The sequence below is a fragment of the Nonomuraea sp. NPDC023979 genome, assembly GCF_040639085.1.
Lineage (GTDB): Bacteria > Actinomycetota > Actinomycetes > Streptosporangiales > Streptosporangiaceae > Nonomuraea > Nonomuraea ceibae.
Genome location: NZ_JBEZZG010000043.1, coordinates 1 through 54,398, shown reverse-complemented (window position 1 = coordinate 54,398; position 54,398 = coordinate 1). Strand labels below are relative to the sequence as shown.

At 69.3% G+C, this 54,398-nt stretch carries 60 protein-coding genes; 38 read left to right on the top strand and 22 right to left on the bottom strand.

Features of this window, described 5'->3' with window-relative positions:
• Positions 1-232: 232 nt before the first annotated feature.
• The 3 genes from AB0G11_RS43500 to AB0G11_RS43490 form a co-directional block, all read right to left on the bottom strand.
• Positions 233-781: a hypothetical protein gene (locus tag AB0G11_RS43500; protein WP_357592738.1), complete on the bottom strand. Its 549-nt coding sequence runs from the start codon at positions 779-781 to the stop codon at positions 233-235.
• A gap of 236 nt (positions 782-1,017) precedes the next feature.
• Positions 1,018-3,516 carry a hypothetical protein gene (locus AB0G11_RS43495; RefSeq protein WP_357592736.1) on the bottom strand — a complete coding sequence of 833 codons (2,499 nt, stop codon included), beginning with the start codon at positions 3,514-3,516 and terminating at the stop codon, positions 1,018-1,020.
• A gap of 9 nt (positions 3,517-3,525) precedes the next feature.
• Positions 3,526-3,876 (bottom strand): hypothetical protein, encoded by a 351-nt coding sequence (locus tag AB0G11_RS43490; protein WP_357592734.1) that lies wholly within the window; start codon positions 3,874-3,876, stop codon positions 3,526-3,528.
• Positions 3,877-4,553: 677 nt separating this feature from the next.
• On the opposite strand from AB0G11_RS43490, the gene AB0G11_RS43485 reads away from it, so the two are divergent.
• Both AB0G11_RS43485 and AB0G11_RS43480 read left to right on the top strand, forming a co-directional pair.
• Complete coding sequence (locus AB0G11_RS43485; RefSeq protein WP_357592732.1) at positions 4,554-4,865, top strand: hypothetical protein; 312 nt, start codon at positions 4,554-4,556, stop codon at positions 4,863-4,865.
• A gap of 310 nt (positions 4,866-5,175) precedes the next feature.
• Complete coding sequence (locus tag AB0G11_RS43480) at positions 5,176-5,784, top strand: DUF6461 domain-containing protein (protein WP_357592730.1); 609 nt, start codon at positions 5,176-5,178, stop codon at positions 5,782-5,784.
• Between the two features lie 313 nt (positions 5,785-6,097).
• Here the strand turns inward: AB0G11_RS43480 and AB0G11_RS43475 are convergent, their stop codons facing one another.
• Positions 6,098-6,856, bottom strand: a complete 759-nt coding sequence (locus AB0G11_RS43475; protein ID WP_357592728.1) for a hypothetical protein — start codon at positions 6,854-6,856, stop codon at positions 6,098-6,100.
• A 919-nt stretch (positions 6,857-7,775) separates the two neighbouring features.
• On the opposite strand from AB0G11_RS43475, the gene AB0G11_RS43470 reads away from it, so the two are divergent.
• The 3 genes from AB0G11_RS43470 to AB0G11_RS43460 all read left to right on the top strand — a co-directional run bounded on the left by AB0G11_RS43470 (position 7,776) and on the right by AB0G11_RS43460 (position 10,708).
• A complete protein-coding gene (locus tag AB0G11_RS43470) occupies positions 7,776-9,440 on the top strand; it encodes a hypothetical protein (RefSeq protein ID WP_357592726.1) in 1,665 nt (554 codons plus the stop codon).
• Between the two features lie 274 nt (positions 9,441-9,714).
• Entirely contained in the window at positions 9,715-10,491 is a 777-nt protein-coding gene (locus AB0G11_RS43465; RefSeq protein ID WP_357592724.1) for a hypothetical protein, read from the top strand.
• 76 nt (positions 10,492-10,567) lie between these two features.
• A complete protein-coding gene (locus AB0G11_RS43460; protein WP_357592722.1) occupies positions 10,568-10,708 on the top strand; it encodes a hypothetical protein in 141 nt (46 codons plus the stop codon).
• A 49-nt stretch (positions 10,709-10,757) separates the two neighbouring features.
• Here AB0G11_RS43460 and AB0G11_RS43455 read toward each other — a convergent pair whose 3' ends face one another.
• Entirely contained in the window at positions 10,758-11,201 is a 444-nt protein-coding gene (locus AB0G11_RS43455) for a hypothetical protein (protein ID WP_357592720.1), read from the bottom strand.
• Positions 11,202-11,203: 2 nt separating this feature from the next.
• The gene (locus tag AB0G11_RS43450; RefSeq protein ID WP_357592718.1) at positions 11,204-11,902 is read right to left on the bottom strand and encodes a hypothetical protein; all 699 of its coding nucleotides are present in this window, start codon (positions 11,900-11,902) and stop codon (positions 11,204-11,206) included.
• 119 nt (positions 11,903-12,021) lie between these two features.
• Here AB0G11_RS43450 and AB0G11_RS43445 point away from each other — a divergent pair, with 119 nt between their 5' ends.
• Genes AB0G11_RS43445 through AB0G11_RS43435 form a run of 3 tightly spaced genes read left to right on the top strand, consistent with a single transcriptional unit; the run spans position 12,022 to position 14,825 of the window.
• The gene (locus AB0G11_RS43445) at positions 12,022-14,172 is read left to right on the top strand and encodes a P-loop NTPase fold protein (RefSeq protein WP_357592716.1); all 2,151 of its coding nucleotides are present in this window, start codon (positions 12,022-12,024) and stop codon (positions 14,170-14,172) included.
• 50 nt (positions 14,173-14,222) lie between these two features.
• Positions 14,223-14,492, top strand: a complete 270-nt coding sequence (locus tag AB0G11_RS43440; protein WP_357592714.1) for a hypothetical protein — start codon at positions 14,223-14,225, stop codon at positions 14,490-14,492.
• A gap of 21 nt (positions 14,493-14,513) precedes the next feature.
• Positions 14,514-14,825 (top strand): hypothetical protein, encoded by a 312-nt coding sequence (locus tag AB0G11_RS43435; RefSeq protein WP_357592712.1) that lies wholly within the window; start codon positions 14,514-14,516, stop codon positions 14,823-14,825.
• Here AB0G11_RS43435 and AB0G11_RS43430 read toward each other — a convergent pair.
• Entirely contained in the window at positions 14,822-15,283 is a 462-nt protein-coding gene (locus AB0G11_RS43430; protein WP_357592710.1) for an NAD(P)H-dependent oxidoreductase, read from the bottom strand. The genes AB0G11_RS43435 and AB0G11_RS43430 overlap by 4 nt on opposite strands.
• Positions 15,284-15,365: 82 nt before the next feature.
• On the opposite strand from AB0G11_RS43430, the gene AB0G11_RS43425 reads away from it, so the two are divergent.
• The 8 genes from AB0G11_RS43425 to AB0G11_RS43390 all read left to right on the top strand — a co-directional run bounded on the left by AB0G11_RS43425 (position 15,366) and on the right by AB0G11_RS43390 (position 21,005).
• Positions 15,366-16,043 (top strand): hypothetical protein, encoded by a 678-nt coding sequence (locus AB0G11_RS43425; protein WP_219508837.1) that lies wholly within the window; start codon positions 15,366-15,368, stop codon positions 16,041-16,043.
• Positions 16,044-16,139: 96 nt separating this feature from the next.
• A complete protein-coding gene (gene bla / locus AB0G11_RS43420) occupies positions 16,140-17,018 on the top strand; it encodes a class A beta-lactamase (RefSeq protein ID WP_357592708.1) in 879 nt (292 codons plus the stop codon).
• 47 nt (positions 17,019-17,065) lie between these two features.
• The gene (locus AB0G11_RS43415; protein WP_308125937.1) at positions 17,066-18,172 is read left to right on the top strand and encodes a sensor histidine kinase; all 1,107 of its coding nucleotides are present in this window, start codon (positions 17,066-17,068) and stop codon (positions 18,170-18,172) included.
• The gene (locus AB0G11_RS43410; protein ID WP_219508835.1) at positions 18,169-18,828 is read left to right on the top strand and encodes a response regulator transcription factor; all 660 of its coding nucleotides are present in this window, start codon (positions 18,169-18,171) and stop codon (positions 18,826-18,828) included. The genes AB0G11_RS43415 and AB0G11_RS43410 overlap by 4 nt, the downstream gene beginning before the upstream one ends.
• Before the next feature lie 60 nt (positions 18,829-18,888).
• Positions 18,889-19,881 carry an NAD(P)-dependent alcohol dehydrogenase gene (locus AB0G11_RS43405; protein ID WP_357592706.1) on the top strand — a complete coding sequence of 331 codons (993 nt, stop codon included), beginning with the start codon at positions 18,889-18,891 and terminating at the stop codon, positions 19,879-19,881.
• 21 nt (positions 19,882-19,902) lie between these two features.
• Positions 19,903-20,454 (top strand): dienelactone hydrolase family protein, encoded by a 552-nt coding sequence (locus AB0G11_RS43400; protein WP_357592704.1) that lies wholly within the window; start codon positions 19,903-19,905, stop codon positions 20,452-20,454.
• 90 nt (positions 20,455-20,544) lie between these two features.
• On the top strand, positions 20,545-20,730 hold the full coding sequence (locus AB0G11_RS43395) for a DUF5708 family protein (protein ID WP_219508832.1): 186 nt from the start codon (positions 20,545-20,547) through the stop codon (positions 20,728-20,730).
• A 104-nt stretch (positions 20,731-20,834) separates the two neighbouring features.
• Entirely contained in the window at positions 20,835-21,005 is a 171-nt protein-coding gene (locus AB0G11_RS43390; protein WP_357592702.1) for a hypothetical protein, read from the top strand.
• Here the strand turns inward: AB0G11_RS43390 and AB0G11_RS43385 are convergent.
• The 3 genes from AB0G11_RS43385 to AB0G11_RS43375 all read right to left on the bottom strand — a co-directional run bounded on the left by AB0G11_RS43385 (position 21,002) and on the right by AB0G11_RS43375 (position 23,145).
• On the bottom strand, positions 21,002-22,054 hold the full coding sequence (locus tag AB0G11_RS43385; protein WP_357592700.1) for a serine/threonine-protein kinase: 1,053 nt from the start codon (positions 22,052-22,054) through the stop codon (positions 21,002-21,004). The two genes, AB0G11_RS43390 and AB0G11_RS43385, sit on opposite strands and share 4 nt — an antisense overlap.
• Before the next feature lie 105 nt (positions 22,055-22,159).
• Positions 22,160-22,372 carry a PLDc N-terminal domain-containing protein gene (locus AB0G11_RS43380; protein WP_357592698.1) on the bottom strand — a complete coding sequence of 71 codons (213 nt, stop codon included), beginning with the start codon at positions 22,370-22,372 and terminating at the stop codon, positions 22,160-22,162.
• Between the two features lie 20 nt (positions 22,373-22,392).
• Positions 22,393-23,145 (bottom strand): class I SAM-dependent methyltransferase, encoded by a 753-nt coding sequence (locus AB0G11_RS43375; RefSeq protein WP_357592696.1) that lies wholly within the window; start codon positions 23,143-23,145, stop codon positions 22,393-22,395.
• 73 nt (positions 23,146-23,218) lie between these two features.
• Here AB0G11_RS43375 and AB0G11_RS43370 point away from each other — a divergent pair, with 73 nt between their 5' ends.
• Together AB0G11_RS43370 and AB0G11_RS43365 are read left to right on the top strand one after the other, a co-directional pair.
• Positions 23,219-23,788, top strand: coding sequence for a CGNR zinc finger domain-containing protein (locus AB0G11_RS43370; protein WP_219508824.1), 570 nt, complete (start codon positions 23,219-23,221; stop codon positions 23,786-23,788).
• A gap of 126 nt (positions 23,789-23,914) precedes the next feature.
• A complete protein-coding gene (locus AB0G11_RS43365) occupies positions 23,915-24,055 on the top strand; it encodes a hypothetical protein (protein ID WP_219508823.1) in 141 nt (46 codons plus the stop codon).
• Between the two features lie 125 nt (positions 24,056-24,180).
• Here the strand turns inward: AB0G11_RS43365 and AB0G11_RS43360 are convergent, their stop codons facing one another.
• Positions 24,181-24,561 carry a hypothetical protein gene (locus tag AB0G11_RS43360; RefSeq protein WP_219508822.1) on the bottom strand — a complete coding sequence of 127 codons (381 nt, stop codon included), beginning with the start codon at positions 24,559-24,561 and terminating at the stop codon, positions 24,181-24,183.
• Between the two features lie 313 nt (positions 24,562-24,874).
• Here AB0G11_RS43360 and AB0G11_RS43355 point away from each other — a divergent pair, with 313 nt between their 5' ends.
• The 4 genes from AB0G11_RS43355 (at position 24,875) to AB0G11_RS43340 (ending at position 29,310) form a co-directional block, all read left to right on the top strand.
• Positions 24,875-26,701: a glycosyltransferase family 2 protein gene (locus AB0G11_RS43355; RefSeq protein WP_219508821.1), complete on the top strand. Its 1,827-nt coding sequence runs from the start codon at positions 24,875-24,877 to the stop codon at positions 26,699-26,701.
• Positions 26,702-26,774: 73 nt separating this feature from the next.
• A complete protein-coding gene (locus tag AB0G11_RS43350; protein ID WP_219508820.1) occupies positions 26,775-27,791 on the top strand; it encodes an energy-coupling factor ABC transporter permease in 1,017 nt (338 codons plus the stop codon).
• A 20-nt stretch (positions 27,792-27,811) separates the two neighbouring features.
• The gene (cbiQ, locus tag AB0G11_RS43345) at positions 27,812-28,567 is read left to right on the top strand and encodes a cobalt ECF transporter T component CbiQ (RefSeq protein ID WP_219508819.1); all 756 of its coding nucleotides are present in this window, start codon (positions 27,812-27,814) and stop codon (positions 28,565-28,567) included.
• Positions 28,564-29,310: an ABC transporter ATP-binding protein gene (locus AB0G11_RS43340; RefSeq protein ID WP_219508818.1), complete on the top strand. Its 747-nt coding sequence runs from the start codon at positions 28,564-28,566 to the stop codon at positions 29,308-29,310. The genes cbiQ and AB0G11_RS43340 overlap by 4 nt, the downstream gene beginning before the upstream one ends.
• On the opposite strand, the gene AB0G11_RS43335 is transcribed toward AB0G11_RS43340, so the two are convergent.
• The gene (locus AB0G11_RS43335) at positions 29,286-30,320 is read right to left on the bottom strand and encodes a potassium channel family protein (RefSeq protein WP_219508816.1); all 1,035 of its coding nucleotides are present in this window, start codon (positions 30,318-30,320) and stop codon (positions 29,286-29,288) included. The genes AB0G11_RS43340 and AB0G11_RS43335 overlap by 25 nt on opposite strands.
• A 74-nt stretch (positions 30,321-30,394) precedes the next feature.
• On the opposite strand from AB0G11_RS43335, the gene AB0G11_RS43330 reads away from it, so the two are divergent.
• From AB0G11_RS43330 to AB0G11_RS43315, 4 genes are all read left to right on the top strand, one after another.
• A complete protein-coding gene (locus tag AB0G11_RS43330; protein WP_049563214.1) occupies positions 30,395-30,733 on the top strand; it encodes an STAS domain-containing protein in 339 nt (112 codons plus the stop codon).
• Positions 30,734-30,781: 48 nt separating this feature from the next.
• A complete protein-coding gene (locus AB0G11_RS43325; RefSeq protein WP_219508815.1) occupies positions 30,782-31,555 on the top strand; it encodes an SDR family NAD(P)-dependent oxidoreductase in 774 nt (257 codons plus the stop codon).
• Positions 31,556-31,563: 8 nt separating this feature from the next.
• On the top strand, positions 31,564-32,328 hold the full coding sequence (locus AB0G11_RS43320) for a crotonase/enoyl-CoA hydratase family protein (protein WP_219508813.1): 765 nt from the start codon (positions 31,564-31,566) through the stop codon (positions 32,326-32,328).
• A gap of 103 nt (positions 32,329-32,431) precedes the next feature.
• Positions 32,432-33,049, top strand: a complete 618-nt coding sequence (locus AB0G11_RS43315) for a rhomboid family intramembrane serine protease (protein ID WP_219508812.1) — start codon at positions 32,432-32,434, stop codon at positions 33,047-33,049.
• Positions 33,050-33,058: 9 nt separating this feature from the next.
• On the opposite strand, the gene serC is transcribed toward AB0G11_RS43315, so the two are convergent.
• On the bottom strand, positions 33,059-34,168 hold the full coding sequence (gene serC, locus AB0G11_RS43310) for a phosphoserine transaminase (protein ID WP_219508810.1): 1,110 nt from the start codon (positions 34,166-34,168) through the stop codon (positions 33,059-33,061).
• A gap of 189 nt (positions 34,169-34,357) precedes the next feature.
• Between serC and AB0G11_RS43305 the strand changes: the two genes are divergently transcribed.
• The gene (locus tag AB0G11_RS43305) at positions 34,358-37,006 is read left to right on the top strand and encodes an ABC transporter substrate-binding protein (RefSeq protein WP_219508808.1); all 2,649 of its coding nucleotides are present in this window, start codon (positions 34,358-34,360) and stop codon (positions 37,004-37,006) included.
• On the opposite strand, the gene AB0G11_RS43300 is transcribed toward AB0G11_RS43305, so the two are convergent.
• Positions 36,937-38,043, bottom strand: a complete 1,107-nt coding sequence (locus tag AB0G11_RS43300; protein ID WP_219508806.1) for a citrate synthase 2 — start codon at positions 38,041-38,043, stop codon at positions 36,937-36,939. The two genes, AB0G11_RS43305 and AB0G11_RS43300, sit on opposite strands and share 70 nt — an antisense overlap.
• A 176-nt stretch (positions 38,044-38,219) precedes the next feature.
• Here AB0G11_RS43300 and pdxH point away from each other — a divergent pair, with 176 nt between their 5' ends.
• A complete protein-coding gene (gene pdxH, locus AB0G11_RS43295; protein ID WP_219508804.1) occupies positions 38,220-38,873 on the top strand; it encodes a pyridoxamine 5'-phosphate oxidase in 654 nt (217 codons plus the stop codon).
• A gap of 10 nt (positions 38,874-38,883) precedes the next feature.
• Complete coding sequence (locus AB0G11_RS43290; RefSeq protein ID WP_219508802.1) at positions 38,884-40,119, top strand: MFS transporter; 1,236 nt, start codon at positions 38,884-38,886, stop codon at positions 40,117-40,119.
• Positions 40,120-40,140: 21 nt separating this feature from the next.
• On the opposite strand, the gene AB0G11_RS43285 is transcribed toward AB0G11_RS43290, so the two are convergent.
• Entirely contained in the window at positions 40,141-40,764 is a 624-nt protein-coding gene (locus tag AB0G11_RS43285) for a UdgX family uracil-DNA binding protein (RefSeq protein WP_357592694.1), read from the bottom strand.
• A gap of 104 nt (positions 40,765-40,868) precedes the next feature.
• Here AB0G11_RS43285 and AB0G11_RS43280 point away from each other — a divergent pair, with 104 nt between their 5' ends.
• From AB0G11_RS43280 to AB0G11_RS43270, 3 genes are all read left to right on the top strand, one after another.
• Complete coding sequence (locus AB0G11_RS43280) at positions 40,869-41,573, top strand: metal-dependent transcriptional regulator (RefSeq protein ID WP_281427172.1); 705 nt, start codon at positions 40,869-40,871, stop codon at positions 41,571-41,573.
• Positions 41,574-41,696: 123 nt separating this feature from the next.
• Positions 41,697-43,913, top strand: coding sequence for a SpoIIE family protein phosphatase (locus AB0G11_RS43275; protein WP_219508800.1), 2,217 nt, complete (start codon positions 41,697-41,699; stop codon positions 43,911-43,913).
• Positions 43,914-43,929: 16 nt separating this feature from the next.
• The gene (locus tag AB0G11_RS43270) at positions 43,930-44,727 is read left to right on the top strand and encodes an alpha/beta fold hydrolase (protein ID WP_357592692.1); all 798 of its coding nucleotides are present in this window, start codon (positions 43,930-43,932) and stop codon (positions 44,725-44,727) included.
• Here AB0G11_RS43270 and AB0G11_RS43265 read toward each other — a convergent pair.
• A complete protein-coding gene (locus tag AB0G11_RS43265) occupies positions 44,693-44,854 on the bottom strand; it encodes a hypothetical protein (protein WP_219508798.1) in 162 nt (53 codons plus the stop codon). The two genes, AB0G11_RS43270 and AB0G11_RS43265, sit on opposite strands and share 35 nt — an antisense overlap.
• A 26-nt stretch (positions 44,855-44,880) precedes the next feature.
• The gene (locus AB0G11_RS43260; RefSeq protein ID WP_357592690.1) at positions 44,881-46,026 is read right to left on the bottom strand and encodes an acyl-CoA dehydrogenase family protein; all 1,146 of its coding nucleotides are present in this window, start codon (positions 46,024-46,026) and stop codon (positions 44,881-44,883) included.
• A gap of 148 nt (positions 46,027-46,174) precedes the next feature.
• Between AB0G11_RS43260 and AB0G11_RS43255 the strand changes: the two genes are divergently transcribed.
• From AB0G11_RS43255 to AB0G11_RS43230, 6 genes are all read left to right on the top strand, one after another.
• Positions 46,175-47,533, top strand: coding sequence for a hypothetical protein (locus AB0G11_RS43255; protein ID WP_357592688.1), 1,359 nt, complete (start codon positions 46,175-46,177; stop codon positions 47,531-47,533).
• A complete protein-coding gene (locus AB0G11_RS43250) occupies positions 47,533-48,312 on the top strand; it encodes a class F sortase (protein ID WP_357592686.1) in 780 nt (259 codons plus the stop codon). The genes AB0G11_RS43255 and AB0G11_RS43250 overlap by 1 nt, the downstream gene beginning before the upstream one ends.
• Positions 48,313-48,436: 124 nt before the next feature.
• On the top strand, positions 48,437-49,300 hold the full coding sequence (locus AB0G11_RS43245) for a hypothetical protein (RefSeq protein WP_357592684.1): 864 nt from the start codon (positions 48,437-48,439) through the stop codon (positions 49,298-49,300).
• Between the two features lie 7 nt (positions 49,301-49,307).
• Positions 49,308-50,069 (top strand): class F sortase, encoded by a 762-nt coding sequence (locus AB0G11_RS43240; RefSeq protein WP_219508792.1) that lies wholly within the window; start codon positions 49,308-49,310, stop codon positions 50,067-50,069.
• 24 nt (positions 50,070-50,093) lie between these two features.
• Positions 50,094-50,771 (top strand): hypothetical protein, encoded by a 678-nt coding sequence (locus AB0G11_RS43235; RefSeq protein ID WP_219508790.1) that lies wholly within the window; start codon positions 50,094-50,096, stop codon positions 50,769-50,771.
• A 57-nt stretch (positions 50,772-50,828) separates the two neighbouring features.
• A complete protein-coding gene (locus tag AB0G11_RS43230; protein WP_219508789.1) occupies positions 50,829-51,974 on the top strand; it encodes an acetyl-CoA C-acetyltransferase in 1,146 nt (381 codons plus the stop codon).
• Between the two features lie 25 nt (positions 51,975-51,999).
• On the opposite strand, the gene AB0G11_RS43225 is transcribed toward AB0G11_RS43230, so the two are convergent.
• The 5 genes from AB0G11_RS43225 to AB0G11_RS43205 all read right to left on the bottom strand — a co-directional run bounded on the left by AB0G11_RS43225 (position 52,000) and on the right by AB0G11_RS43205 (position 54,197).
• Positions 52,000-52,212 (bottom strand): hypothetical protein, encoded by a 213-nt coding sequence (locus AB0G11_RS43225; protein ID WP_219508787.1) that lies wholly within the window; start codon positions 52,210-52,212, stop codon positions 52,000-52,002.
• Positions 52,213-52,214: 2 nt separating this feature from the next.
• Entirely contained in the window at positions 52,215-53,060 is an 846-nt protein-coding gene (locus tag AB0G11_RS43220) for a hypothetical protein (protein ID WP_219508785.1), read from the bottom strand.
• On the bottom strand, positions 53,051-53,344 hold the full coding sequence (locus AB0G11_RS43215) for a hypothetical protein (RefSeq protein WP_357592682.1): 294 nt from the start codon (positions 53,342-53,344) through the stop codon (positions 53,051-53,053). The genes AB0G11_RS43220 and AB0G11_RS43215 overlap by 10 nt, the downstream gene beginning before the upstream one ends.
• 71 nt (positions 53,345-53,415) lie before the next feature.
• Positions 53,416-53,802, bottom strand: a complete 387-nt coding sequence (locus tag AB0G11_RS43210; protein ID WP_219508783.1) for a YbaB/EbfC family nucleoid-associated protein — start codon at positions 53,800-53,802, stop codon at positions 53,416-53,418.
• Positions 53,802-54,197 carry a YbaB/EbfC family nucleoid-associated protein gene (locus tag AB0G11_RS43205; protein WP_219508782.1) on the bottom strand — a complete coding sequence of 132 codons (396 nt, stop codon included), beginning with the start codon at positions 54,195-54,197 and terminating at the stop codon, positions 53,802-53,804. The genes AB0G11_RS43210 and AB0G11_RS43205 overlap by 1 nt, the downstream gene beginning before the upstream one ends.
• Positions 54,198-54,398 lie beyond the last annotated feature (201 nt).

Genomic DNA, 54,398 nt, shown 5'->3' with positions numbered 1-54,398 from the left:
GAACCCACCGACCGGGGTTGCCACGCCGCCGCACAGATACAGCCCTACGATCGCCACTGTATGGCTGGACGCCGTACGTGCTTGGGGGCGATCGATGATCCGTGCTTCGTTCCTCAGCACGGCTCACCGAAGAGCGTGGCTGAGCACAGCTGCCATACAGGTAGGTAGTGCAACGGCCACCAGTATCTACCGCGCTGGCGACAGTGCTTGCCCACGACAGCACAACAAAACGTCATTCATCTTGCCTCGGTATTGAGGCCTCGGGAAGCGGTGCCGCAATATCCGGCCTCCCAGAGAAGTTGGATAGGCGAGCGACTTGTTCCGGTGTACCGAGGAGAGATAGTGCATGTTGAACGATATTAAGGAGATCCTTCCGCCCGCCCTCGGAGAGATTGCTCAAGAAATCATGCAAGATTTGCGCAACAGCGATCCAGCGAGACTCTGGATGCCATTCATTCACTTGCTGTACTAGGCGATCAAGGTTGATGTTTGCCGAAGGCCCACCGATGCGCGGAGATAGTTCGAACATCGCATAAATCTGGGCCGATGCCGGATCTTTGAGTATCTCCTCGCGCAGAAAGTCGGCACGCCCTTTTGCTTGACGGCGCGCTAAGTCGTCCAGCTCATGCTCGCGAAGCAAGCGCTCTAGTTGCATAGCAGCATCAATAGTGTCTTGATCGACGCTTAGACTCACGTGAGCGCCAAAAACCTCAATACCATCAGCCACGATGGGAAGCTTGATCCGAAGAGCTGCTTCGATATCCTCCTCGGCGGCATGCACTCGTAATACCGAGGCTTGCCCACATGTATTCTCCATAAGCGCTCGTAGCGCGCGCGCCACTGTCCTAGGCGAAGATGTTTTGCTTCGGTTATCTATCGAACGTCGCCAGTCGGCTCGAATTGCTGCCGTGAATGCCAAGCCCTTATTTCGGCTGGGAAACCGATCAGAATAAGCGTATTGAAAAGTTGGTTCTACTGGCATGCGGGGCACGGAGCGCCGAAAGAAGCTGCGAGCCACTACGGCGCCTTGCCAAGGGTACTGTCTGTCATATTCATCTGCCGGGACATCTCGGTCCGTAGATCGTGATCGATAAGCTGGGATAGTCGAGAGTACAGAGCTTCGCGCACGTCACGCTGCTCGATGGCTCCTTCTTCGTACCACTTATAAACGTAAGTACGCAGAAGATCGCGTCGCCGCTGAGAGTCCTTCCCATCTACGGCTCTTCGCAGAGCATCTATTACGATGTCACGTATAGCCTCTCCGTCCAGGGCGGCGTTCATCCATAGAGCGACAGCCTTTTCGGCTTCTCCGGACTCTTCTATCGTTGAGTCATGATCAAGAACGGCACTCCAACCGTAAGAAAGCATCTCTCCCGTAGGGGCGAAATCGCCTTCGTCGCTTCTCTCGAGCAGGATTGGCAAAGCCGAAATTTGACTCGTAGCACCTGCGAGGACTCCGAATGCACGTCGGCCGGCAAGTGCGTTGCTGTCCTGACTTTTGCACCATGCGATTATGTAGCCAAAAAGCGTTTGTCGAACTGAAGGGTCTGCCCACAGATTGCGTACCGCCGTGCGGAGCGCAGCGACCACATCCGGATCTTCGGACTCTCCAGCGTACTTCAAACGCCGTAGAGCTTTTCCTGTGTGCACTCGGCCGAACTCACCGGAGCAGACAGCGACCACTGCTTTTTGCAGCGCGGGCTTCTTGGTCTTGGACCAGTCGAGGAGCATTTTGTGTATATATGGGGCGCTAGCGTCTCGTATTGCTGCCGAGGCAAGAATTGCAATGAGGACGCCCCACAAGCGTTTCATCTTGGTATCAGTAGAACTGACTTCGTACCACGCTTCCGCGAGCATTCGCAGAGGATCCGGTCTGCGATGCCTTACAGCCCAACGTAGCGCGAAAGCACCAATCCGTTCAGCCAACGCTTCTCGTTCTGCTGGGGTGATTGTCTCCATAACTCCTTGAGGGTCTTTACGCGGAGCCTCGGCTAGCCATTGAAGGAATTGGAGACGTGCAAGCGGACGATCGATCCAGAAGTACTCGAGAACTGCATCGTCCCAGCCGGGACGACCGAACGTGATAACCGCATTACCTGTCAACTCGGCATCAACGGCATCCACCAACTCGACTACGCCTGGTGCCATTTGTCCTGCGATCTTTATTTCTCCCTCACCGAGGGTCTCGCAGAGAACGGCTACCTTGGCGTAGACGTGTGCTACCGGGGCGCCACGGAGAACAGATGCCGCCAGGAGAAAGTTTCGTTCGAAGCTCGTTCGCCCACGCTGTTTGTGCCAGTCCAACAGCTGCTCGCGCCAATTTCGTCGAGCTGCGACTACTGAGAGGACCTGCCGTCGATAAGCCTGACCATCTTCGCTGTCATCATCCTGTTTACGCGTGAGTGCCTGCAGCGACGGCAGCGTATTCACATCGGCACGAGATGCTTTCAGTATCAAATCGACGATCTGTAGGGCGTCTAGTGGCTTGGCGCCCTCGAAAAGTTCCGCTATGTCGGGGTCAGCCATCCATCGCGCCACAGGGAATGAAGGCTCTTCAGCGGTCAGCCAGTTAGATGCAATATCTTTTGCTCGTGCGGGCTTAAATTTCGGCGCAATGCCATCAGGTGAACTGATGCATATGCGGCGCCACTGCTCGGGCTCAGTTAGAACTATTAGTCGGTTATCACGTTTGCTCAGTTCGCGAGACAGAGCGGAAATCCGGCTACCGAATCGATCGGATACCTGAAAATTGCTCTCCTCTTCGTCGGCTGGAAGCTCTAGGAGAAAGCCTTGCCTACTCTCGTGAGGCAATCGTTTCACGGGAAACTCTTTTGATCCGCCAAAGGAAATCTCGCGGACCCCGTTGATGTCTCCGTTGAAGTACAACCGTGCCAGTAGAGCATGAGCTGTAATGGTGCGACCACTGCTCGGGGAACAATTGAGTACGAGTACTGACCCGGGGTCGCGGAGGCAGTCATAAAGCATCTCGAATTCATCTGGGGGTGCAAAAACAAGTCGCACCGCATCAAGATATTCTGCTTCGATTTCTGAATGATCAACGGTATGCTCAAAGACCTGTTTGAGTGCATTCATCTCACCGAAGTTAAGTAGCGCCTCCTGGCGAATATCGGTGAGGCGGGCGCGTAGCAACTTCCTGAGTGATTCCTCTTCCTCTGGACTTCGGTACCCTAGGCGAGGGTATATATGACGCTCAGTGGAACTACCCTGATCTGGCCCCTCTTCGTTCAAGGTCGCGCTTTCATGTTCTGGCTCATCTGCATCGCGAGAGGCGATACCAGGATCAGAAATAGATGATGACTCAGATTCGTTTTGAAATTGCCATCCGTCATGGGCCGGCTGCCCAGAAAGGCTGGACGCTGACGTGGCCGTAATCGGTCTATCTTCCTGCGGCTCCGACTCGCCGTGAGTGTCATAAGTGGCGTCGCGTGAATTAAGTCTGAGGCGTGTTAGCCAATTATTGGAAGGCTTTTCCTCGCCCTCGCTGTCGTGATTCACTCGTCACCTCTAGCCGATGGGTCCGTCGATCTCAATGCCCGTCATTTCTCCGCCCTTGGCTATCCGCTTTCCGGTCTGTTCGACATTGATATGGGTAGCGCCGGAGACGCTTCTTGCCTTGATTCCACGCTGTATGCCGCTAACCTCGTCGGACTTCATGGTGACCTGCAGGCTCGGCCCTGCGGGCTGCTCGTCAGCGAAGATCAACTCTCGGTCGTAGGCAAGTTCGAGGATGGTTCTGAGGTTGCCCAGAGTTTCACGTAGCTTCTCGTCGTCCCCGCGTAGCAGCTCCGGATGGTCGAGATAGACGCTTAGCGTTCCGGCCGAACGCTCCAGAAACTGTACTTGCTCTTCAGTCAAAGACTCGCTGTGAACTGTAAGAGTCTCAGAAGAGCCCTCGATAGTGTCCGGAAGGTCAGGCGCTATGCGACCAGCCCGGCGATCCAACACAGCTCCGATGCGGTTGTAGATGAATGTGATGGTGGCGGTTAGGGCTGCGCCTGCAAGAACGGGGAATGATAGTGGGTCGACCATTGAAAGCCTCTGCAGTCGAAGGTGTTGGACCGTTCTATGTTTGCTATGGGTCGATGCTCGTGATGCCTAGGGAGCGGGGGATGGGGGACACGATACTTCGCTCGTCTGCGTTCAGGAAGACTAGCTGTAGAGAATCAGACGGCTGCGCGATTAGGTCCGGCTGATTCCCGGTGGGATGTTGGTCCGGAAATAGGCACGATGGGATACGGTTCGGGGGCGGTGTCCGGCCTGCCTCTCGCCCAGCTTGGGAACCGTCACCGTGCCGCTATGGAGGGTCGTGCGCGCTTCCTCGAAGGGCGGTGGTCGCAGCGGGTGTAGGCCCCTTGGCCTACGCGCCCCTGCGGGCGTGCCCGTTGCGTGCCCGTTCAGACAGCGATCAGTGGGGAGTCACGGGGACTCGGCGGCACTCAACTCACGTACGCCCAGGCCGGTGTTTCCCCAGGTCAGAACTCATGATCTTGAAAGGCTTCCCAAGCTGACAGTCCCCTCCTACTCTCGTCCTCATGACATCACCGCGTGAGCTACCTGCCGACGTCGCCCACGTGCAGGACATGCGAGACTTCGCCGCCTACCTGGAAATCATGGCGGACGACGTCGACGCCGATCGTGCCGACTGGGAGCGGCAGCGCCGCGAGGGCAAGCAGTTCGTCGATGGGCGTTGGAGCAGTATGTACGTCGGCGATTTTCTCAGAACGTGGGCGGCCTGGCTTGCGGACGGCTGTCTTCGCGAAGGGGCTCCGTTCAAGGACGACGTCGACCCGCTGACATGGCAGTCGCTTGCCCTTCAGATCCACGTCGCCCACCTGTACGAGTAGGTCTCCGTGGGAGCCACCTTGGGAGCCACTCAAACGGACGATCATGAACTGAGGTGAACAGGGCTGAACAGCCGGAGGGTGGGTGACCAGCGTGGCGAACGTGTCCGAACGCCCATGAAGATCGTTTGGGGACCTTGTAAACAGAAGGTCGGGGGTTCGATTCCCCTCGTCGGCTCGCAGCTCAAAGGCCCTTCAGGATGATCCTGGAAGGCCCTTGATCTTTGTGCAGCAGCTTCGTACAGCAACCTCCCCGACTTCTGTCGGTCCTTCCTGCCACGATCTTCCCTTGCCGTAGTCGATGGAGGTCCGTGTGGTTGAGGATGAGGTTGCGCACGAGGCATACCTGCACTACAGGCGGTTGCTCGATGGCAGCTGGATGGGAGAAGCCATCTGCTGGACGGTGTTCGTGCCCCACAACGGATCTGCGCTGGGTCTTGCGGAGATCGGTGAACGGGTGAGCGGGACGGGGCAGTTCGAGATCCACGAGACGGACACCTTCGAGCATGAGGAGGTGTTCCTCAACCTGTCGGATGACGCGCCCTGGGGGATGCTCGTCGATCGCTCGGATCGGCACGTCGCGCTCTTCGAGTACAACGGATTTCAGGGCGTCTATCCACCGGTTCTTCCCCGGCTGAGCGCGGGTGGGCGAGCCTACAGCGCATGCTGGAACGTCAATGCCACCAATTCGATCGGCTTTGCCGTTGACGGTGAGATGGTGTTCTCCTTCAACGGCATGTACGCCGAGGAAGCAACGGAGCTGCACGGTTGGCCGCAGGTGCAGGCCGTCCTTCCCTACTTCGATTGGCAGAAGGGGGAAAGCTGGCGGGCGGCCGCTCTAACCGCCATCGAACTCGCCACAGGAGTGAGGCTGAGTGAGGAGTGGGTTGGCGAGGCGCCGTTCTTCCTGATGGGCCGATAGAACCAGCTGGGCTGGCCGCTATCGAGGCTGGCGTTCAGCCGGTCAAGAGCCTTTCGGGTGGGGGACCTAGGATCTGGGTGTACACGTTCATGGTCCCGCTGATCTGAGATTGCAGGGCTCCCCCCAGCGCTGGACGCTCCACGGCGGCGGCAAACAGCAGGCCGGCTCGTCTCGCTACAGGCAGATGGGCAACGCCGCCCCGTCCCGGTGGTTCCTTGGGTGCGCGGCGACTCGTCGCGATCGAGGTGGCCGGGGCAGCCGGATGCTAGGAGCTCCCGTGTTTCTTCAGCCGCCCGCGCACCGCTCTTACCTGTTAGCTGGTGAAACGTCCCTCGCGCGTGTACTTGCATGCCCCGCTGAGACAGTTAGGGCTGGACCCCCAGCCGTCGTCATAGGTGACCTTGCGGTGGAGCTTGACCTTGCCCTTGACCTCTTCCCGCTGGAGCCCAGGGCCGACCTTCTCATCCGTCTGCTTCCACCAACTGGTGCCGTTCCAGTAGTACAGCCGGTGCCGGGCCCACAGGTAACTCGGTGAGCCCGCCGGCAGGCAGTTGAAGATGAAGCTCTCCGCGCGACGTTCCTTGAAGCCGCCGAAGTCGAAAGTGGTGTACGACTTGGGAGCCAGGCCGGCCTTGGCGTTGTCGTGCCAGAGATGCCAGCCCCAGTGTTCGGCGGTGCACGAGGCGGAGAGCACGGCGCTGGCCGGAGCGACCAGGCCGCCTACGGTGACAGGCTCGCTGGTGATCCGCCGCAACTGCAGTTCGGCGGGGAGGTCGGCGCCGTGATCATCGACGAGGCGCTGGGGCACTGGTACATCGGGCGGGGTGATCTCCAGGTAGGTCTGCAGGTAACTGTTGCTCCGCTCCCAGGCGATGAGCGGCGCACCGCCGATGATCCCGAGCTGGGACATCCCCACTTCGTTGGAGGGTTGGCTGTCGGAGAAGCTCACGGTGAGACCGGTCGTGTATTCGAGGTGCGCCAGAGGGATCTCCCTGTCGCTCTCCTCGGGTTCGGCCGCAGCTGGGGAGGATGCGAGCATCATCGTGGCGGCGATGGCTGCGAATAACTTCATGTCACTCCTTGTGATTGAAGTTGCGTGAGCAGAACGCTAGAAGCGACTTTTGTCCGTGACCATGTAAAAGTCCGCATAGGCGGCTAGTCAGAGGGCGCACTTGGCCGTTGACGACTTCAGTGGTCTTTGAACATGGGCTCAGCGCATGTGGGCCTGCGGCTGTACGGCCTCCCGGGGGCCGCTGCTTCGATATCGCCTGTGACCGAGAAAAGAACCTCTGGTGGGGCAGCTTCGGCGGTTCGTGAAGCAGTCCTGCCCTAATCGGCGGACGGGTGAGGCGTATATCAGCCTCTACGCGGACGGCGAGGAAATCACGTACGTCAGCCGGCTGCGGCCTCTCGGGCGGCTGTCGGTTGAGCACCTGCGGTCCGGCTACGAAGGGCTGAAGCTGTGGTTCCGGGAGGATCGCAAAGGAGCCGGTCGTGCTGCAGACCAAGCCTGCGATCCGGCTGTGACCCCTCGCGGCGAGTGGTAGCCGGGAGCGCCGCTGGACGATCGTGCTGACCGTTTGACGGCGGGCAGGGGCGTGGTCACCTGTGCGAGCGTGCTGTGACGTACGCCATTGCAGTTGGATACAAGAGGATTTCAAGAATGCTCGTGTTGCATGAGCTTCATGAGAAAGTTCGTTGCTGTCGCACTGATGACTGTCACCACCGTCCTTACGATCGGAATGGCGAGCGCCCCCGCTCAGGCCATGCAGCATGACGGGTACTACCGCTGCTGGATCTCGGACCACGGCTGGATGTGGTGCCAGGACGCGTAGGGATGGCCCCTGTGTTCCTGCCCTGACCTTCACCGATGCCCGCCTTTGGAAAAGAGGCGGGCATTGTGCTTTTTGAATGGGTCGTCAATGGCGGGATATTCAGGCTGCAGGGTCGGGCTTTCGGGCCGATGAGGTGCACTACGATCATCGTTTATTATGCGCTTATACCGCTGGGCAGCTTCTGTCTCCCTGGTCATCACGCTCGGTGCGATCGTCGTCAGCTTGGTGGTCGGCACTGCGACGCCGGCCTGGCTGGTCACCATGTGGTCTCCGCCCAGTTCGAGCGTCGGGGCGTCTCCTCTGGTGCCGGTGCTCGGCGGGCTGCTGCTGGTCGGGCTGGTGAACGCGTGGTTGTTCTGGCAGGTTCTGCGGGGGCCTGGGCCGGCGGGTGCGCCGTTGGGGCGGGCGGGTGTGTGGCTGCGGACGCTGCTGTACGCCAATGTCGCTTGGCTGGTGATTCCCTCCTTTCTGCCTGACACGGTCGAGGTGATCATCGGGCTGGTGCTCTGGGTGCCGGCGCTCGTGCTGTTGGCGGTGGTGTTCGCCGGGCCGGGGCGGCTGTTTCGGCTGGCTCTGCTTGTGTTCGGGCTGGCGGAGTCGGTGTTGCCGCTGGTGGTCCGGCTGGCGGAAGATTCGGTCCTACGGCGGTTCGTGAGCCCGACCTACGGCGTGACTCTCTTGGTTGCGGGGGTGGCCGGGTTCGTCGTGATGGTGATGCTTCTGCTCGCTCAGAGGCGTGACGGGCGTTGGTCTCGGGCGACGCAGTACATCGGCTGGGGCACGTTCGGGAGTGCGTTCCTCGTCGAACTGGTGGATTCCCTTACGCGCGGGAGCACGATCGAGTCGATCGCCGAGGCCATGAATGTGCTTTACGTCGTCTGGCTGGCGCGTACCGCGCATGAATTGAACCGTGAGGTGGGGCGGGAGGCGCCTTTCCGGGTGCCGACGGGGGTCGGGGCTGCGGCCATGGTTCCCTTGCTGATGGTCGTCGGGTCCGAGACCGAGCCACGGCTCACCTATTCCTGGCAGAGCATCGACTTCACGGAGTGCTTGGCGCGGCCGGGGCCGCCGCGAGTTGCGGACCTCCCTGTTCATGAGCGTGAACGGGCTTACCTGTGCAACGTGAGAAAGCCTGATCGGGATGTCTCGGACCAGGAACTGCTCAGCAGGGGCCGAGGGGCGTGCATCAGGTTCGCGGCAGGGGAGCCGGTCAGGGCGCGGCCTGCGTTGCTCGCGCTGCTCTGTCCGGACGTCATCGGGCGGAAGCACCCAGAGTTGTTGCTGTCCACCGCTCAGATAAATCAGCAGGAGGCGGAGAAGGACAGGGCCGTACGCGACCAGTTGAAGCGCGAGGCGCGTAAAGAGGACGCCCTGTGCCGAGACCCTTGGCCCGCGCTGCGTACTCGATTCCAGGCGACCGCGTCCTACTACGACTGGGACGGCCAGCCCTACGGCATTTACGACGCGGAAGCGGACACCGGGAGCGACGCGGAGGTGATCTGGGACGCGGACCCGCCCGGCGCCCTGGAGGTCAGCGGGCAGCTGGCTCTGTTCTTCACGCCCAGCCAGGATTGGGCGGTCTGCGTCACGGCGAAGGCATTGCGTTCGGCCCCGCCGCCTCTTCGGCGCAAGGGCTGGAGCAAGGTGGTCGAGGCGGATATCGTCAGCGAATCGGGTCGCCTGGTGATGCAGAGGTTGTCGGCCAGCAACGTGCGATTTCCCAATCTTGCGCGTGATGGGGCCGGCCGCTATCGGTTGCGGTTGTATACGCGGCCGGGGGTGGATCTTATTCTTGTTTATCCGGTTAAGGGGGCGGGGTAGTGCGTGATGTCCTAAACCTGAGAAGCTGGCGCAACGCGCTGGCAGGTCATCGCGGGAGGCGGTGGGGCGCCCGTTCGCGTTGTCGGCTCTGCGGCAAGCCGCTGTGGCTGGGACTGCCCGTCTAATGGCTTTTGTTGCGATTTGCGGCTTTCGGCAATGCAAGGCCTGATGGATGAACTCAAGAATCGGTTTTGTATCGATCCAAAACTGCCCCCTGTATCGATCTTCTTGAGCGTCTAATGTGCGGGGTCTCTACTAGATGCGCAGGGGTGCCATGAGCGAGCAGGCAGTGCAGAGCATGGTCAACGGGCAGGTCGAGGGAGAGAAAGGGACAGTCAGCGCGCCCGGGAAGAAGGCCCCGAGTACGAGGACGCTCCCGAAATGGGAGACGGACGCCAGGGATCGCGTTCGATCGGCGATACGCCGCTACGCGAAGCCGCTCAACGACCTCGTGGCGCGTGACGCCAACGAAGGGGACACGCGGCTTCTCATCACTGACTTCCTCTGCGCGGGGCTCGGGTACGACAAATATGACGATCTCACCACGGAGTACCAGGTCAAGGGCGAGTTCGCTGACTACGGGATTCGTATCGACAAGCAGTTGGTCGCTTTCATCGAGGTGAAGCGATGCAGCCAGAAGCTCAACGTCAGGCATCTGCGGCAGGTACAGATGTACGCGGTCAACGAGGGCGTCGAGTGGATGATCCTGTCCAATGGGCAGGTGTGGCAGGCGTATCACATGACCGCCGGTCTTCCCGTGGTCATCGACTTGGCCCTTGAAGTGGACCTGCTGAGCGATGCGGGACTGGCTGCCAAGACGGACGCACTCTTCTACCTGACAAAGGAGGCGTTCAAGCGGCGCCTGATTGACGACCTGTGGAGGGCGCGTGCAGCCACGTCGCCGAAGTCCCTGGCGCAAGTGCTTCTGACAGACGTGGTGGCCGATGCCATACGGAAGGAGCTTCGGCGGCGGACGAATCACAATGCTGAGGTAGGGGAGATCCACCGGATCTTGCGAGACGAGGTCCTTCGGCCAGAGTCCTTGCTCTGATACTGAGCCACACGCTGCCCCCGGGCTGCGAGGGTGGGCCGTGACACCGGGTCCCTCCCTTCGATACCGTCGCTGGGTGGAAGACGATGACGCCTTCATCTCCTCGCCGATGGGCGACGGTGCCCTTGATCTCGCGGTGGGCGTCATAGCGGTGGTGCTGCTTCTTCTGCCTACCGCTATTTGGCTGACCGTCGTGTTGCTGCGCAGCCGTAAATAGCGCGTCCAGCTCCTCGATCTGGCTGTGCGCGGGCGCCCGCCGCACGGCGTCAGGTGTCATGGTGGGCGATGTGGCTGATCTGGAGGTCGGAGAAGATCAGGGTGAGGTCGTGCACGTTGGTCTCGATCCGTACCTCGTGGAAGTCGATGCCGACGGCTTCCGTCCAGTGTCGCGCGGCCGGTGAGTCGGTGATGAGGGTGGCGCCGGGATAGAGCATCTGCCAGTTCACGCCCCAGTAGTGTCCGTCGAGCTCGCCGGGCTCGTCCGTGGTGAGCCGGTCGTCGAGGGAGACCGCCCAGGTGTGGGGCGGCAGGGCGGTCACGCAGGTGGCCTGGACGCAGTGCCGGAACACGTAGCGCAGGTTGACGGTCTCGGCTCGGGGCGTCACCAGCGGCTGGATCACGAGCTGGTAGTCGCGGTTGTGGTGCATGAAGCCGTGGCGGAGCAGCGCGTGATCGAAGGTGTCGTCCAGGGCCTGTCTCAGCTCAGCCATGTTCACGGGTTCAGCGGCTTCGGCAGGTAGGGGGCGAAGTGGTCGGCCACCGTCCGGGCGGTGGTGGCGGCGTCGTGGGAGCCGTCGATTTCCAGTACGCGGATGCCCAGGTCGCGGGCGGTGCGTACGGCGTCCTCGGCGACGAGGCGGTCCCGGGCGAGGCGGTTGGCCTGGGCGCGGGCCGGGTCGGTGACGAGGCCCCCGAGTGAGGCGGCCCGGGGGAGTGTCCGGGCCTGGTGCCGGCGGAACTCGGGGGTGGGCACCATGACGATCATCCGGCGCGGTGAGTCGACGATGGGGGCGACGAGCTCGGGGCGCAGACCCCAGCCTTCGGCGATGATCGGGTGGCCGGAGACGAGGGCGCGCAGGTCGTCGAGGGCCCATGCGAAGCGGGTGGGGAAGCCGGCCAGGGTCTCGGCGGCCATCTCCTCGGGGGTGGGGTGGACCCACGTCCGGTCCGGGTCGGGGGCGCGGCCGGGGTCGGGGTCGCCGTGGGCGACTCGGCGGGCGATCCGGCGGTCGTTGTGGGCGCGCGCGTCGTGGTAGTCGTAGTGGTAGGCGGTGACGCCGTGGTGCTCGGCCAGGAGGCGGGCCACCGTCGATTTTCCGGCCCACTGGCCGCCGCCGATCCACAGGGCGCGGCGCAGGGTGCCGAAAGGGTCGAGGAGTTCGCCGGCCGCTGGAGTGTGGGGGGTGGTCATCTGCGTCTCCTCCTGGGTCCGTCCCTTGCGGAACGGGCGAACGGGTGTCTCGTACGCAACACCGTAGACATGCGGTCGTATCCCTTCCCCGGAGTCCGCGTTCTGGGACGATTCTGAGTGTGAGCGCACCTGGAGAGGCCGGGATGGAGCGGGCTGTCGTGCGCGTCGCCAACGGCCGGAGCAGGGGCGCGGGCGTGCTGGTCGCGCCCGACCTCGTGGTGACGTGCGCGCATCTGTTCGGGGGCTGGGACGAGGGGCCGCCGACGACGGTGGAGGTGGACTTCCCGTTCCTGGGGAGCGGGCCGGTGGGCGCGGAGGTCGTGTTCTGGTCGTCGTCCCAGGAGGGGGATCTCGCGGTCCTGCGGCTGGACGCGGCCGCCGCGGTGCCGGGGGCCAGGCCGGTGCCGCTCGCGTCCGGGGTGCTGCCGGACCAGCAGGTGGCGGTGTACGGGTTCCCCAGCGATCACGAGGCAGGCGTCTGGACGTTCGGGCAGGTCGTGGGGCCGCTGCCGAGCGGGTTCGTGCAGGTGCAGGCGTCCACCGGTTCGGGGTTCACGGCGGGATATTCCGGGGCGCCGGTCTGGAGCCACGAACGCCAGGCGGTGCTCGGCATCATGGTCGCGTCGGACGCCAAGCGCCAGATCGGCCTGATGCGCTCGGTCGACTCGCTCAGGAGCATGCTGCCGCCGGAACTCGATCTGCTCATCAGCGCCCAGGAAGCTCCACCGGCCGGCGACTCGCGAGGGGAGCCCGAGGACGAGGGCGTCCGGGGGCGGGAGCGTACGGAATGGGTGAACGACGCCCCGGCGGACCACGACCTGCTCAAGCGGGCCGCTCTGGCCGGGGTGCTCGCCCGGCAGTTACGCCAGGCCAGGACCGACACCCCGGGCTCGTCGTTCCTCGTGCACGTGGACGGGTCCTGGGGCACGGGCAAGAGCACGCTGCTCAAGCTGCTCGCCGCCGATCTGCGGAGCGACTCGCTCGTGGTGTTCTTCGACACCTGGCGGCACGTGCGCATCGAGCCGCCGTGGTGGGCGCTGCTGACCGCGATACGGAAGGCGGTCGTCGCCGCCCGGCCGCGCCGGAGGCGTCCGGCGTTCCTCGTACGGGAGCTGGTCGCGCGGGTGCGGCGCGACGGCGCCCCGCAGGTGGTGTCCGGCCTGCTGCTGGTCGGCGCGGCGCTGCTTCTCGTGTCGCTGTTCGGGTCGGGCGCCGTGGGCGGGATCGAGCCCACGCTCAAGACCGCCACCACGCTGCTGGGCACCCTGGGCGGGCTGTGGACGGCCGGAGTGCTGGTCAGCAGGTACGCGATGTGGGCGTCGGCGCGACGCGCCCGTTCCTTCGAGGAGTCGCACCACGATCCCATGAATGACGTCGCCGAGCACCTCGCCTGGCTGGTCCGGCACGCCGGGCGGCCGATCGTCGTCCTCATCGAGGACCTCGACCGGTGCAACGCGGACTACGTGGTCAACTTCCTCGACTCCGTGCAGACGCTGCTACGGGACGTGCCGGAACGCTGGAAGCACTCCAAGCACCACGCGCCCAGCTTCGTCGTCGCGATGGACGGCGCCTGGCTGCGCTGCGCCTACGAGAACGCGTACGAGACGTTCAAGCCCGCCGTGTCGGCGCCCGGGCGTCCGCTCGGCTATCTGTTCCTGGACAAGCTGTTCCAGCTCAGCGTCCCGATGCCGAGGCTGGGGGCGACCAGCCGCGACCAGTACTTCGGCCGGCTGCTCGGCACCGCCGCCCAGCCGTCGCCGCCCGGGGCCGAGCGGGTCAGGGCGGAGCTCGACCGGAGCGGCGACGAGACCCAGGTGCTGAAGGTGCTGGAGAAGGCCGACCCGGAGGTGCGGCAGGCGGTGGCGTCGCAGGCGGTCGAGCGCATCCTCGACGCCGACGTCCAGGATCTGTCGCATCATGCCCTGTCCAGGTTCGCCCGGTTGTTCCACAGCAATCCGAGGGCGATGAAGCGGTTCGTCAACACCTACACCGTGCTGCGGGCCGTACGCGTGCTGGAAGGCAGCGTGGTGCCGACGGACACCCTGGCCCTGTGGACCCTGCTCCGCATCCGCTGGCCGGAGCTGGCCGATCACCTCGAAGCGCAGCCCGACGACATCACGCGGCTCATGGACCGGTCGGGCGGCGACGACCTCCCGGAGGCGCTGCGGGAGCTGGCCGCCTCGGCCGACCTGCATGAGGTGCTGCACGCCGTGCCCGGGGCCGAGCTGACTCCCGAGCAGATCCGCGCATGTTCCGGAGCCGGTGACTGACCGCTGCGGGGCCGGGCGTTGTACGGTGCGGTGGAGGAGGGCGACGCTCCATGGCTGACGAGCAGATCACGACCATCGGCAGATGCCACATGTGCAAGCGCACCTTCGGCTACACGCCCGCGACCGTCATGACGGTCATGATGGACCCCGGCACCAACCTTCCGCTGGGCATGACGATCTCCGGCGCCCTGCGCGAGCCCTCGCCGGAGGCCGCGGCCCGGGCGGTGGCGCGCCACGTCTGCCCCGCCTGCGTCGACAAGGTCAAGCAGCTCAAGACCTTCATGGACGCCCAATCCACCCCACCGTGGGGCGACTCCTGACGGCAGACCCGAGGAGACGGCGTGGACGAGCTCGAACGACGGTTCCATCGGGCGATGGTGGGCATCTACGAGACCGCCAAGCGCGAGCTCGGCTACAACGCGACGCGCTTCCTGCAGATGCTCAGCGAGCGCGGCGGGGTCGAGACCGCGAGGCAGCTCTTGCGGGCCGACGCCCCGTCCGACGGTTTCACCACGCTCTGGACCCACGGAAGGCTCGATCTCACGGTCGAGGCCCACGTCCTGCAGGCGGGCTACGAGAGCCTGTTCTCCGACGAGGACCGGGAGCGGGCGAGTCGGCGGCTGGAGAGCTATGGGTGGCGGGTTGAGGGTTAGCTGATGGTGGCGGCGAGGGTGGCGCCCAGGGTCCAGCAGACTTCGAGGTCGGCCTTGGCCGGGGCGCCGACGACGGTGACCGGGTGATGGGCGCGTTCCCAGCCGAGCCCGGTGGCGATCGACTCCACCGCGCGGACCGCGCCCGCCGGGGCGTTGTTGCCGTGCACGTACAGGCCGTACGGCAGGCGGCGGGTCTCCTCCAGGCACGGGTAGTAGACGGTGTCGAAGAAGTGCTTGAGCGCTCCGCTCATGTAGCCGATGTTGACCGGGGTGCCGAGCAGGATCCCGTCGGCCTGGAGCACGTCGACGGCGGTGGCGTGCAGGGCGGCGCGGGTGACGACCTCGACGCCCTCGATCTCGTCGGTGGTGGCGCCGCGCCGCACGGCCTCGAAGAGCTCGTGCAGCGTGGGCGAGGCGGTGTGGTGGACGATCAGCAGCCGGCGGGCTTCTTGCGACACGCTGCCGATACTTTCACGCCGCGTGCCGTGGTCAGCGGGAGGCGGGGGGTTCCGGAGGGGAGTGCGGGGTAGCAGGGGGTGCATGGTGACATCGCTCGTGCGGTCAGGGTTCGGCGCCGCGGCGCGCCTGCGACGGGGACGTCCGCTGCATCCGGCCGGGCTCGTCCTCGACGCGCGGCTGCGCGTGCACGGGACGGGCCGGGTGTGGGGGGCGGAGTTCCTCGACCGGCGGATGGATCTGGAGGGGATCGCCCGGTTCTCCCGGTCCACGGGGGTGCCGCCGCCGCTGCCCGACATTCTGGGGATCGCGTTGCGCTGGGAGCAGTCCGATCTGCTGCTGGCCAGCACCGGTCACACCGTGCTCGGGCGGCGCCTGCTCAGGCCGGCCCGGGCGTGGGCGCCCGGCCTCTACAGCTCGCTGTTCTCGTACGAGGTGGGCGGGCGGCGGGTGCTGATCGGCGCGCTGCCGAGGGCGGGACGGCGGCTGCCGGCCAGGTTCGACGCGCTCGCCCGGGCGGTGGCGGACGGGCCGCTGCTGCTGGATCTGCTGGTCGCGGCCCCGGCGGGGCCGTGGGAGGTGTTCGGGCAGGTGGAGGTGGCCGGTCCAGCGCGGACCGACGCCGAGCGGCCGACCCGCTTCGATCCCGTACGCCGTCCCGTGCCGGGGATGCGGCAGGCCGGATGGCTGAGCGAGGTGCGGGAGGCGGCGTACTCCGGCGCGCAGCAGGTGGCCGACCAGTCGCACGAAGAACGCGTCTGACCTCGCGTCCCACCCCGCCTGGCCCCCGTGCAACCCGCGCCCGACCCCCGTTTGACCCGTCGTCCGGTTCCGCGCCGGGCGCGAGAGGATGAAGGCATGCGATATCTCCGGGCCGCGCTGGCGGTTCTTCTGGTCAGCGGCGGCGTCACGGGCACGGCGTCGGCGGACACCGGTCAGGTCGCGAAGGAGTTGCGCAAGCTGGAGGCGTCGTTCCAGGGCCGCATCGGCGCGTACGCGGTCGACACGGGCACCGGCAGGACCGTGGCGTACCGGGCGGACGAGCGGTTCGCGATGCTGTCGACGTTCAAGGCGCCGCTGTGCGCGGCCGTGCTGCAGAAGGCGCGCACCGGCCAGCCGGGGCTGATGGGCAAGGTCGTCAAGTGGACGGCCGCCGACATGACGCCGAACTCGCCGGTCACCGAGAAGCATCTCAAGCACGGCCTGACCGTCTCCCGGCTCTGCGCGGCGGCGGTGACGCGCAGCGACGGCACCGCCTCCAACCTGCTGCTCAGGCAGATCGGCGGCCCCGCCGGGCTGACCCGCTACTTCCGCACGCTGCGGGACCCGGTCTCGCGCATGGACCGCACGCACCCCGGGCTGAACGACTGGACGCCCAAGGAGAAGCGCGACACCACGACGCCCGCGGCGATGGCGCGAGACCTGCGCCTGCTCACGACGGGCAACGCGCTGCACGCCAAGGACCGCGAGCAGCTCGTCGCCTGGCTGCTGGCCAACAAGACCGGCGCCGAGCGCATCCGCGCCGGGCTGCCCCGGAGCTGGAAGGTCGGCGACAAGACCGGGACCAACTCCAGCGGGTTCGGCGGCGGCAACGACATCGCCGTCGTCTGGCCCGGCAAGGGGGCCGCGCCCATCATCATGGCGATCTACACGAACCGTACGCCGGGCCTGCCCACCGACAACCGGACCATCGCGAGGACGGCCACCGCGCTGGCCCGCGCCCTCGGCAAACTCTGACAAATCTCGAGGTGCCGGAAACCGGCTGCCGTCCGTACGATGGCGGGGTGCGTCGTTCCATGTGGGACGAGCCGCGTCCGGTCGACCCGCCCCGGCGGGTTTGGCGGGACTGGGTGCTCGTGGGGGTGCTCGCGCCGGTCGCGCTGCTCGAAGGCTTGCTGCGGCCGGACCTGCCGTGGCGGGCCGCGTCGATCGTCGTGGCCGTCGGGCTGGTGCCGACGCTGCTGTGGCGGCGGACCCGGCCGCTGCTGATGCTGGTGATCGCGTTCGGCGTCACCGGGCTGGCGCCGCTGGTGGCCGGCGGCGACACGTCCACGTACACGATGGCCTATCTGCTGCTCCTGCCCTACGCGCTGGTGCGGTGGGGGTCGGGGCGGGAAGCGGTCGCGGGGCTGGTCGTCATGCTGGCGTCGATCGGCTACTCGACGGTGCCGGCGCGGACCCCGCTCGCCGACGCGGTGGGGGCGTTCTCGCTGATGGTGGCGGTGGTGGCGCTCGGCGTGGCGTTCCGCTACCGGGCCGGGGCGCGGGCGCGCGAGCTCGACCGGGTGAAGCTGCTCGAACGTGAGCGGCTGGCCCGCGACCTGCACGACACCGTCGCCCACCACGTCTCCGCCATGGCGATCAGGGCGCAGGCGGGGCTGGCGACCGGCACGCCCGACGCGGCGGCCGAGTCGCTGCGCGTGATCGAGGCGGAGGCGTCGCGCACGCTCAAGGAGATGCGGGCGATGGTCCGCGTCCTGCGCCGGAACGAACCCGGCGAACCCCCGCCCACCGGGCATCTCGCGGACCTCGAACAGCTCGCCGAAGCCCGGGGCGGACCGCGCGTCGAGGTGGAGCTGGCAGGCGACCTCGACGGCCTGGAGCCGGCCACGACCGCCGCGATCTACCGCATCGCCCAGGAATCGGTCACCAACGCCAGGCGCCACGCCCGCGACGCCACCCGGATCGCGATCCGGGTCACCGCCGACGACACGTCGGTCCGGCTGCGGGTCAGCGACGACGGCGAGCCGGGGCCCGCCGCCACCCCCGGGTACGGGCTGCTCGGCATGGCCGAACGCGCCGAGCTGCTCGGCGGCAGCTTCGAGGCCGGGCCCGGCGACGGCGGCTGGACGGTGTCGGCGGTGCTGCCCCGGGCGGAGGCGGCCACGTGAGCATCCGCGTGCTGGTCGCCGACGACCAGGAGATCACCCGCACCGGGCTCCGGATGATCCTCGACGCCCAGCCCGGCATCGAGGTCGTCGGCGAGGCGGGCGACGGGCGGCGGGCCGTCGAGCTGGCGCGGCGGCTGCGGCCCGACGTGTGCCTGTTCGACATCCGGATGCCCTACCTGGACGGCATCCAGGCGACCCGCGCCCTCGCCGGGCCGGACGTCCCCGACCCGCTCGCCGTCGTCGTCATCACCACGTTCGACCTGGACGAGTACGTGCACGCCGCGCTGCGGGCCGGCGCGCGCGGCTTCCTGCTCAAGGACGCCGGGACCGAGCTGCTCACGCAGGCGGTCCGGGCCGCGGCGGGCGGCGACGCGCTCATCGCGCCGAGCGTCACCGTGCGGCTGCTGGCCGCCTTCGCCGGAGCCGCGCCGCCCGCGCCGCCCGTCGAGCCGCTGACCGACCGCGAGGAGCAGATCCTCGCCGCCGTGGCGCGCGGGCGCACCAACAGCGAGATCGCCGACGAGCTGCGCATCACGCTCAGCACGGTGAAGAGCCACGTCGCGAACCTGATGACCAAGCTCGGCGTCCGCAACCGCGTCGAGATCGCCATGTGGGCGTACGAGACGAACCGGGCGGGGAACCGGCCGATGGGCTGACGAGGCGCTGGTCCTTTCGGCCGTTACCCCCCTCAGGGTGCCCCGCCCACACTGTGGGACATGAAGGCATACGTCTTACGTTCGTACGGATCGCCCGACGTCCTGCAGCTCACCGAGCTGCCCACCCCGGTGCCGGGGCACGGAGAGGTGCTGGTCCGCGTGCGCGCCACGTCCGTCCAGCCCTACGACTGGCACCTCATGCGCGGGGAGCCGCGCGTGTCCCGGCTGATGCCCGGCCCGCTGGGGCTGCGCGGGCCGAAGATCGCCGTGCTCGGCGCCGACGTCGCCGGGCAGGTCGAGGCCATCGGCCCCGGCGTCACCGGCTTCCGGCCCGGCGACGACGTGTTCGCCATGCCCCAGCAGGGCGGCTTCGGCGAGTACGTGTGCGTACCGGAGAAGGATCTCGCGCCGATGCCCGCGGGGTTGTCGTACGAGGAGGCGGCGGCGCTGCCGCTGGCCGCCGGGACCGCGCTGCTCGCGGTGCGCGACGTGGGCCGGGTGCGGCCGGGGCAGCGGGTGCTGGTCAACGGCGCGTCGGGCGGCGTCGGCACGTTCGCGGTGCAGCTCGCCAAGGCGTACGGGGCGCACGTCACCGGCGTGTGCGGCGAGCGGAACCTGGACCTGGTCCGGTCGCTCGGCGCCGACGAGGTCCTCGACCGGGCCAAGCAGGACTTCACCGGCCACGAGGGACGCTACGACGTGCTGGTGGACAACGCGGGCGGCCGTACGGGCGCCGAGTGCCGCAGGGCGCTCACCCGCAAGGGCGTCCACGTGCTCGTCGGCGGGCCGGGCGGGCGGTGGCTGCAGCCGGCCGGGCGCATGTTCGCGCTCCTGGCGGTGGCGCCGTTCGTGTCGCAGCGGGTGGCGCTGGTGGACGTGGTGGGCTGCAAGGAGATGGGCGCGAACCTGCGGACGCTGGCCGCGCTCGTCGAGGGCGGCGAGGTCAGGGTGGTGATCGACCGGCGCTTCCGGTTCGAGGAGATCCCCGAGGCGGTCCGCTACCAGGAGCAGGGACGCGTCACGGGCAAGGTCGTCGTCAGCGGATTGTCGTAGCCGTAGGACATGCTGGGCCGCATGACTGACGTGCTGCTGTTCCACCACGCGCTCGGGCTGACCCCGGGGGTGCTGGCCTTCGCCGACGAGTTGCGCGGGGCCGGGCACACCGTGCACGTGCCCGACCTCTACGAGGGCCGCGTCTTCGACGACCTGGAGGCGGGGGCCTCGCACGCGCAGGAGATCGGCTTCGGCACGCTCGTCGAGCGCGGGCGGGCCGTCGCCGAAGGGCTGACCCCGGAGCTGGTCTACGCCGGGTTCTCGCTGGGCGTGGTCCCGGCGCAGACGCTGGCGCGCACCAGGGCCGGGGCGAAGGGGGCGCTGCTGCTGGAGGCGTGCCTGCCCGCCGACGACTGGCCCGCCGAGGTGCCGGTCCAGGTCCACGGGATGGACGCCGACCCGTTCTTCGCGGGCGAGGGCGACCTCGACGCCGCCAGGGCGCTCGGCGCGGAGCTGTTCCTCTATCCGGGCGGGCGTCACCTGTTCGCCGACAGCAGCCTGCCCTCCTACGACGCGGGCGCGGCCAAGCTGCTCACCGAGCGGGCGCTGGCGTTCCTGCATCGAAAGATGTAGGCCGATCTCGTCAGCGCGCAGGAAGCCCGCCCACCAGGGAGTCAATAGCGTAGGAGACCTCAGCAGGCATGATCGAAATGAGGCTCCGTCATGGCTCCCGGCCGCAAGAACCTGTTCACCGGCCTCGCCGTCTTCGTCGGCGGGCTGCTGCTGTGGCAGTTCGGGCTCGATGTCGAGATCGTGGTGTTCAACCCGTCGAAGATCGGCGTGGTGATGATGGTGATCGGCGCGCTGGAGGCGCTGTGGGGCCTCTACCGGATGCGCGCCGAGTCCTGAGCCGCCGGTCCTGCACCGCCGTGGTCAGGGCGAAGCCGACCAGCCCGTTGACGTAGGCGACCAGGCCCAGCGCGATCCCCCTGATCTCCAGCACGTCCCACCGGGTGACGACCAGCGCCACCAGGCCGAGGCCCAGCAGGGGTTGCAGCGGCAGCACCGCCACCGCCGTCAGGAGCCGGTTGCGGGCCAGGAAGTCACGCCCGCGCGCGAGGACGATCCAGGCCAAGACGGCGCACACGGCCAGGATCAGGACGAGCGTCGTCACCTCCATCTAGCCGCGCCTCCTCAGGAAGAGGACCGTCGCCACCCCGCCGGCGATCCAGACGAACATGATCGGCCAGAACGGCACCCCGCTCGCCACCCACGGGAACGGCGCCGGCGAGAAGCCGCCCCCGGGATCGGGCTCGTGGCCGTAGTCGGCGGCGAGTGCCACCACGAGCGTGACGACGACGGCGGCCATCTGCATGACGAACGCCCACGTCACCGGACGGCCGGCGCGGCGGGCGGGCGCGGCCTCCTCGTCCTGGCCCAGGATGCGGCGCAGCAGCTCGCCGGCCGTCGGGCGGTCGGCCGGCGACTTGGCCAGGCAGTCGGCCAGCACGTCCCGTACATCCTGCGGGACCCCGGTGAGGTCGGGCGGCTGGGTCAGGATGCGGTTGAACACCGCCGGGATGCTGTCCTGACCGAACGCCGGCCGGCCCGTCGCCGCGAACACCATCGACACGGCCCAGGAGAACACGTCCGACTCCGGCCCCACCGGCTCGCCGCCGAGCTGCTCGGGCGACATGTACGGCGGGGTGCCGACGACGGAGCTGGTCTGGGTCGCCGTCGCCTCCAGCACGCGGGCGATGCCGAAGTCGACCACCCGGGGCCCGTCGGGGCCGAGCAGCACGTTGCCCGGCTTGAAGTCGCGGTGCACGATCCCGGCCTGGTGGATGGCCTGCAGCGCGGCGGCGGTGGCGAGCATGAGACGGCGCAGCCCGCCTGCGTCGCGGGGGCCGTCGCGGCTGATGAGCTGCTGAAGCGACTCGCCGGGGATGTACTCGCTGACGATGTAGGGCCGGTCGCCGTCGACATCGGCTTCGAGCACCCGTGCCGTGCCGAACGAGCCGACGCTGCGGGCGGCGTCGAGCTCGCGGACGAACTGGCGGCGGTGCTCGGCGACGAGCCGGGCGTGCAGCACCTTGATCGCCACCGGCCGGCCTGACGGGTCGCGGCCGAGGTAGACGGCGCCCTGGCCGCCCTCGCCGAGCAGGGTCTCCACCCGGTAGGCGCCGACGCGCGCCGGGTCGGACTGGCTCAGGGGCCGGGGGGCGGAGACCATCCAGCTCTTATATCAAGATCCCCCCGGCGTGGGCAGGGCAATCGGCGAAGGGAGGCACCGGCAGGGCAATCGGAGAAGGGATACCCGCGGTGCGGCGGGCGGTGGTCAGCGCTTGCGGCCGAAGGCGAAGTAGGCGAGCGGGCCGGCGAAGTTGACGAAGACCGCCGCGCGCCAGGCCCGCTTGGAGCCCTTGATCTCGGCGGCGGGCCGGCGCTGGAGGTCGATCAGCGCCGCGCCCAGGAGGGCGAGCTGCGCGCCCGTGAGCGCGCCGATCGCCGTCCGCTGCCCTTTGCTCAGCTCACGCCACTGTTTCGCCATGAACGTGATGATAAATCACGCTATCGGATGGCGCAGAGCAGGCGGTTGTTGCCGCGCTGCCACAGCGTGCCGGTCTCGCTGAAGCCGGCCTCGCGCAGCGCCGTGACGTGGTGGGAGAGCAGGTTGGACTCCGAGCCGCGGTGGTCGGCGCCGGCGGTGGTCCGCTCGGCGTTGAGCGCGCTGAGGTCGGGGTCGGCGGCGACCGCGTCCCACCAGGCGCGCCAGTCCTCGGGGTGGTCGCCGGCGAAGACGCGCTCGGTCTGGGTGTCGTGGATGGCGCGTTCGAGGCGGGCCAGGCCGGGGGTGACGTCGTCGGAGTCGAGGTGGTCGCCGTTGAGCAGAAGACCGCCGGGCCGCAGCACGCTCGCGAGCTCGCCGTACATCGCGCGCAGGTCGGGCGGGGAGATCCAGTGCAGGGCGGTGGTGCTCACGGCGGCGTCGGCGGGGCGGTCGAGGCCGAGCGTGGCGGTCCAGCCGGGGGTGCGCAGGTCGGCGGCCACGAACGTCAGGTGCGGGTAGGCGGCGCGGCCGAGTCCGAGCAGCAGCGGGTCGGCGTCCACGGCGATCACCCGGGCCTTGGGCAGCCGCTCGACGAGCCGGGCGGACAGCGAGCCGGGGCCGCAGCCGAGGTCGATCACCAGGGGGTCGGGCCGGTCGAGCGCCTCCACGGCGTCGATCAGGGCGGTGAAGCGCTCCTCGCGGTCGGGCAGGTAGCCCGCCTGCTGGCGGTCCCAGCGCGCGAGCCAGGCGAGTGCGGCATCGTGGGTGAGCACAGTAGGTCTCCTTGTGACTGTCGTTTAAGCTTTCAGCAGTCACAGACTAGAGCGCAAAGGTGTAACTGGTCAATTGAACTTCAACAGTCACACGGACGGAGTGGTCCGGGTCGCCGTCGGGCTGGTCAACAGCCTGACCCCGGGCGAGCGGCGTGGCCGGCCCGCGCCGCCGCCCGCCGACACCGCCGCGGCGGCCACCGAGGGGCTGCGCGTCGGCTATCCGAGCCACCGCCCGGCGACCGAGGCCGAGGCGGCCGAGCTGGTCGCCGTCGCGCTGCGGCTGCGGGAGGTCTTCGAGGCCGTGGCGGCGGACGACGTGGACACGGCGGCGCTGCGGGTCAACGCGCTGCTGGAGGAGTCGCGGGCCAGGCCGATGCTGCAGCGGCACGACGGCGAGCCGTGGCACCTGCACTTCCACGGCACCGGCGGCACGATGGCGGGCGACTGGGCGGCGAGCTGCGCCACCGGGCTGGCGCTGGTGCTGGGGAGCGAGTTTCACGACCGGCTCGGGGTGTGCACCGCGCCGCACTGCGATCGGGTCTACGTGGACGTCTCGCGTAACGGAACGCGCCGGTTCTGTTCAACTCCTTGCCAGAACCGGGTCAAGACCGCGGCATTCAGAGCGCGCAGCAAGACTGTCTAGCCCGACACATCCGGAAATATCATCCCGGCCTGGAGTGCCAGCCAGGAAAGAGGACGCGAATAAGGCTCGTGCGCCCTTCTGACGTGCCAGAATGGCGCCACTGTGACCCCCTCCCCACCATTCCCCGTGAACCTGGTCGGCATGTCGAACGGCGACGTGCTGATGCTGCCTGCCGTGTGGCCGGTGCGCCTCACTCCCGAGCAGCGGCGCCAGCTCGTGGAGCGGCTGCTCGACGCCGAGACCGAAGAGCTGGGTGTCGATCCGTGACGGATCCCCCTGCTCCAGCTCCCCGGGGGCGGCCCGGGGAGCTGGAGCCCGCTTTGTGATGTATTGACGTCCCCCACGTCACAAAGGTTCACACAAGTCTATAAATGGCCATCTCCGCTGAGAAATCAGGCGGCACCCGACAAGTCCGCATGCTTGTCGCGTTCTATCTGGGCCTGGAGGATCTCCTGCCGCTCGTCGCTGATCCTGCGCGTCAGGATCATGTACGCCTCCAGCACCTTGGCGTAGGACCGCCGTGCCTCGTCGAGCTGTTCGGCCAGCATGAGCGCCCGGTCGGCATCGCCCTCGCGCCGGGCCTCGGCCAGCATGGCCCCTGCGTCGTCGACGATCTGCTCGGCCCGTTGCCGGGTCCGGCGCAACACTTCGGAGCACTCGAAGAGCTCTCCCAGTCGCGCTGAGGAAACGATGAACTCTGCCGTGTGCACGGCCGACCCGTTGCCTGCCGTCCGCCGGAGATCTGTTTCCATACCCGCCACCTCCACCGTCAAAGGTTGCCTCACTGTAGACGCGCAATCGCGATCCGTGGATCACGCTCGGATTCTGGAGGTACGGGTCTGTGCCCCCGGAGGACTTCTCTTCTCCCGAGGGGGAAAACAGCGCCCCTGAAGCCGATTCGGTGGGGGTCAAATACGACGCTTAGTCGTCTTACCTGGGTTTATCGAGTGAATGCGGCAATCGTCCGGCTGAGTAAATCAGGGGCACCAAGACTGGCGATCGCCCACGCCGCCGGGGCCGGCGGTCACATACTGATACGAGGCGGATGCGGATGGTGACGCTCCGGGGTGCGGGTTGGTGGTGGCCATGGTGAAGGACGACACGGTGGACGTGAGCATCGTCATCCCCGCCCGCAACTGCAGGCCGTACCTGGACCGGTGCCTCACCTCGGCGCTCGTGCAGCGGGTGGCCGCGGAGATCGTCGTGGTCGACGACGGCTCCACCGACGGGACGGCCGAGCTTCTCGGCCTCTACGCCGAATACCACCGTGACCGCTTCAAGGTGATCCGGCTCGAAGGCTCGGGTGGCGCGGGCCGCCCCCGCAACGTCGGGCTCGACCACGCGGCGGGCCGCTACGTGTTCTTCTGCGACGCCGACGACTACCTCGGCCCCGAGGCGCTGGAGCGCATGGTGGCCGTGGCCGACGCCAACGGCTCCGACATCGTGCTCGGCAAGATCGTCGGGCACGGGCGGCGGGCCCCGGCGTCGATGTTCCACCACAACGCCGACCGCGCCGAGCTGGGCGCCAGCGCCGTCTACAACAGCCTGAGCTGCTTCAAGCTGTTCCGCAAGGAGATGCTGGAGCGCCACCGGATCAGGTTCCGAGAGGGCCTGCTGGTCGGCGAGGACATCTACTTCACCGTGCACGCCTACTGCCACGCGGGCACGATCTCGGTGGTCGCCGACTACGACTGCTACCACCTGGTGGCCAGGGCCGACGGCAGCAGCATCATGCAGCAGCCCGACAGCCGCGACCCGCTGGCCTGGCTGCACATGATCCGCGGGCCGATCGGGCTCATGACCGACCACGTCCCGCCGGGGCCGCTCCGCGACCATCTGCTGCTGCGCCACTTCAGGCTCGACGTGTTCGCGCAGCTCGGCGCACCCTTCCTGGAGGCGGGGGAGGTGCGGCGCAAGGAGATCGCGCAGGCCGTGGCCGGGCTGTGCGACCAGTGGCTCACGCCGGGCGTCTACCGGGGGCTGACCGGCACCGACCGGCAGCGGCTGGCGGCGCTCGGCGACGTGGACCGGCTGGCGCGGCTGGCCGATCTGGAGGGCGCCACCGTGCGCCGGAAGCTGACCGGGCTGTGCTGGGACGGCGACCGGCTGGCGGTCACGGTGGCGGTCGACCTGGAGGGCATCGGCGTGCCCGACGCGGTGTCGCTGGTGCTGCGCACCCGGGACGACCCCCGGCGCGAGCTGGTGGTGCGCGCCCGGCCGGGCGATCCGGGCGAGAGCGCCGAGCCCGGCCGCCGCTACACCGCCCGGGTCGACGCGCGGGCGCTCGGCTCCGGGATCTGGGACGTGCGCGTGTCGGCCGAGCGCGAGGGCGTGCTGCGCACCGGCAGGCTGGGCGCCGACCGCGACGGCGCCCTGGTGCTCCCGGCGCCCCGGCTGATCGGTGCGGCGGCGGTGCTGCCGTACTTCACGCGCGACAACGGCAACCTCAGCGTCGACGTCGGCGGCTACGTGGTGGGGGTGCCGGGGAGCGTGCGCATCACCAGGACCAGGTGGTCGCTCGGGCGGCGGCTGGTGATCGACGGCGAGATCACGGTCGCCGGCGGTGTGCCGCCCGAGGAGGCCGTGCGGCGGCTGGTGTGGCGCGAGCGCGGCAGCGGGCGCGAGCGCGCCGACGTGGTGGCGGCGCTGCCCGGCGGCGGCTTCGTGGCCCGGCCGGCGGTGGGCAGGCTGCCGCCCGGCACCTGGGACGCCTACCTGGAGCTGGACCTGGGCGGCCCGCCCGCGCGGTTCAGGATCGAGACCGAGGCCGCGACGGTCGCCGCGCCGCGCCGCTGGCTGGGCGGGATCGCGCTGCTGAGCGTCCGCCCGTACGCGACGTCCGGCAAGGGCCGGTTGAGCACGGTGGTGCGGCAGCTCAGCGCGCGGGCGGTGATCCGAAGAATCATGCGCTAATGCCATCCATATGCAGGTGCAAGACGATGACCTAAAGTAGGTACGTTTGTTCACCTGCATCCGGAGGCTGGTCGTGCACGTCCCCGATGGCTTCTTCAACGCAGCAGTGTCCGTGTCGGCCGGGGTGGTGGCCGCCGCGGGAGTCGCGGTCTGCCTGCGCGGCGCCCGGCGCGAGCTCGACGACCGCACCGCGCCCATGGCCGGGCTGGTGGCCGCCTTCATCTTCGCCGTCCAGATGCTCAACTTCCCCGTCGCGGCCGGGACCAGCGGCCACCTGCTCGGCGGGGCGCTGGCGGCGATACTCGTCGGACCCTACACAGGCGTCCTGTGCATGGCCGTGGTGCTGATCGTGCAGGGGCTGTTCTTCGCCGACGGCGGGCTCACCGCGCTGGGCGTCAACATCACGCTCATGGGCCTGGTGACCGTGCTCGTCGGCTGGGGCGTCTTCCGGGCGATCACCAGGGTCGCGCCGGGGCGGGGCGGGGTGACCGCCGCCGCGTTCGTCGCCTCGCTGCTGTCGGTGCCGGCCTCCGCGCTGGTGTTCACCGTGCTGTTCTGGGTCGGCGGCACCGCGCCGATCGAGCTCGGCACGGTCGCGGCCGCGATGGGCGGCGTGCACGTGCTCATCGGCATCGGCGAGGGCCTGATCACCGCGCTCACCGTCGGCGCCGTCCTCGCGGTCCGGCCCGACCTGGTGTACGGCGCGCGGGGCCTGTCCAGGCCGCTGGAGCTGCGCGGCGCCGACGGCACGACCATCGTGGGCCAGGAGCCCGAGACCGCCGGGCGGCCGGCGCCCGCCCGGGGCGGCAAGCCGTTCGTGCTCGGCGCGCTCGGCGTCACGCTGGTGCTGGCCGGGCTGGTGTCGTCCTACGCCTCGGCCGACCCCGACGGGCTGGAGTCGGTGGCCGAGGAGAAGGGCTTCCTGGGGCAGGCGGCCGACCACCTGTTCGGCACCTGGGCGCTGGCCGACTACGGTGAGGTCGGCGGCATCCCCGTGGGCGTCGCGGGAATCATCGGCGTCGGCATCACCCTGCTCGTCGCCGGGGTCGTGGCCTGGGCCGCGCGCGGGCGCGACCGCACACGGGTCTGAGTCGGGAGGCGGTGGAGCCGGTGGGATCGGGGCACGCGCACCGGCTCTACCTGCCGGGCGGCTCGCGGGTGCACCGGCTGCCCGCGCAGTGCAAGCTGCTCGCCGTCCTGTGCTTCGCCCTGGTGGTGGTGGCCACGCCGCGCGAGCGGTTCTGGGCCTTCGCCGCGTACGCGCTGCTGCTGGCCGGGGTGGCGGCCGTGGCCAGGCTCCCGGTCGCGTACGTGCCGAGGCGCATGGTGGTCGAGCTGCCGTTCGTGCTGTTCGCGTTCCTGATCCCGGTCATCGGGCTGGGGGAGCGGACCGTGGTGCTCGGGATGTCGCTGAGCGTGCCGGGGCTCTGGGCGGCCTGGAACATCCTGGCCAAGGCGACGCTCGGCGTGGTGGCCTCGATCCTGCTGGCGGCGACGACCGAGCCGAGGGCGCTGCTGCTCGGGGCGCAGCGGCTGCGGGTGCCGGGGCTGCTGGTGCAGATCGCCATGTTCATGCTGCGCTACCTGGACGTGATCATGGATGAGATGCGGCGGATGCGGGTCGCCCGGGAGTCGCGCGGGTTCGAGGCGCGCAACCTGCGGCAGGCCCCGGTGATCGCGCGGTCGGCGGGGGCGCTGTTCATCCGGTCGTACGAGCGCGGCGAGCGGGTGCATCTGGCGATGCTCAGCCGCGGCTACAGCGGCCAGATGCCGATAATTGACGATATTTCGGCATCTGCCGTGCAGTGGGGGGCCGCACTCGCCCTCCCCGCCGCGGCCCTGGCAGTTCTGGGGCTCTCCCTATGACGCGACCCACGGTCAACTCCCTCGAAGTCAGCCGCCTCGCCTACGCCTACCCCGACGGCACGCAGGCCCTCTACGGCGTGGACCTGACGATCCGGCGCGGCGAGCGGGTGGCGCTGCTCGGCCCCAACGGCGCCGGCAAGACCACGCTCGTCATGCACCTCAACGGCATCCTGACGGCCGGGCACGGCACGGTGACGGTCGCCGGCACGCCGGTGCGCCGCGACACGCTCAAGGAGATCAGGCAGCGCGTCGGCCTGGTCTTCCAGGACCCCGACGACCAGCTCTTCATGCCCACCGTGCGCGACGACGTGGCGTTCGGCCCGGCCAACTCGGGGCTGCGCGGCGAGGAGCTGGAGGCCGTGGTCAAGAGCGCGCTGGAGCGCGTCGGCATGCTGGAGGCCGCCGACCGGCCGCCGCACCACCTGTCGTTCGGCCAGCGCCGCCGGGTCGCGGTGGCGACCGTGCTGGCGATGGAGCCGGAGATCCTGGTGCTCGACGAGCCGTCGTCCAACCTCGACCCGGCGGCCCGCAGGGAGCTGGCCGAGATCCTGCGCTCGCTGGACGTGACCGTGCTCATGGTCACCCACGACCTGCCGTACGCGCTGGAGCTGTGCGAGCGCTCGCTCATCCTGTCGGACGGGGTGATCGCCGCCGACGGGCCCACCCGCGAGCTGCTGGCCGACGAGGCGCTGCTGGCCCGCCACCGGCTGGAGCTGCCTTACGGGTTCGCCATCCCGGGCTGAGGCGGCACGTGGATGAGCACCAGGCGGTCGCCCGCCCGCAGCTCGGCGGCCTCAGGATCGGTGTAGTTGAGCATCCGGCCGTCGCGCACCACGGCCACCGCGATCTCCTCGCCGCGGGCTGGCGGGCCGCCCACCTCGTCGGCGCGCACCGGCCGCTCGTACAGGTCCAGGCCCTTGCCGTACACGAGCAGGTCCTCGATCAGCGCGCTGACGGCGGGGCTCTGGGTGGCGACGCCGAGCATGCGGCCGGCCGCCTCCGAGGAGGTGATCACCACGTCGGCGCCGCTCTGCCGGACCAGGGGGTCGTTCTCGGCCTCGCGGACGGCGGCCACGATCGTCGCGCCCGGGTTGAGGCTGCGGGCGGTGAGCGTGACCAGGGCGGTCGTGTCGTCGCGCCGGGTGGCGATGATCACCTCGCGCGCCTGTCTGATCCCGGCGAGGTCGAGGATGTGGCTGCGGCTGCCGTCGCCGGTGATCCCGGCGAAGCCGTGGGCCGACGCCTCGGCGACGACGCCCGGATCGGGGTCGACCACGACGATCGACTCCTTGGGGCAGCCGTTCTCCAGCAGCGTGCGGCTCGCGGCGCGGCCCTTGGTGCCGTAGCCGACGATCACCGTGTGGTCGCGCAACCTGCCCCTCCAGCGTTCGATGAGTATGGCCTCGCGGGTGCGCCGGGTGAGCACCTCCAGCGTGGTGCCCACGAGCACGACCAGAAAGGCGATCCGCAGCGGCGTGACGGCGACGATGTTGACGACCCGGGCCGCCGTGCTGACCGGGGTGATGTCACCGTAGCCGGTCGTGGAGATCGACACGGTCACGTAGTAGAGGGCGTCGAGCAGGCTGACGTCGCCGTCGGCGCTGTCGCGGTAGCCGTCGAGATCCACCGCTACCAGCACGAACATGGCGAGCAGCATCGCCAGGGCGATCGCCATCCGGCGCAGTACGGCGCGCAGCGGGCTGAGACGGGCCTCGGGCAGGCGGACACCCCGTGCCGGCTCATCCTCATGCATACCGGTGATCGTAGTTTGTGCGTGCCCGGTATCAGGGCAAGGGGAAGTACAGTGGCTCATCGAGGAGGGGCCAAATGAAGCTGCGGCTTGCGCGACACGCCCTCGGTGACGCCGTGGTGGTGGCCGTTGCGGGGGAGCTCGATCTGTTCACCGCACCGTTCCTCCGTGACGAGGTGCGCGACGCGATCAAGCAGGACAGCGCCCGGCTCGTGCTCGACCTCCAGCAGCTGTCGTTCATGGACTCCAGCGGGCTCTCGGTGCTCATCGAGGCCTGGCGGCTGGCCACCGGCGAGGGCGGCGGGGTGTCGCTGGCGGCCCCTCAGGCGCCTGTGGCGCGCATCCTGCGCACGACCGGGCTCGACCGGCGGATCAAGGTCTATTCGGATGTGGACAGCGCCGTGGGGGGAATTTAACCGCCCCCGAGTAGAACTTCATTCGGTAGCCGGGTTAGGGTCCGTGCTATGGACGTGAACGGATCCGCAGCAATCATCTCCGGCGGTGCGAGCGGCCTCGGCGAGGCCACCGCCCGCGAGCTGGCCCGCGCCGGCGCCACCGTGGTCATCGCCGACCTCAACGAGGAGCGCGGCAAGGCCCTGGCCGACGAGCTCGGCGGGGTCTTCGTCAAGACCGACGTGTCGGACGACGAGCAGGTGCAGGCCGCCGTGGACGCGGCCGTCGCCACCGGCAAGCCGCTGCGCGTGCTGGTCAACAGCGCCGGCATCGGCTGGGCCGAGCGCACCGTCAACCGCAACGGCGAGCCGCACAACCCGGCGACCTACCGCAAGGTCATCGAGGTCAACCTGATCGGCACGTTCAACCTCATGCGCATCGGCGCGGCGGCCATCGCCAAGACCGAGCCGGTCGACGAGGACGGCCAGCGCGGCGTGGTGATCAACACCGCGTCCGTGGCCGCGCTGGAGGGACAGACCGGTCAGCTCGCCTACAGCGCCTCCAAGGGCGGCATCGTCGGCATGACCGTGCCCGCCGCCCGCGACCTGGCCGCCATCGGCGTCCGGGTGAACACGATCTGCCCCGGCATCATCGACACCCCCATCTACGGCTTCTCGGGCAACGCCGAGGAGTTCAAGGCCAAGCTGGTGGCGCCGGTCGTGTTCCCCAAGCGCATGGGCCGCGCCGGCGAGTTCGCCCACCTGGTGCGCTCCCTGGTGGCGAACGACTACATGAACGCCGAGGTCATCCGCTTCGACGGCGGCATCCGCTTCCAGCCCAAGTAGGAGGGCCCGTGTCCGACGAAGTGCTCGTCGAGGAGTCCGGCGGCGTCGCCGTGCTCACCATCAACCGCCCCAAGGCGCGCAACGCCGTCAACGGCGCGGTGGCCCGGGGCATCGCCGAGGCGCTGGACGCGCTCGACGCCCGCCCCGACGTCTCCGCGTACGTGCTGACCGGCGCGGGCGGCACCTTCTGCGCGGGCATGGACCTGAAGGGGTTCCTGACGGGCGACATGCCGGTCGTGGAGGGACGCGGCTTCGGCGGCCTGACCGAGTCGCCGCCGAAGAAGCCGATCGTCGCGGCCGTCGAGGGCTACGCGCTGGCGGGCGGCTTCGAGCTGGCCCTGTCGTGCGACGTGATCGTGGCCTCGTCGGAGTCCACGTTCGGCCTGCCGGAGCCCAAGCGCGGCCTGGTGGCCGGGGCGGGCGGCATCATGCGCCTGCCGAGGCGGATCGCGTACCACGTGGCGATGGAGATGGCGCTGACCGGCGACCACTACCCGGCCTCGCGGCTGTACGAGCTGGGCCTGGTCAACCGGATCACCGAGCCGGGACAGGCGCTGGAAGGCGCGCTGGAGCTGGCTCGCAAGATCGCCGCGAACGCGCCGCTGGCGCTCGCCGCGACCAAGAAGGTGATCATCGAGTCGCAGGACTGGCCGCTCGACGAGATGTTCAAGCGGCAGGGCGCGATCATCAACCCGGTGTTCGGCTCCAAGGACGCGATGGAGGGCGCGGCGGCCTTCGCCGAGAAGCGCGCTCCGCAGTGGAAGGGCGAATAGCCCGCGGACGACCCAGCCCCCTCCCGCCCGGGAGGGGGCTTTTCACGCACTCGGGCCGGTTCGTACGTACGGTAAAAAGGGAGTCGTCCACCTGGGAGAGCGCATGAGCGACTATTCGAGGTCCCCGTTCGAGTCGGCCAAGCGCGGCGCGGGGGCGCTGCTGTCGGGCGCGCTGGCCGCGTTCCTCCTGATGGTGGGCCTGCTCGCGGTCATGTGGGCGGTGGAGATCGTCGACTACTTCATGTTCGGCGCCCTGGACGGCTTCGGCATCGTCGGCTGGGAGCCGGCGGGACTGTCGGGGATCTTCTTCGCGCCGTTCCTGCACATCGGCTTCGGGCACCTGATCGCCAACTCGCTGCCGCTGCTGGTCCTCGGGTTCCTGGCCGCGCTGCGCGGCATCGGCAAGTTTCTGCTGGCCAGCCTGCTGATCATCGTCATCGGCGGCGTGGGCACCTGGTTCACCAGCCCCGACGTGGTCACCGTGGGCGCCAGCGGGCTGGTGTTCGGCTACTTCGGCTACATCCTGGCCCGGGGCCTGTTCGACCGGCTCCTGCTCGACATCGTCATCGCGATCGGCGTCGGCATCGCCTACTGGTCGATCCTCGCGGGCGTGCTGCCCAATCAGCCGGGGATCTCCTGGCAGGGCCACCTGTTCGGGCTGGTCGGCGGTGTGGTGGCGGCCTGGGTGCTGCGCAGGCAGCAGCCCAGGCCACTCGTCTGACGTCGCAGGCTAGAGGCGCTCGACCACGTGGTCGATGCAGGCCGTCAGGGCCTCGACGTCGGCCGGGTCGATCGCCGGGAACATCGCCACCCGAAGCTGGTTGCGGCCCAGCTTGCGGTAGGGCTCGGTGTCGACGATGCCGTTGGCGCGCAGCACCTTGGCCACCTCGGCGGCGTCGACGGAGTCGGCGAAGTCGATGGTGCCGACCACCTGCGAGCGGAACTCGGGGGCCGCGAACGGCGTCGCGAAGGACGACTTGTCGGCCCAGGTGTAGAGGCGCTGCGCCGAGTCGGCCGTGCGGGACGTGGTCCAGGCCAGGCCGCCGTTGCCGTTCATCCAGTCGAGCTGGTCGGCCAGCAGGAACAGCGTGGCCACGGCCGGGGTGTTGTAGGTCTGGTCCTTGGCCGAGTTGTCGATGGCGATCGGCAGGCTGAAGAACTCCGGCACGTAGCGGCCCGAGCCCGCGATCTCCTCGACCCTGGCCAGGGCGCGCGGCGACATGATCGCGATCCACAGGCCGCCGTCGGAGGCGAAGCTCTTCTGCGGGGCGAAGTAGTAGACGTCGGTCTCCGACACGTCGACGGGCAGGCCGCCGGCGCCGGAGGTGGCGTCGACCAGCACGAGCGCGTCGTCGCCGCCGACCCGCTGGATCGGCATGGCCACGCCGGTGGAGGTCTCGTTGTGGGTGAGGGCGTAGACGTCGATCCCGTCCTCGGCGACCGCCTCGGGGTGGGTGCCGACCTCGGACTTGATGACCGAGGGCTCGCCCAGCCACGGGGCCTTCTTGGCCACGGTCGCGAACTTCGAGGAGAACTCGCCGAACGACAGGTGCTGCGACCGGTCGCGGATCAGCCCGAAGGCGGCGATGTCCCAGAAGGCGGTGGTGCCGCCGTTGCCGAGCACGACCTGGTAGCCCTCGGGCAGCGAGAACAGGTCGGCCAGGCCGGAGCGCACGCGGCCGACGAGGTTCTTGACCGGCTTCTGGCGGTGCGAGGTGCCCATGAGGCTCGCCCCGGAGGCGGCGAGGGCGGCCAGTTGCTCGGTGCGCACCTTCGAGGGCCCGCAGCCGAAGCGGCCGTCGGCGGGCTTGATGTCAGCGGGAATCACGATGTCAGCCACCAGACAAGGGTATCCAGCCGCCGAGATTCCCTGGTCCCGGGTCCGGATGCTGAGAAATGGTGAAACGACCACCCCTTGGAGCGTGGGAGGGCTCCGGCGGGGGCGGCTGGACACATCACTCCATGAGATTTACGGCAGTATGTCGACAAAGGAGTGGATCGTCGGGGGGCGACCGCCAGGGAGCGACGCATGGCCGATGTCCGCACGTTCCTCCGGCACCTGTTCGGCAGGCTCATCCGGCGACCCGCCCCCTGGCGGCGCGACCGGTCGCTGCCGCAGGTGTCGGTGTTCCTGACGGGTGAGGGCGACCTGGAGCCGCTCATCGTGCCCGACGGGCAGCCGGTGCCCTATTTCTCGCCGGCCGTCTACTCGGGCGTGCCCGACCTGGTGAAGCAGGCGGTGGCCAAGCTCGGCGAGCGCACCGGACCGCGCGGGCTGCCGAGGATCAGGTTCCAGCTCACCGGCTTCGTGCTGCTGGTGCTGCGCCGGCGGGAGCTCGGCGAGGTGGCCATCCCCGACATGGAGCGGGCGCTGGCCGAGGACCGGCCGGGCCGGGGCGGGCCCCCTGACGACCGCCCGAGGGTGGTCATGCTCGACTACCTGGGCAGGTCGCTGACCGGCTGGATCCCGGCGGCGTCGGTGATCGGCACCTGGCTCGGCCAGGCGACCACGCTGCTGGCGTGGGGGGTGAGCGTCGCGGCCGGCGTCGTGGTGGCCGTCGGGCACGCGGCCGTGCTGGCCCGCACCCACGTGCGCAGCTCGTGGTTCCGCAAGCAGGCGGCGCAGCAGCGCACGCCGTGGGAGCGGCTGCCCGCGTACGCGAGCAGGCTGGCCGCCAGGGCGTCGGACGAGGAGCTGGAGCGTCTGCTGGTCGGCGCCTTCCTGGAGGACCTCAGGCAGGCGTACAGGCGCCGCAGGCTGTTCCTGTGGCCCGCGTGGGCGCGTGCCTACCACTGCGTGCTCTACCTGAAGGGCGTCACGGCCGCCGACACGGCCGCGGCGGCGTTCCTCGGCCGCCTGCACGAGGTGCGCGAGCGCAACGCGCAGTGGGACCCGCTGCTCGTCGTCACCTCCGGCCCCGAGTCGCCCGGGCTGGTGCGCGACGTGCGCACGGTGCGCGTCACGGGCGCGGACGGCGACGAGGAGGCGCACCACGAGTGGCTGCGCCGGGTCAGCCACCGGCACGGGCCCGCGTACCTGGTGATCGAGGGCGTCGACCTCACGGCCGGGGACGACCGGCGGGCGGCCCCGCTCGCGCCGGTGGCGGGGCACAAGCGGGTGCGCGCCTACTGGACGATCATGGTGGCGCTGCTGGTCGTGCCGCTGATCGCGTCCGGCCTGTACGTGTGGAACTCCGCCATGACCTACTGCCAGGCCCCCGACGTGCTGCGGGACGAGCTCGGCGAGTGCGTCGGCATCAGCGACGGCGGCTACGTCTTCCACGACCGGCTGAAGACCCCCATCGCCCGCATCGCGGCCGAGAACGTCAAGGCCGTCGACAGCGGCCGCTACGTGGAGATCGTCTACATCGGCCCGATGACCGGCGCGCCGGACGCCCTGCTGGCGGGCTCCCACGGCGAGCTGTACGGGATCGCCGCCTACCAGCAGGACTACAACGCCCAGAGCGGCGACCGGCCCAAGATGCGCGTGCTGCTCGGCAACCCCGGCAAGGCGTTCAGGAAGTCCGTGACGCTCGCCCGGCAGGTCGTCGACCGGCTGGAGTCGGGCGCGCCGATCGTCGGCGTGATCGGCATGGCGCAGAGCCGCGCGGTCAACCAGGAGGCCATCGCGGTGCTCAACACCGCCGGGCTGCCCGTCATGGTCACCGTCGGCACCGCCGACGAGCTCGGCCAGCACGAGCGGGTGCCGTCGCCGTACTTCTTCCGCATGGCCGCCAACAACGGGCGCGAGGCCAGGGCGTCGGCGGCGTGGGTCAGGGCGGGCACCGGCGGGCTGCCCGCCGCCAAGAAGGTGACGCTGCTGGAGGACGTCACCGAGGGCGACCTCTACAGCGCCGACCTGGCCGCCGGCTTCCGCGACGCCTTCGGCGAGGCCGGCGTCACCAGCCTGTCGTACACGGGCGGGCGTCAGCTCAAGGCCCAGGTGAAGAAGGCGTGCGCGGGCAAGCCCGACCTCATCTACTACACCGGCAGGGGCGACGACTTCGTCACCTTCGTCCAGGGCGTCGACGAGGGGTGCAGCCAGTCCCGCATCCACCACGTGCTGGCCTCCGACGACGTCACCAAGTACGTCCAGGACAACCACCAGAGGCTTAAGGACCACCCCAACCTGCGCCTGCACTACGTCACGCTGGCGTGGGAGAAGGTCTGGGACCACGTCACGGGCGGCGAGGGCCAGGGAGGAAAAGCCCAGATCGGGCGCATCCAACGGCTGATCGGCAAGGACGCGCAGCCGTCGCGGCTGCACGCGATGCTCGCCCACGACGCCGCGCTCGCCCTCGGGCTCGCGATCGCCGCCGCCCCCGGCCCGGTGCCGGACAAGGGCACGGTCCTGTTCGGGCTGAGCACGATGGGCACGCAGTACGGGACCACCGGGGTGATCGAGTTCACCGGTGGCAGGGAGCTGCACGAGTCGGCCGGCAAGCCGGTCATGCTCATCCAGGTGGGCCAGGAGCCGAAGCTCGTCGGCGTGTGCGGCAGGCTCACCGAGGTGGGGCCGAGCCTGGCCGACTGCCCCGACCGCGCCCTGCGCGGGGCGGACGACGCGAACGGCCCGCCGGTCGGACCGGCGGGCCGTCAGGGAGGGCGTCAGATGGTGCCGGCGACCTCGGCGGCGCCGGGCACGTCGCTGAGCGGACGCGACGCGGGGCCGATGTAGTTGGCGCTCGGGCGCACCAGCCTGCCCGTGAGCTTCTGCTCCAGGATGTGCGCGGCCCAGCCGGCCGTGCGGGCGCAGGTGAACATCGAGGTGAACATGTGCGAGGGCACCTCGGCGAAGTCCAGGACCACGGCGGCCCAGTATTCGACGTTGGTGGCCAGCACCCGGTCGGGCTTGCGGGCGTGCAGCTCCTCCAGGGCCGCCTGCTCAAGGGCCGCGGCGACCTCGTAGCGAGGCGCGTCGAGCTCCTTGGCGGTGCGGCGGAGCACGCGGGCCCGCGGGTCCTCGGCGCGGTAGACGCGGTGTCCGAAGCCCATGAGCCTGTTGCCCTTGTCGAGCTCGCTCTGCACGTACTTCTTGGCGTCGCCGAGCTGCTCGACGCCCTCGATCATGTGCAGCACGCGCGCCGGGGCGCCGCCGTGGAGCGGGCCCGACATGGCGCCGACCGCACCGGACAGCGCCGCGGCCACGTCCGCGCCGGTGGAGGCGATGACGCGGGCGGTGAAGGTGGAGGCGTTCATGCCGTGCTCGGCGGCGGAGGTCCAGTACGCGTCGATGGCCTTGACATGCTTGGGGTCAGGCTCACCGCGCCAGCGGACCATGAAACGCTCGACGATGGTCTTGGCCTCGTCGACCCGGCTCTGCGGCACCATCGGCAGGCCGAGGCCACGCGCCGACTGCGCCACGAAGGACAGGGCCATCACGGAGGCGCGGGCGAGCTGGTCGCGCGCCTCCTCGTCGCTGATGTCGAGCAGCGGCTTGAAGCCGTAGGCGGGGGCCAGCATGGCCAGCGCGCTCTGCACGTCGACTCGGATGTCACCGGAATGGACAGGGATGGGGTACGGCTCCGCCGGGGGCAGGCCCGGCTGGAACTTGTTGTCGACCAGCAGGCCCCACACATGCCCGAAGGGCACACGGCCGACCAGCTCCTCGATGTCGACGCCCCGGTATCGAAGGGCGCCCCCTTCTTTGTCCGGTTCCGCGATCTCGGTCTCGAAAGCTACGACGCCTTCGAGGCCGGGTTTGAAGTCGGACATTCTCGGCCGCCTCCCTTTCTTGCCATGTTCCGGCAATGCCTTGATGTCGAGATACCGGCCAGTCAATTTAACCCCCTCCCAGGTCGTGCTCGGTCTCGGGACCCGCCGGTAGGCCATAACCGCTGGTAGGGGGCGCTGTGTGGGATCTGCCACCAAGCACGCGAGAATACCGTCTCGTGGATGCCACCTCGCGCCCGCCCTCCTTGGCGGGGCTTCGCCGGACCTATGAGGGCGAACCGTTGCTCGAAGCCGCCGTCGCCGCCGATCCGATCGCGCAGTTCACCGTCTGGTTCCAGGACGCGCTCGACGCCGGCCTGCCCGAGCCCAACGCCATGGTGCTCGCCACCGCCTCCGCGGGGGGCCGGCCGAGCGCCAGGACCGTGCTGCTCAAGGGCTACGACGAGCGCGGTTTCGTCTTCTACACCAACTACGAGTCCCGCAAGGGCCGCGACCTGGCGGAGAACCCGAGGGCGTCGCTGCTGTTCCCGTGGCATCCGCTGCGCCGTCAGGTGCGGGTGGAGGGCTCGGTGAAGAGGCTGTCGGCCGAGGAGTCGGCCGCCTATTTCAACGCCAGGCCGTACGGCTCGCGCATCGGCGCGTGGGCGTCGCGCCAGTCGGCGGTGGTGCGGTCGCGGGAGGAGCTGGACGCCCGCTACGAGGAGCTGGCGGCGCGCTGGCCGGACGATCCGCCGGTGCCCGACTTCTGGGGCGGCTTCCGGGTGACGCCGGTGGAGGTGGAGTTCTGGCAGGGGCAGCTCGACCGGATGCACGACCGGCTGCGTTACCGGCGTACGCGGCCGGGGTGGGAGTTGGAGAGACTTGCCCCTTAATGTGCCTTAAGTGACATTCGGGGATTTCGTCAAGCGTCACCTGGTCGACACCCGGCCGCTGTCCGTGCCCGCCTACCGGCGCCTCTGGATCGGCCAGGCCGTCTCCCACGTCGGCCTCGGCGCCACCGTCGTGGCCGTCAGCCAGCAGGTCTACGACCTGACCGGCTCGTCGTTCTGGGTCGGCATGCTGGGCCTGGCCAACCTGATCCCCCTGGTGATCTTCGGGCTGTGGGGCGGGGCCGTCGCCGACGCCGTCGACCGGCGCAAGCTCCTCGTCGCCGGCTCCGCCGTCGCCTGGGTGAGCACGATGCTCATCCTGATCCAGGCGCTGGTCGGCGTCCCCAACGTGTACGTGCTGCTGGCGACCGTGGCCGTGGGCGCCGCCGGCTTCGCCGTCAGCTCCTCCACCCGGGGCGCCATCATCCCCCGGCTGCTCCCGGCCGAGCTGGTGCCCTCGGCCAACGCGCTCAACTCGCTCGTCTACAGCATCGGCGCCGTCGCCGGGCCGATGATCGGCGGCATCCTGCTCACCGAGGGCGGCTACGCGGCCGCCTACGCCGTGGACGCCCTGCTGTTCACCGCCAGCCTCTACGCCGCCTTCCGGCTGCCCGCGCTGGCACCCCAGGGCGAGGTGTCCCGGCCCGGCTGGCGGTCCGTGGCCGAGGGGCTCCGCTTCATCGCCACCAGCCCGGTGCTGCTCATGTCGTTCGTCGTCGACATCATCGCCATGGTGTTCGCGCTGCCCAGAGCCCTGTTCCCGGAGCTCGTCGACCTGCGTTTCGGCGGCGACCTGAACGTCCTGGGCTGGCTGGTGGCCTCCATGGCGGCCGGGTCGGTCATCGGCGGGCTGTTCTCCGGCTGGGTCACCCGGGTCACCCGCCAGGGCCTGGCGCTCACGGCCGTCATCGCCGTGTGGGGGCTCGCGGTCGCCGCCGCCGGGCTCGCCCAGCAGCTCTGGCTCGTGCTGCTGTTCATGGCCGTCGGGGGAGCCGCCGACGTGGTCTCCTCCGTGTGGCGGCAGTCCATACTCCAGCTGTACGCGCCGGACGAGATGCGGGGGCGGATGCAGGGCGTCTTCATGGTCGTCGTCGCGGGCGGGCCCCGGCTCGGCGACGTCCGGGCCGGAGCCACGGCCACCGCCTTCGGGCTCACCACCGCGTGGGTGGGCGGCGGCATCGCCTGCGCGCTGGCCGTACTCGTCGCCGGCCTGTCGGTGGCCGGCTTCAGGAACTACCGCGCCCGCTGACCGGCCGCGCGCCCTGAGGCACTACCGCTCTCGCTGACCGGCCGCCACCTTGAGGTCGGCGAGGAAGCCCTCGTACGCCGCGTCCCGGTCGGGCGCGCGCAGGACCGCGGACGGGTGGATCGTGGCCACCGCCGTGGCCTCGCCCAGCGGCACCGGCGCCCCCCGCTGTCGCGTCACCCGGAACGCCCGCCCCAGCAGCGCCCGCGCGGCCGTCGCCCCCAGCACCACGACCACCTGCGGCTCCACCACGGCCAGCTCGGCGTTCAGCCACGGCTGGCAGGCCCCGATCTCGGCCGCCGTCGGCTTCTGGTGGATGCGCCGCCTGCCCTGCCGGGTGAACGAGAAGTGCTTGACCGCGTTCGTCAGGTAGACGTCCTCCCGCTCGATCCCGGCCTCGGCCAGCCCCCGGTCCAGCACCCGCCCGGCCGGTCCGACGAACGGGTGCCCCTGCAGGTCCTCCTGGTCGCCGGGCTGCTCCCCGACGAGCATGAACGCGGCCCCGGCGGGCCCCTCGCCGAACACCGTGCGCGTCGCCGCCCGGTAGAGGTCGCAGCCCTCGCAGCCGGCCGCAGCCTCCCGCAGCGACGTCAGGTCCAGGCGATCGGGAAGGAACTCGGCCGCTGAGTTGTTTCCGTCCTTTGACATCGTCGGTCGTTTCTCCCCCATAGGCTTTGCCTCTGACTCCTGTGCCCGAAGCGGACGGGCTCAGTCCCCGCCACGACCGGCGTAGCATGCAGTTGGGAGGAGCCTTGACCGCACACGGCCTGATCGACACGACGGAGATGTATCTCCGGACGATTTACGAGCTCGAGGAGGAGGGCATCGTCCCCCTCCGGGCGCGCATCGCCGAGCGCCTGCAGCAGAGCGGCCCCACGGTGAGCCAGACCGTCGCCCGCATGGAGCGCGACGGCCTCGTTCGCGTCGAGGGTGACCGCCACCTGTCCATGACCGAGCTCGGCCGCACCCTGGCGACCAGGGTCATGCGCAAGCACCGGCTCGCCGAATGCCTGCTGACCGACGTCATCGGGCTGCCCTGGGAGGAGGTGCACATCGAGGCCTGCCGCTGGGAGCACGTCATGTCGGAGTCGGTCGAGACCCGCCTGGTCAAGCTGCTCGACAACCCCACGGTGTGCCCGCACGGCAACCCCATCCCCGGCCTGGCCGAGCTCGGCGCGCAGGAGAGCGCCGAACCGTCCGGGAGCATGCTGCCGACCATGACGGAGGTCGCCGGGGCCCAAGGAGTGCCCGTGGTAGTGCGTCGAATTAGCGAACAAGTGCAAAGTGATCCCGCTCTGATGCTTAAACTCAAGCAAGTTGGGATACAACCCGGACGCGAGGTGACGCTCGCGGCGAGCGACGACGGTGTGCGGGTGACAGGTGACGGTGACGCGAACGACTCTCTCGCGGAGATCCCGCGTGACGTTGCCGCGCACGTTTTCGTCACCAGGCGCTGACGCACGCGCGGCTGCTTGGTTGAATCCCAACTGGGAGCCCCTCCACTCCCCCCCGGCCAAGACTGTTGCAGGAGCGCCCGTGGTTCGCTTTTCGCGCATGCGTCCCCTAGGAGTGGTCTCCGGATGAAGCGATGGGGGGACGTGTCACCCGACGCCGATCACCTGGCCGCGTCGTCGGTGCTCGACCATGCCGAGATGGCGGTGGTCGTCACCGACCGGTTCAGCAATCTCCTTTACTGGAACCCGTTCGCCGAGCGGTTGTTCGGCCGGCCACGGGCGTCGGGCCGCGACCCCTCGGCCCAGTCCTTCGGGATCATGGACAAGGACCACCCGCAGGCCATCGAGCTGAGCAAGCACGTGCTCAAGGGCGGCGTCTGGGAGGGCACGTTCGACGTGCGGCGCGCCGACGGCTCCGTCCTGTACGTGCGCGCCCAGGCGGTGCCGCTGCGCCACACCTCCGGCTCGGTGACGGGCATCGTCATCACCGCCCGCGAGGCGCTGCGCAGCAACGAGCGCGAGAAGGACCGCTTCGGCCTGCTGGAGCGCATCGGCGAGCGGCTGGCCGGCTCGCTGTACGTCGAGGAGACGCTCAAGCGGGTCGCCGAGATGCTGGTCCCGCAGTTCGCCGACCACTGCTTCATCGAGCTGATGGAGGGCGACCGGCTGGTGCGCCGGATCTCCCAGCACGTACAGGGCTGGTCGCCGCCGCCCGGCACCTGGAAGCCCGTCGGCGCCGAGATCCGCTACCCGTCCGGCCACTACGCCGAGGCGGCCATGCGCCGCCAGGAGACGATCCTGGTCGACGACTTCGCCGGCAACAGCTTCCCCGCCCCGTCCGAGGGCAGCGCCCGGCTGTGCGGCGAGGTCGGCATGAACTCCGCGATCGTCGCCCCGCTGAGCGTGCGCGGCGAGACGCTGGGCCTGATGTACCTCGGGCTGTCCAACCTGACCGACCGCCGCAGCCCCCACTACGACGCCTTCGACCGCGACTTCGTCGGGGCCATCGCCACCCGGGTCGCGCTCGCCATCGACAACGCGCTGCTGTTCGAGGAGGAGCGGCACACCGCCGAGTCCTTCCAGAAGCACCTGCTGCCCCGGGCGCTGCCGCAGCTCGACGGCCTCCAGATCGCCGTCCGCTACTACCCGGCCGCCCCGCTCGTCTCCCACGGCCAGGGCATCCAGACCCAGGTCGGCGGCGACTGGTACGACGTGATCCCGCTGTCGGCCGGCCGGGTCGGCATCGTCATCGGCGACGTGGAAGGCCGGGGCGCCAAGGCCGCCGCCATCATGGGCCAGCTCCGGGCCGCGCTGCGCGCCTTCGCCCAGGACGACAAGTCGCCCGCCGACATCCTGGCCAGGCTCGACGAGTGGACCCGCATCATCGCCACCCCCGAGCGCGACGACAACGGCGCCGACGTCAGCATCCCGCCCATCGTCACCTGCCAGTACCTGGTCTACGACGCCTGGTCGCGCCAGCTGTCCTTCGCCAACGCCGGGCACGCCCCGCCGCTGCTGCTGCACGACGGCCAGTGCGTCGAGCTCGACATCGAGGAGGTCGGCCAGCCGCTCGGCGTGCGCGCCAAGGGGCTGCACGCCGACCTCGTCTACAAGGAGGAGACGCGCACGCTGCCGCCCGGCGCGGCGCTGCTCCTCTACACCGACGGTCTGGTCGACCGCCGCCCCGCCCGGCTCGGCGAGATGCCCACCGAGGCCGAGACGCTCGGGGTGCTCTGCGAGAAGCTCGCCAAGATGGCCGACGCCGAGGTCGAGCGCATCGCCGACGCCGCCACCGTCGCGGTGCCCGGCGAGATCGACGACGACATGGCGATCCTCGTGGTCCGCTCCAGCGACGCCGACCTCGACGTCGAGGAGCGTACGTTCCCGGCCCAGCCGATCATGGTGGGCGAGGCCCGCCGGATGGCGTCGGAGGCGTTCGAAGGCTGGAACGTGCCGGAAGAGCGCGCCGAGCTGGCCTGCCTGCTCGTCTCCGAGGTCGTCACCAACGTGGTGCTGCACGCCTCCACGGCCAGCGTGCCGCGCCGCGAGCTGATCGTCGACGGGCCGCCGCTGCCGTTCGAGGACTCCTGGGACATGCCGGGCTTCGAGGACGAGGTGGTCGGCGACAAGGAGTTCACGCTGCGGCTGCGGCGGGGCGGCGAGTCGGTCTGGGTCGAGGTGTTCGACCAGGACCTGCGGCTGCCGCGCATCCGCAGCGCCGGCGAGAACGACGAGGGCGGCCGCGGCCTCTACCTGGTCGACCAGCTCGCCAAGCGGTGGGGCTCGCGGCCCACCAGGGAAGGCAAAGCGGTCTGGTTCGAGATTCCCACGCGCAGCCGCTGATGGTTCACTTACGCGCATGGAGCTGGCCTTCGAACGCAGGGGCTCCGGCGAGCCGCTGATCCTGGTCCACGGCATCGGGCACCACTGGCAGGCCTGGTTGCCGGTCATGGACCGGCTGGCCGCCGCGCGCACCGTCATCGCCGTCGACCTGCCCGGGTTCGGTCGCTCGCGCGGGCTGCCCGACGGCGTCCCCTACACGGCCGAGTCGCTCGCCGACGCCGTCGAGTCCTTCTGCGCGCTGCTCGGCCTGCGCGAGCCGCACATCGCCGGCAACTCGCTGGGCGGCTACATCGCGCTGGAGCTGGCCTCGCGCGGCACCGTCCGCACCGCCACCGCGCTGTCGCCGGCCGGGTTCTGGTCGCGCGCCGAGCTGCTCTACTGCCAGGCGGTGCTGCGCGCCGCCCGGGCGTCGGCCCGCGCGCTGCCGCCCGGGCAGGCGGGCCGGACCGCCGAGAGCGCGCTCGGCCGCACGCTGTCGGCCGGGCTCCTGGCGGCCCACCCGTCGAGGCTCACGCCCACCGCGCTCACCGCCGGGTCGCAGGCGCTCGCCGGCTCCGCCGGGTTCGACGAGACGCTCGCGTCGTTCTCCGGGCTGATGCCGCCCGCGCCGCCCAAGTCGCCGATCACCATCGCCTGGGGCGAGCACGACCGGCTGCTGCCGCGCCGCCAGGCCGTGCGCGCCGCCCGCTGGTCGGGCCAGCGGGTCAAGCTGCTCAAGGGGTGCGGTCACGTACCCATGAGCGACGACCCGGCGCTGGTGGCGCGGGTGCTGCTGGAAGCTAGCGGAACGTCTGACCCCACAGCAGGAGCATGACGATCACGAAGACGATCATGATGCCGGCGTAGCCCACGGCGCCGAGCCTGAACGCCCGGCGCACCCGGTTGAGGCCCCAGGCGAACAGCAAAGCCAGGAAAACCAGGAGGATCAGGCCGCTGTCCATGGTCTCCAGTATGCGTCGCCGGACGGCTAAAAACCGAAGGAGCGGCCGATGATCTCCTTCATGATCTCGGTGGTGCCGCCGTAGATCGTCTGCACGCGGCTGTCGAGCCACGCCTTGGCCACCGGATACTCGTTCATGTAGCCGTAGCCGCCGTGCAGTTGCAGGCAGCGGTCGATGAGCTTGGTCTGCAGCTCGGTGGTCCACCACTTGGCCTTGGCGGCGTCGACCACCGTGAGCTCGCCGGCGTTCAGCGCCACGATGCACTTGTCCACGTAGTGGCGGGCGATCTCCGTCTCGGTGGCCAGCTCCGCCAGCACGAACCGGGTGTTCTGGAAGGAGCCGATGTTCCGGCCGAACGCCTGACGGCCCTTGCAGTACTCGATCGTCTGCTCCAGCACCGTCTCCGCCGCCGCCACGGCCGCCACCGCGATCGACAGGCGCTCCTGCGGCAGGTTGTCCATGAGCTGGAAGAAGCCCCGGCCGTCCTCCGGGCCGAGCCGGTTGGCGACGGGCACCCGGACGTTCTCGAAGAACAGCTCCGCCGTGTCCTGCGCCTTCATGCCGACCTTGTCCAGGTTGCGGCCGTGCCCGAACCCGTCCATGCCCCGCTCGACCACCAGCAGCGTCGTCCCCCTGGCCCCGGCGGCAGGATCGGTCTTGGCCACCACGATGACGAGATCGGCGTTGACGCCGTTCGTGATGAACGTCTTCTGCCCGTTCAGCAGGTAGTGGTCGCCCTCGCGCACCGCCGTCGTCCTGATCCCCTGAAGGTCGCTGCCCGCGCCCGGCTCCGTCATCGCGATCGCCGTGATCAGCTCACCGCTCGCGAACCCCGGCAGCCACCGCCGCTTCTGCTCCTCGTCCGTCAGATCCACCAGGTACGGGGCCACGACGTCGTTGTGCAGCGAGAAGCCCAGGCCGGACGCCCCGTTGCGGATGATCTCCTCGACGATCACCGCGTTGTACCGGAAGTCCGTGATGCCCGCCCCGCCGTACTCCTCCGGCACCGAGAAGCCGAACATGCCGACCTCCCCGGCCTTCTTCCAGACCTCGCGGGGCACGATGCCGTCCTTCTCCCACCGGGCGTGATGGGGCACCACCTCACGGGCCATGAACTCCCGCACGGTCTCCCGGAAAAGCAGGTGCTCCTCGTCGAAGAGGTCTCGCCGCATGTCGCCTCCTAGCAGGGGGTGTGTGCGTTCCAGAATACGATTCTGGCGGGCGGACACGGGTTCATCACAAGTGGTGGAACATGGGCGTGTTGCGGGGCTTGACGGCTCTAAGATCTACCTTCGGTTTACTGTGCGATCGGAGTTAGCCGTGAGTCGGTGGCGCAATGCGTGGATCGCCGCATCGATCGGAATGGCGGCCTCAGCCGCGTTCGTCGCGATACCCGCGAAGGCGAGTACGTTCAACCTCGTCGTCGACTACAGCTGTACGCGGGGCATCGCTGGTGACGCTCCAGTGACACTCAGGGCAAGAGTGCAGATCCCGACCTCGATGCAGGTCGGTGGCATGCTCGATCTGGGCTGGACGGTCGATTACACGGGCATACGCAGGTTTGCGTCGCCAGGCTACTTCCCAAGTGGAGCCGAGGTTTCACTCGTGGGCAACGTCAAGCTTGAGGGTGCCTGGAACGGGGTCCTGCAGCCACACGGGAGCAAAGCCCAGAAGGCGTTGGAGGCCGACGCCGTCCTTGATCTTCCCGAGGGCATCTCCTCCGAGGCGCACATGACCAAGGCAGGTGTTATCAAGCTTACGCCGCAAGAGCTGACAGTGGACTTCGTGCCTCCCGCCGGCGAGGAGATCGTCAACAATCACGAGGTCGAGCGCGTAACGTACGGCCCAAGCTGGAAGCACCACACTACGGAGCCTGAGTTCGACGATATCGAGAATGACCTTCACACAACCAGCGTTCAGGGCGACGTTGCCTCTATCACATTCCTTGGGACGGGTTTCGAGTACATCGGTCGCAGGATGCGAGACGTCGGCAGGGTCGAAGTGACTGTTGACGGGGTTTCGAAAACAGTCGACCCCACGAAGGACACTGCTGGCGAACCAGTGACCGGGACGCAGGGCAACACCACGCTCTGGCGGCGTGATGACCTGCCCTATGGACGGCACACGGTGACCATCAAGGGAGTGGACGCAGACAAGCCCGTTCATCTGGATGCCTTCAAGCTCCTCACGGGCAAGATGATTAATCCGCCGACGCTCCACAGGGCCACATGCGTGGTAACCAGCGACCCTGACACAGTCGAGATCACCGTAGGCGGCGGCGCCTCCCAGAGTCCCTCGCAGACGCCCACGGACGATCCGGACCCCTCGGAGAACCCGACCCCCGATCCGTCGAAGACCCCGGTGACGCCGACGCCCACGCCGCCGAACCGGCACGTCCCCTGGCCCAGCACCAGCCACGTGGTCGTCGTGGTCCCAGGCAGCAGCAAGACCCCCACGCCCACGGCCAAGACCACGCCGGGCCCCACCGCCACCAACTACAAGGCCGCCCAGGTCGACACCACCCCGCTGGGCGGCGTGGACACCGGTGAGGCTCCCGAGCAGGTCGCGGGCGGCTCGTACGCGCTGATCGCCGGCGGGTCGCTGCTGCTGATGGGCAGCGCAGCCGGAGGGCTCCTGGTGCGGCGCCGCCGCGCCGGACACGCCGGAGGGACTGACTGATGAGCGAGCTGAAGTCGACGATGTCCAAGGCCACCCCGGCGCTGCTGATCGCCGGGTCGCTGGCCGGCGTGGGCGCCATCATGGTCGGCCTGCTGTCGCTGGCGCCGCCGGTGGACGACGGCTCCGGCCCGGTTCCGATGGCGGCCCAGCAGGACCCGGCGACGCTGCAGTATCAGAACGCGGGCGCGTTCGAGCTGCCGCCCAGCGTCGGCCCCGGCGGCGAGAACGTCCCCCTGACCCCGGCCCGTCTCGACGCGCCCCCGCCGCTGCCCGCCGAGGTCGTGGTCCCGGCCATCAAGCCGGTCAAGTCGAAGACGACCAAGGTCAGGCCCACCCGTATCCGCATCCCGGACATCAAGGTCAACGCCCCGATCAACACGGTCGGCCTCACCAAGCAGGGCGCCCTCGCCACCCCGCCGCTCAGCAAGCCCAACCTGACCGGCTGGTACGGCAAGAGCCCGCTGCCGGGCGAGCTCGGCCCCTCGGTGATCAACGGCCACGTCGCCACGAAAAAGGGCGCCGCTGTTTTCAAGCGTCTGAGCGAGCTGTCCAAGGGTGACCACATCTACGTGTACCGCTCGGACGGCAAGGTGACGCGCTTCACGGTCAGCGGCATCGAGCAGGTCGGCAAGAAGACGTTCCCCACCAAGCGCGTGTACGGCGATACGAAGGAAGCCCAGCTCAGGCTCATCACGTGTGGCGGGATCTACAACAAGGCGGCCCACAGCTACACGGACAACATCATCGTCTACGCCACCCTGTCCAAGAAGAAGGGCTGATACCGTCTTTTTGGTCTTTTACAGGAGATTGACAGGATTAGTCCGTATGATCTCAACCCAACCGTAACCAACGGCTGGAATCGTGGTACGCCCTGTTGTGACTGTGCTGAAACGGAGAAGGACAGTGCTGACGTCCAAGGCGCGGCGCCGCCTCGCCCTCAAGACATCCGCTTTCGCCCTTCTCGGTGCAGGTGTCTTCGGTGTCATCCCGGCAGTGGCCGCCCTCGCGGCGCCGGTGGAAGTGACCTACTTGTGTAAGCCGACCGGCGGGGAGCAGACGAGAATCCCGTTCATGATGGAGCTGAGGACGCCAACCGCGGCACCGACCCCCAGCGCCACCGTGACGGTCATGTGGGACATCAAGCAGCCGACGAACACGGCCAGCCAGTTGCAGGCGACCGCGGTGATCACGCCCAGCAGCACCGTCGTCGCGGAAGCCACCGTCACCCCGACCGGCAGCCCGTTGCCCAGCGCTCCGGTCCCGGCGGCGGCGACCGCCACCCCTGCGGCCGAAGTGGCCGCCGGGGCTCCGATGCCCATCCCAACCATGGGCATCGTGGTCCGGCCCACCGCCACGGGAATGGCCACCATCAAGGCGGGCGCCTTCAGCCTCAAGGTCAACGGGACCGTCTGGTACAGCTGCGAGCCGGGTCCGTCCGGCGGGCCTTCCGCCACCCTCGTCGTCGGCACGAGCACCGCCACGTCGACCTCGACTGGGACGCCCACGACAACCCCCACGACGACGCCCACGACCTCCACGCCCATCCCCACCAAGACCACCACGGTCTTCGAGACCGTGACGCCCACCCCCAGCGAGACGACCACCTCCCCGCGCAGCTCCGAGACCCCCAAGGATGGGGCCGACACCGGGGCCGGGGGGACGATGGGGCCCGATGGGCGGATGTTCCTGGCGGCCGGGTCGGCGCTGATCCTGGCGGCCGGGGCCGGGGGGCTGCTGATGCGGCGTCGCGGCGTATCCAAGGGATGATGGACCCGTGGCGAACCAGTACCCCTACGGCGCCGGCCCGCAGCCTCCGCAGGACGATGGCGGCAGCAGGGTCCTGAGGACGACGTTGCTGCTCGCCGCCGTGGCGGGCGTGGTGACGGTGGTGGCGGGGATGCTGATCGTGCTGGGCTCGCCGGAGGAGTACGGCCTGGCGAGCCAGCGTGATTCGCTGGGCTTGACGGCGCTGCCGGACGGTCAGGCGTCGGGGCAGCCGGAGCAGGCGCTGTTCCAGGCGGGGCCGGACGCGCCGCCGCCGCTGCCGCAGATCAAGCCGGCTCCGGCGATGCTGCCGTCGACCCCGGTGCGCATCATCATCAAGAAGCTGGGCGTGAACGCGCCGATCAAGTCCGTGGGCCTGGCCAAGGACGGCACGATCCAGGTGCCGCCGGCCGACAATCCCAACCTGGCGGGCTGGTACCGCAACATGTCGACGCCTGGTGAGGCGGGTCCGGCGGTGCTGCTGGGGCACAAGGACACGCGGACGCGGGCGGCCGTCTTCAACCGGTTGCCGGAGCTGCTCAACGGTGACCAGATCGAGATCAAGCGCCAGGACGGCATCACGGCGGTGTTCACGGTCGGCGGCATCGAGCAGGCGAGCAAGAAGACGTTCCCCTCCGAGCGCGTGTACGGCCCGCAGGAGAACGCCCAGCTCCACCTCATCACGTGCGGCGGCATCTACAACCGCAGCACGGGTCACTACACCGACAACGTCATCGTCTACGCGACGATGACGAGCTCCTATCGAAGCTGATCGCGGAGGCGCGCAATGGGCTGGATGGCGAAGCGGAGACTGCGAACTGGCCCCACGGCGGCTCTGCCCGCCAAGCCGGATCGCGCCGAGTTGCTGAGGCTGGTGCGGCTGGCCGATCCGGGGGCGCGCGAGGACGGCGACGACATCGTGGCGGTGGACGTACGGGTGCATGCCCCGGTGGAGGCGGAGCCGGAGCTGGTCGGCGGGGAGCTGGAGCGGGTCTGGGCGTGCCGGGTGGCGGCGGAGGGCCCGCTGCCGTTCGACTTCTTCGACCGTTTCCTGGCGGAGGGGCTGGCGTTCCGGCTGGGCGGGCTGGCCGTGTGCCGGGGCGAGGTGGACGATCCGGCCGATGAGGCGGCTCCGGGCGGTCCGGCGGTGATCCTGCCGGTGCGGCCGTCGGCGGAGGAGCTGATCGAGCTGCTGGAGGGCGAGGTCGAGCAGGAGGAGGAGTTCGTCTTCTCGGCGGGCGGGGTGCGGGCGCTGGTGGTGCCGCAGAAGGGGCAGCCGCCTGCGGTGAAGGAGCTGCTGCCGTTCGCCACGGAGCTGACGGCGATCGAGTTGCGCGGTGATGACCGGCTCAAGCTGGGCACGCTGGCGTTGTCGTTGTCGGAGGCGCTGAACGGCCTGGTCGTGGACCGGTGGCGGTTCCGGGTGGATCGGGCGGAGGAACTGCTTCCCCCGGCGAGGGCAGAAACCGAGTGACGTTCTGTTGTACCCTCTGCCTAAGAACCGAATATTGCTCGGTTTACAGGAGGCACTGTGGCAGAGGCGTACATCGTCGGGGCGGTCCGCACCCCGGTCGGCAAGAAGAAGGGCGGCCTGTCCACCGTCCACCCCACTGACCTGGCGGCGCACACGCTGAAGGCGCTGATCGACCGCACCGGCGTGGACCCCGCGGCGGTCGAGGACGTCATCATGGGGTGCGTCATGCAGTTCGGCCCCCAGAGCATGGACATCGCGCGCAACGCCTGGCTGTCGGCCGGGCTGCCGGAGACCACGGCCGGCGTCACGATCGACCGGCAGTGCGGCTCATCCCAGCAGTCGATCCACTTCGCGGCCCAGGGCGTGCTGTCGGGCACCCAGGACCTCGTGGTGGCGGCCGGCGTCGAGTCGATGAGCATCGTGCCGATGGGCTCGTCGATCACCGCCGCGCTGGAGAAGGGCATGCCGTTCCCGTTCGGCGACAAGTGGGTCGAGCGTTACGGCAAGCAGGAGATCTCGCAGTTCCGCGGCGCGGAGCTGATGTGCGAGAAGTGGGGCCTCAAGCGCGACGAGCTGGAGCGGTTCGCGTTCGAGTCGCACCAGCGGGCCGCCAAGGCCATCGCCAACGGCTATTTCAAGGACCAGATCGAGCCGATCAACGGCGTCGAGGACGACGAGGGCCCGCGCCCCGACTCCACGCTGGAGAAGCTGGCCACCTTGAAGACCCTCAAAGAGGGCGGCCAGATCACCGCCGCCACGTCGTCGCAGATCTCCGACGGCTCCGGCGCGCTGCTGATCGCCTCCGAGCAGGCGGTCAAGGACCACGGTCTCACCCCGCGCGCCCGCATCCACCAGCTCGCGCTCATGGGCGACGACCCGGTGTACATGCTGACCGCGCCCATCCCGGCGACGCAGAAGGCGCTGGCCAAGTCGGGCCTGTCGATCGACGACATCGACGTGACGGAGATCAACGAGGCGTTCGCGCCGGTGCCGCTCGCGTGGATCAAGGAGCTGGGCGCCGACCCGGCCAAGGTCAACCCGAACGGCGGCGCCATCGCCCTGGGCCACCCGCTGGGCGGCACGGGCGCGATCCTGATGACCAAGCTGCTGCACGAGCTGGAGCGCACCGGCGGCCGTTACGGCCTCCAGACGATGTGTGAGGGCGGCGGCCAGGCCAACGTCACCATCATCGAGCGGCTCTGACGCGAACCCAGGCGCCCCGGCCGGGTCAGGCCGGGGCGGCCTCGTCGTAGTAGACGGTCACGAACGGCCACGATGCGCCGTCGTCGTCCATGTCGTTGTGGAAGACCACGTCGCGGATGTCGATCGGCCCCATCTCCTCCAGGGTGCCGGCCAGCCGGCGCAGCAGCATCGGCACGTCGCCCTGCTCCTCGCCCGCCGGGTTGTTCAGCGAGAAGTGCCGCGTCTGAAGCTCGGCCATCCCTACTTTCTCCCTCTCTTCTGCTTGTTGCGGTCCCCGGAGAACTTCTCGGCCTTGCGCTCCTTGGCCTTCGCGCTGTTGAACAGCTTGTTGTCGAACTTCTTGCCGGCGTTCTTGGCGTCGACGGCCGCCTGTTCCTCGGGGCTGAGGTTGGCCTGGCTCTCGCTACGGCCGCGCCCGCCCTTGCGCCCGCCGCGCTGGAGGATGCCGGGGGAGCGGTCCATCAGGTTGCCCTGCGGGCGCAGCGGCATCCGGCCGGGTCCGGCGCCTGCCAGCGCCGGGCCGCCGGGGCCGCCAGGGCGGCGCAGGTTGTCCAGGATGCGGCGCATCGGGTCGGTGACGCGGCGGGCCAGGCCGGGCGCCAGCACCCGGCCGGTGCCCTCGGCGGCCTCCCGGTAGATCTTCATGCCCGCTCTCCTGGTGGCGAGCAGTGACGCCGTCGCGGTGAGGCTGGCGAACGGGCCGCCGCTCAGCAGGGCCATCGCCAGCCGTACGGTGCCGACCGCCGCGACCGTGCCCACGGCGATCTTGGTGGCGGTCACCACCGTGGCCATGCCGTCCAGCGCGACGGGCGCCATCCGGGTGGCCGCGGCGGCCTGGGCGAGATGGCCGTTGCCGTTGCCGGTCTCCTGCCAGAGGCTCTGCAGCTCGGTGGCCGAGCCGCCCCGGTAGACGGCGGCCGAGCCGAGCACGGCGGCGTCCGCCTCGGCGCCCGACTGCGCGGCGTGTGCCTGCACCACGCGGGCCGCGTCGGCGTCGAGACGGACCTCGTCCTCGTCGATGTTGGGGAAGGGCAGCCCGGCCAGCTCCAGCACGCCGTGCAGCTCGGGCGGCAGGACTATGCCCATGGATCCAGCTCCGGCAGCGCGCTGGCCTGCTCGGCGGCCTCGACGTTGTCGGGCACCAGGGACATGCCGGCACCCACGCCGCCGATCGTCCCCGACAGGGCCGGCACGGTGGTCAGCATGGTGTGGCGGCACTCCACCCAGGCCTTCTCGAACTCGCTGAACAGCCCGTTGTCGCCCCAGCCGCCCGTTCTGGCGCGCAGCCGCTCCACCGCGGCCTCGTACTCTTCCCCGTGGACGCGCACCCGGACCGCCTGCTGCCGCAGCGCGCCCTTCGCGACTTCCATCCCCGTAGTCATGAATCCGACATTAATGGGTCACCTGTGACCAGTGTGACCAGTGTGAGTAATGTCGCTTGTCAGTCGAGCAGGTTCACCAGTCGTTCACGTACGGCGACCGGGTCGACGGCCCGGCCGGGGAACGCCTGCTCGAACGCCGATCGCAGCAGGTCGTCGGCCTGCCGCTGGGCGTCCTGCTGGGCCTGGCGCACGGCCAGCAGGATCTCGTCGGCGAGCGCCTGGCTGCCCTCGCGCACCGCGCGCGCGTCGAGCGTGATCTTGAGTACGCGCCCGTCGGCCGCCGCCGTGGCGTGCACGTGGCCCCGGTCGCCGCCGCCCGCGCCGACGATCTCGCCGAGCCGCTCCTCGCCCTCGGCCAGCAGCTCCAGGACCCGGGCGTTCTGCTCGTCGGCGCGGTCCACGTCCTGGGGACGGATGTCGCCGGGGTCGAGGTCGAAGCCGAACATCACAGCCCTCCCGTGTACAGCTCGCGGGCCGCGGACTCCACCCGGTCGCGCACGAACCGCTCGTCCAGCGGCTCGGGCAGCGTCCCGGCCCGGCCGGCGGCGTCCGCCACGATGTCGCCGGTGCGGCGCGCGGCCTCCTCCTGCGCGGCCTGGACCGCGGCGGTCACCTCGGCGCCCAGCCGCGCCACGTCGAGCCGCAGGGCGCGCGGGTCGATCTTGACGCCGGTCAGCGTGCCGCGCCCGTCGGCGACGGCCCTGATCATGCCCTGCGCGGCCTCGCCGGTCCCCTCGACGGCGGCGATCTGACGCTGGGCCTCGCGCAGGTGCCGCATCGCCGACCGCGTCTGGTCGACGACCTGGTCCAGGTAGAGGCGATCCTCCCGGGGGTCTGGCATGCGAAATCCCCTTTGTCTGGTCGAAAGTTGGCCCCACATCTTGACATGCGAATGCCCCGCCCCTCAGCCGGAGGGACGGGGCAGCCTGGGCGCAAGGGGATCTAGCGGCAACGCCGTTCAGTTAGGGCTGGGGTCGTGGCGTCAAGGGCTGGCCCGGAGCATGTTGATGCTGATGGTGGCTTTGTAGGTGGTCCGGTCGAT

What these genes read in the sequence shown, in the direction of transcription:
- AB0G11_RS43455 (WP_357592720.1), bottom strand. Translation starts at nt 11,201, where the DNA reads ATGGCTGAGCTGAGACAGGCCCTGGACGACACCTTCGATCACGCGCTG.
- AB0G11_RS43470 (WP_357592726.1), top strand. Translation starts at nt 7,776, where the DNA reads ATGCGCTTATACCGCTGGGCAGCTTCTGTCTCCCTGGTCATCACGCTC.
- AB0G11_RS43270 (WP_357592692.1), top strand. Translation starts at nt 43,930, where the DNA reads ATGGAGCTGGCCTTCGAACGCAGGGGCTCCGGCGAGCCGCTGATCCTG.
- AB0G11_RS43250 (WP_357592686.1), top strand. Translation starts at nt 47,533, where the DNA reads ATGAGCGAGCTGAAGTCGACGATGTCCAAGGCCACCCCGGCGCTGCTG.
- AB0G11_RS43275 (WP_219508800.1), top strand. Translation starts at nt 41,697, where the DNA reads ATGAAGCGATGGGGGGACGTGTCACCCGACGCCGATCACCTGGCCGCG.
- AB0G11_RS43330 (WP_049563214.1), top strand. Translation starts at nt 30,395, where the DNA reads ATGAAGCTGCGGCTTGCGCGACACGCCCTCGGTGACGCCGTGGTGGTG.
- AB0G11_RS43265 (WP_219508798.1), bottom strand. Translation starts at nt 44,854, where the DNA reads ATGGACAGCGGCCTGATCCTCCTGGTTTTCCTGGCTTTGCTGTTCGCC.
- AB0G11_RS43355 (WP_219508821.1), top strand. Translation starts at nt 24,875, where the DNA reads ATGGTGAAGGACGACACGGTGGACGTGAGCATCGTCATCCCCGCCCGC.
- AB0G11_RS43340 (WP_219508818.1), top strand. Translation starts at nt 28,564, where the DNA reads ATGACGCGACCCACGGTCAACTCCCTCGAAGTCAGCCGCCTCGCCTAC.
- AB0G11_RS43225 (WP_219508787.1), bottom strand. Translation starts at nt 52,212, where the DNA reads ATGGCCGAGCTTCAGACGCGGCACTTCTCGCTGAACAACCCGGCGGGC.
- AB0G11_RS43300 (WP_219508806.1), bottom strand. Translation starts at nt 38,043, where the DNA reads ATGTCCGACTTCAAACCCGGCCTCGAAGGCGTCGTAGCTTTCGAGACC.
- AB0G11_RS43335 (WP_219508816.1), bottom strand. Translation starts at nt 30,320, where the DNA reads ATGCATGAGGATGAGCCGGCACGGGGTGTCCGCCTGCCCGAGGCCCGT.
- AB0G11_RS43465 (WP_357592724.1), top strand. Translation starts at nt 9,715, where the DNA reads ATGAGCGAGCAGGCAGTGCAGAGCATGGTCAACGGGCAGGTCGAGGGA.
- AB0G11_RS43235 (WP_219508790.1), top strand. Translation starts at nt 50,094, where the DNA reads ATGGCGAAGCGGAGACTGCGAACTGGCCCCACGGCGGCTCTGCCCGCC.
- AB0G11_RS43400 (WP_357592704.1), top strand. Translation starts at nt 19,903, where the DNA reads ATGACTGACGTGCTGCTGTTCCACCACGCGCTCGGGCTGACCCCGGGG.
- AB0G11_RS43395 (WP_219508832.1), top strand. Translation starts at nt 20,545, where the DNA reads ATGGCTCCCGGCCGCAAGAACCTGTTCACCGGCCTCGCCGTCTTCGTC.
- AB0G11_RS43405 (WP_357592706.1), top strand. Translation starts at nt 18,889, where the DNA reads ATGAAGGCATACGTCTTACGTTCGTACGGATCGCCCGACGTCCTGCAG.
- AB0G11_RS43425 (WP_219508837.1), top strand. Translation starts at nt 15,366, where the DNA reads ATGGTGACATCGCTCGTGCGGTCAGGGTTCGGCGCCGCGGCGCGCCTG.
- AB0G11_RS43385 (WP_357592700.1), bottom strand. Translation starts at nt 22,054, where the DNA reads ATGGTCTCCGCCCCCCGGCCCCTGAGCCAGTCCGACCCGGCGCGCGTC.
- AB0G11_RS43450 (WP_357592718.1), bottom strand. Translation starts at nt 11,902, where the DNA reads ATGACCACCCCCCACACTCCAGCGGCCGGCGAACTCCTCGACCCTTTC.
- AB0G11_RS43440 (WP_357592714.1), top strand. Translation starts at nt 14,223, where the DNA reads ATGGCTGACGAGCAGATCACGACCATCGGCAGATGCCACATGTGCAAG.
- AB0G11_RS43210 (WP_219508783.1), bottom strand. Translation starts at nt 53,802, where the DNA reads ATGTTCGGCTTCGACCTCGACCCCGGCGACATCCGTCCCCAGGACGTG.
- bla (WP_357592708.1), top strand. Translation starts at nt 16,140, where the DNA reads ATGCGATATCTCCGGGCCGCGCTGGCGGTTCTTCTGGTCAGCGGCGGC.
- AB0G11_RS43305 (WP_219508808.1), top strand. Translation starts at nt 34,358, where the DNA reads ATGGCCGATGTCCGCACGTTCCTCCGGCACCTGTTCGGCAGGCTCATC.
- AB0G11_RS43475 (WP_357592728.1), bottom strand. Translation starts at nt 6,856, where the DNA reads ATGAAGTTATTCGCAGCCATCGCCGCCACGATGATGCTCGCATCCTCC.
- AB0G11_RS43205 (WP_219508782.1), bottom strand. Translation starts at nt 54,197, where the DNA reads ATGCCAGACCCCCGGGAGGATCGCCTCTACCTGGACCAGGTCGTCGAC.
- AB0G11_RS43380 (WP_357592698.1), bottom strand. Translation starts at nt 22,372, where the DNA reads ATGGCGAAACAGTGGCGTGAGCTGAGCAAAGGGCAGCGGACGGCGATC.
- AB0G11_RS43285 (WP_357592694.1), bottom strand. Translation starts at nt 40,764, where the DNA reads ATGTCAAAGGACGGAAACAACTCAGCGGCCGAGTTCCTTCCCGATCGC.
- AB0G11_RS43485 (WP_357592732.1), top strand. Translation starts at nt 4,554, where the DNA reads ATGACATCACCGCGTGAGCTACCTGCCGACGTCGCCCACGTGCAGGAC.
- AB0G11_RS43260 (WP_357592690.1), bottom strand. Translation starts at nt 46,026, where the DNA reads ATGCGGCGAGACCTCTTCGACGAGGAGCACCTGCTTTTCCGGGAGACC.
- AB0G11_RS43315 (WP_219508812.1), top strand. Translation starts at nt 32,432, where the DNA reads ATGAGCGACTATTCGAGGTCCCCGTTCGAGTCGGCCAAGCGCGGCGCG.
- AB0G11_RS43215 (WP_357592682.1), bottom strand. Translation starts at nt 53,344, where the DNA reads ATGGAAGTCGCGAAGGGCGCGCTGCGGCAGCAGGCGGTCCGGGTGCGC.
- AB0G11_RS43325 (WP_219508815.1), top strand. Translation starts at nt 30,782, where the DNA reads ATGGACGTGAACGGATCCGCAGCAATCATCTCCGGCGGTGCGAGCGGC.
- AB0G11_RS43220 (WP_219508785.1), bottom strand. Translation starts at nt 53,060, where the DNA reads ATGGGCATAGTCCTGCCGCCCGAGCTGCACGGCGTGCTGGAGCTGGCC.